The following is a 57,671-nucleotide window of genomic DNA, read 5'->3' on the forward strand; positions in this document are numbered from 1 at the left end:
CGTTGCGGCCCAGGAACTCAAGATTGCCGTCCGGCAGATAACGTGCAAGGTCGCCGGTCCGGTACAGCCGATCGCCCTCGACAAAGGGACTGGCGATGAACCGCTCCGCGGTCAGCTCAGGGCGGTTGAGGTAGCCCCGTGCCACCCCCGCCCCGCCAATGTAAAGCTCGCCCACCGCGCCGAACGGCACAGGCGCGCCATAGCCATCCAGCAAGTACACCCGCGTGTTGGCGATTGGACGCCCGACGTGAGGCATCTGGGGCCAACATGACGGATCAGCTGCAAGGTGGTGCTCGGAAATGACGCTGATTTCCGTGGACCCATATTGATTGATCAATCTCGCGTTCGGATGTGCTTCGAAGAACGCCCTAAGCAGTGGAGTGGCCTGTAATCGCTCGCCGGCTGTATAAAGCTCTCTTAAAGCGCGCAGCTGCACCCGCTGCGTGCTCCAGACTTCCGCAAAATGATTCAATGCCACGAACGGGAGGAAAAGCCGCTCGATGGCCTCCCGCTCTACAAATTCCAGCAGGTCGGAGAAGCGCCTCCGGGTCTGTTCCCGCACGAGCACAAGCACTCCGCCGTCCTTCCAACAGATGAACAATTCCTGACAGGACACATCGAAGTTCAGGGTCGCGAATTGAAGTGTGCGCTGTTTTGACGTGCCAATGCCCGCAAGCGAATTCACAAGCGCGCCATGGGACATTTCAACGCCCTTGGGGATTCCGGTTGAGCCGGAGGTATAGATGACGTAGGCGAGATGGCGCGATGTGAGGCCAAGCGTGCCCGGGTCCGGGTTCGAAGGCGGCCGCTCGCCCCAAGCCGGGGTCGTCGTCTCCAGATCGACCACCGTCACATCGGCCACGGCATCGGCGCCCAATGCGGTTCGACCGGCGACATCGCAAAGCAGCAGTTTCGGTTTTGCATCGTCGACAATCTGCCGCAGCCGCGCTGACGGATAAGTCGGATCTAGCGGCAGATAGGCACCGCCAGCCTTCATGATCGCCAACACACCGACCACCATCGCTAGGCTGCGTTCCAGGCAGATCGCCACCGGCTGGTCCGGCTTGACCCCGAGCTCGATCAGATAATGCGCCAGGCGGTTGGCCCGCGCATTGAGTTCGCCATAGCTCAGTCTCTCCCTCTCATGGACCACTGCAACCGCTTCCGGCGCCCTTTGCACCTGCGCCTCGAACAACTCATGGATACATCGCTCAAACGAAAAAGGCGCCGCCGTCCGATTCAAATCCTCAAGCAGATACGCGCGTTCGTCGGTTGGCAGAATGCCGATTCGGCCGACAGACTGCCCCGCATCGTCCATCACGCCGCGTAACAAAACTTGCAAATGCTGCGTCATGCCGTCGATCTGCTTGGGCGCCAATCGAGCGGCATCAAAATGCCAGCGGAAGCTCCCATCCAGAGCGCGAACCTCAAAGGTCAGCAAATCGCCGCATAAGGCTTGGCCAGTCTTGTGGCTCGCCGACAGATCGTCGGCGACGGAACAGCTTTCTGTCGCGATTGCAATACCAATCGGCCAAGGGTGGCGCGCCCGTAGCGCCTCCACTCCTCGCAGGGTCGGGCAGCGCGCGATAAGATCTCGGGCAAAGCTGGCGTGTGCCCTCAGCTGAGCGACTTCGGCCGCTACGGTTTTGCGCACTTCTTCAAAATCATAAGCAAGCTCAATGCAAACCTCCATCGGCACGACGGAGGCGATTACGAGTTTGGAGCCAGTTTGCAATCCGTCCCATGCAGGCTTCCATCCCAGTTGAAACTCTTTTTGCCCGGTGACTCGAGCGAGATAGATCAGCCAAGCGGTCACCAAATATTCCGAGCGATCTTGTGGGGAAAGTTTAGCCAAACCGCTTGGGCTAAACCACGAACTCGACTGCCATCGGGAAGGCGCCGCAGCCACGGACGATGACAGAAAAGGAAGATGCAATCTGCTAAACTGCTCGAGCCGCCGTCGCCAAAACTCCTCCCCACGCGCTAGCAGTTCATGCGCGGCAGATATGCTCTGCACCTGTTCATCGCTCAAGCTCGGAAGGCGACTTTCTTGATTCACGCAAATCGCTCACATCGGTTCGTATCTGTTGTCGGGCTTAGGCTGGTCTGCATTGATGTGACGAAACCCTTCGCCGAAGCAGATCACTCAATCTTCGTGCCAACCTTGCGCATCACCAAATATGGTGCCGGCAGCATCGCAGCTGCCACTCAACCGCGTCAGAGTTTCTGGTAAGCGTCCTCATCGAACGACTTCTCCTCTATGGCGCCCTTTAGACGATTACGCATCTATCGTGCCAACGGTGAAATCGAATTCAATCAATGCGAAAGCCACAGCAGCGCTATGTCAGCTGTCCAACAGCGTCGCCAGACATCGTACAATTGAGCGCGCTATCAATCGGCACAAACCTCCGCCCGCCTGGTCTTTCCGGACAAGGGAAAATGGACCTGGAATGCCAAAGTATTTTGTCAGCTCCGCCGAAGCGCATCGCGTGCGCCTTTCGTAAAACCGGAACAAAGACTTTTTCTGAGGTCCGCGTGCGATACGAGGCAGCGCTGGATTGCTCGAGTAAATGTATCTCGCAATTAGCGGCAGTTCATGTTGTATTGGCGTTTCTTCGCATCACTCAATATGTGGAGCCCGCCGGGTCGTCGAGCTTGTGGCGCTCGGTTCCGGTAAGGGGCGGGTTGAAGATGCTTACGAGGATCATGTCGTTGTTCCGTCCCCCGCGCAGGAAATGCTTGTCATGCTTGTCAAGCACATACATGTCACCCCTGCGAATGGGAAAGACATTGCCGTCCATGTCCTCGACCTCGCCCTCTCCGCCGATGCAGTAGCAGGCTTCGAGATGATTCCGGTATTGCAGAAGCGAAACGGTGTTAGCGCGCACCACGGTGTGGCAGATGCTAAAACCCATGCCGTCCTTATCGGTCAGAAGGCGGTGGCTAGTACCATTGCCCCAATCGACGAAGTGATCGGTTGCTTCGACGTCGCGCAGGCTACGCACAATCATAGTGTTCGATCGCCCGGTGCAGGTTGAAGTGATTGATCCAAAAGCTGGAGGCCGTTGTTCTGCCCCGGAACTGCGACTTCCCTGTCGCGCTGCCGACTGCGGTCCGTCGAAACAACCAACCGTCGGTCGCGAAGAGCCCGTGCAGCAGTCCTATGGGATCGGCTACACGCAAAAGGCCTGCCATTTGCCCGACGGCGACTAGGGAAAATATCGGCGCGAGGGTATTTCGCAGCCGAGCCCGATCGACGCGTACCAATTTGATGTTCCACCTTTGGCGTGGTGCCGCCGCTTACCTTTGGATTCCCCAGAATGCTGCTGGAGATATTGCCGGCGACATAAACTGTCTCCAATCGCAGATTTGGCAAGTCGTTTCCCTCCTTGCTGTGCCTCTCGCCGCCAGTAGAGCAAATCTCATGCCGTGGTGGCAGGCCGATGAAAGATGAAGTTGTGGCTGTCTCAGCTGGCAAGCGAGTGAGAACGATTTGGCTGGGCGTGTAGCCAATCTAACAAATTGTCGAGATATGGCCGAATACAAACGGGTCCGGAGCGAGAACCGGTCGAATAGTTCGGCTTTCTAAGGCAAAAGCCGATATAGATTGAGCAGCTGATACCCGAGCCGAATGAACTCATGTGCAGGTCAGCAGATTAGGTCTTGGGGCTGGGCCGACAGCGGGCGGATATCATCGATTATTTGCCGGGTCGCGAGCCCATGATGATGCCGTCGGCGAGAAATCGCGTGGTCCCGAATGCGAGCGTCGTTCGCGGCTCCGCGCCTATCTTGCCGACATGTCCGTCCGCTTCGGAAGGCTGAACGCGAGCGGGAAGGTCTCGGCCGAAAGAGACTCGAGGGCCGCCTGCTCCTCGGTGAGGCGTCCTTCAATGAACTGACGTTCGACATCCGACAGGTTCGACTTCAGCAGGCGAGAATAGCGGTGGATGGTGTTACGGTGAGCACGAATGCGGGCCAAATATTCATCGAGCATCCTGGACGCTCCTGAGGTCGTCGCAATCTCTACGAAGAGATATTCAGGCGAGCATGTCGTCGATCAACGCGCCGCCTGCCATCGCATCTCGGAAGCCGTTCGGCAGGCGGATAAGACTATGCTAGTTCGTGATATCATTCCCTCCCCTAGCCTAGCAACCCTCGCGACGATCCGCAGCGTTTTTGGCTCGCCATAGCCGTCCTTCTGCTCGGCTAGTCGCTCAAACAGAGCTGGATGCTTGTAAGGCGCAAGGAATAGTCGGTCACGCCCCCGGCGCCGGACGCTTGTCGCTAACAAGCTCGCCCGTCAGTATTCTCTCCCGACGAGCTGAACATCGTTTGTCGATGTGCTATACGCATCTACGTTGAGAACAGCTTTGGTTGAGAGTTTCGATGTCTCTTTCGATTGGATTGATCGTCGACGGCTATGTGAAACTAAGCAACCGCAGCGCGCTGGAGACCCTTCTGGCGCATCGGCGGGAGCTACTGCAGCAGTTGAAGTGCGTTACCGGAGTTGATCCGAAGCCAGCGATCGCTCAGGTCAGTCAAGACATCACAGTGATTGAAAGGGCACTTGCGGGGCTCGCACAGGAGTAGACAGCAATGGCGCACCCGCTCGCTTGAGTGATGGCGCTCCGGCGCCGAACACTGAGTTCGCCCTCGTTTCCGGACGAAGGTTATTAGCGTGACGCCTCACCGGCATCGTGGCGCGCAAGGGTGCGTGCGCCAAGGCTTGGATGCGCTGCCTGTTGTGCGAGCAGCTCGTTTCAACGATCGGCCTCGCAGCGAGCAACGCGCCAACCGATTCACATCGGATAACGCCGCGTCTTGGGTGACGTTAGGCCGCCATCGATTTGCGACCACGATACACCTCTGCGAGCTGGCCGGATCGCTATGCCGCAGGCGACGCGACGGCGCGCGCGAATCTGGATAGCAGGCCAGGACCTTCAGCACTGTGACTTGGAAATTCGCCTCAATGACAAGCCATGTCCTAGATCTAATCGCCACATCGTTGGTGCTCTGGAAGAGCTTCCTGACCGATCTGTTTAAGCAGATTGGGGCACGTCTCATCTCTGATGGCGGCCTTCAGGATTTTGGAGGCAACGTAGGCGCGGACGCCGGCGTCATACGGTGAGGCGCTTTCGCAGACCTCCCTATCGGCTCCAAACCCGACCGCTTGGCATCCTGCACTGTAGAGGGACTTCAATTCATGCGTTGAAGCATATCTTTGCGTCAAAAACCAGCGCCCGCCCCGCGTCTGGCGACGAAATCGGGCCAGGATCCGGCGCCCGCGCTAAGTGCCCCCTTGACTCGCCCTCCTGGCCGCTCTTGAGGGAACTTCGGCTTTATGCAGCTTAGGAGGTCGTCTGCGCGATCGTGAAGTAGTTTCATGGTCATGGGCGTGTGGTTAGTGATCCATAATTGCAGGTATTGGCAGCACACGATTTTGAGCAAACCTCCTTTGGCATGCCCGCTTGCAGGCGGATGATTTCGGTAGCGACTTGCGTTTTGGACATATAAGCCTGCTGAAGGACCCCAGCACGGAGACGCGAACGTCGCGTGAAAATTCATCGGAGGCGCTGCCGCAATGCAGGATTTGAGCGCGAGAGCGCGGCTCGTTGCATTAATCGATATTGCCATTTTGTTACCAGTCTGCGCCCAGAGCAATCACATGCAGCCGGAGGGCGGCATATTCCGCGGCCACATTGTTGGGGGTCATTACTGCAACTGAGCTTGAGCGACGAGCGAGATGGCGTCGCCGAAAGTGCCGTCGAATCTACGACCTGGGCGAAGGCCCTTTGCAGGGAGTGAGCTAGCAACCAGCCCACCGCGGGCTGCGTGTGAAACGCTCTGATCTGACGCCGAGGCGCCTCGTTCAGGGAAGAGAAGCAACTGGGCTGTTCAGATTATCTGCTGTGTTTGTCGAATCGGAAAGGGAGCTACATGAATCATCTCGGCAGCAGCTATCGTCGCACACCATCTGTGATGACAGACGAACAGCACGAGCTGAAGCGGTGCAAGCAGGAGATTGCGCGCCTCAAACAGCTGGTTGTACGACTTTCTGAAATTGTTTTGCGCGACGTCGTAAAAAGCGCGCAAAGCGGTCGGAACGCCCCGGAGTGTCCAAGCGAGCCGCCGAAATCATAAAACGGAAAGCGAACTCGCACTTGGCTGCTCTCGGCAGCGCGGCAGCGGCCCCGCCTCGCTCCACCCCGTCAGCCGGCAGAGCCGATCTCAGCCGACATCATGAGGTTGAGCGGGGGGGCAGTTGTTCAGCACGCAAAGGGCAGTTCCGGGTCGCCTTCGAGAGATGTTGAGGATTTCAGGGCCAACCCATCCGGTTCGACTGTTTGTGAGCGCAATCACTTGCGGATCTAGCTACGATGGCGACCGGGATAGGACTACATTGTCGATCAACCGAGTGGAGCCGACGTACGCTGCGACACAGAGTGCCGCCGGGTAGCGCAGAGGGCTCTCGGCAATCCTTAGGGTCCCAGTGTCGACAAGCTCAAGGTACTGCAGTCGATCGACCATTTCCAAATGCTTTCTTGCAAGCGCAATCAGCGTTGCCGCATCGCGCTCCCCTGAGGCAAACTCATGCGCTGCGGCGAACAAGCCACGGCTGATCGCAAGGCTCCGACCACGTTCTTCCGAGCTGAGATAACGGTTGCGACTGCTCATTGCCAGCCCATCTGGCTCCCGCACGGTTGGCACAGTGACAATCTCGATCGGAAGATTCAGATCAACCGTCACGCGGCGTATCACAGCGCATTGCTGAAAATCCTTCTGTCCAAAGTACGCGACGTTCGGCTGCACCATGTTGAATAGCTTGCAGACGACAGTCGCTACACCACGAAAATGTCCAGGCCTGAAAGCACCGCAGAGCGGTTTTGCGAGTTCGCCCGGCTCGACAAAGCTCTCAAATTGAGCCGGATAGATCTCCTCTGCACTTGGCGCGAAGATGATGGTGACCCCGGCACTGCGGCACCACGCTTCATCGCGCGCGAAGTCGCGAGGGTACCTGCTGAGATCCTCATTTGGGCCGAACTGAGTGGGGTTGACGAAGATGCTGACGACAGTGACGTCGCAGTGTCCCCGGCTTGCCGAGATCAGGGCCAGGTGGCCGTCGTGCAAGTATCCCATCGCCGGAACGAATCCGATGCGCTTATCGGCATTGCGAACGTCTGCAAGGGCGCGACGCAGCTCAGCGACCTTCGTAATGACTTGCATTTCTTACCTTGAGGTTGAATTGGAGGGCACCCAGTTGGCGACGGCATGCCGAAGCTGATCAGGAAGCCGATAGCACTCCTCCGAGCCCGGGAATGCACCTTTGCGGATATCGGCAGCCCAGCGCGACAGCGCCTCCTGGAACAGCTGGAATCCATTTGTATAGGCACGAACGAATTTGGGGCGATGACCTTCGGTTAGCCCCAAGACATCATGAAACACGAGCACTTGGCCCGAGCAATCAGGTCCTGCTCCGATCCCGATGGTGGGTATCGTGAGACATTCGGTCGCTCGCGACGCGAGCTCGGCAGGAATGCCCTCCAGGACCAGCGCGAAGCAGCCGGCTTCCTGCAGACGGTGGGCGTCATCGAGCAGCCGCAAGGCGGTATCCGTTGTCCGTCCCTGCACCTTGAATCCACCCATGACGTTGACGCTCTGCGGGGTCAGACCGAGATGTCCCATCACAGGAATTTCGCAATCGACCAAGGCGCGTACCATATCGATGCGTTTGGCACCACCCTCGAGTTTCACAGCATCGGCGCCACGCTGCAGAAAACCTCCTGCGTTGCGAATCGTATCCTCAGAACCGACATGAAAGCTCAGAAAGGGCATGTCGGCCACAAGCAGGGCATGAGGCTTCGTGCGCGCAACAGCCTCCAGGTGATGATTCATCATGGCCACGCTGACGGGCAGCGTGTTGTCGAATCCCAGGCAGACGTTTCCAACGCTATCGCCGACCAGGATGATATCGACAATGGGATCCGCGATGCGCGTCGCAACCGCATCGTAGGCGGTGGTCATCACGACACGCCGTCCTTTATCCTTCCACTGCTGCAGTGCCGGAATCGTGACACGCTCTAGAGGCTGCTCTGAACTGTGGCTCATATTGAATCCGCTCCCCACACACCGTCGGCGCTTCCTAGAGAAGGCAGGAGAAACCTGTCAATGGTATGGAGGATGGAGATCCCAGTTTCTCTAGAACTGGAGAACAGAGCAAAAACAGCCCAATGGTCGCGCAACCATGAGACAAGACCTTCCTCATCGCGATTTCACCTCCCGATGGCTCGTCTTCCCGTGCAGTTTCAGCGGCTATGCCAGCCGCGGCCTCAATCGAGGAGCGGCGCTCGCGACGAGCCACCATCTGCACGCGTTTCTGGGCTAGTTGCAGTCTCTCCAAACGGTGACGGCTCGACCGGACCGAGCTGCAGATGCACGCGTGGGGACTTCGTCTTTAGGCACATCTGCGTGTCTGCCCCCTAGGGGTACTCGTTAGCCTCCCGCTTTCGCGCTGGCGCACCGAGCAAAGCAAACGGATGGCAGGCCAGGAACGTCCAAAAGTCACAGGCCGCCGTAAGCGCAGCGAGAGTCGCGGTCGAGTAGATGTCGTCGCGAAGGCGCTCAGACCGAGCCAGCCTGCTGGCCCTGTAGGCTCTGAAGTCGATTATTTTTGCCGATGTTTCTGTCACTTGATTTCCACGCGCTCTAGAGGGCCACTTGAATTCTCTGACCAGGGTCGTACCGGCACAACTCAGTCCATTCCTAAGCGGCTCGCCCCCGTCGCAACCAATTCTGATCGGCCTCCCGCCGCGCCTTAAAGCGGTTGACGCATTTCTTGGAGCAAAGGGCCGTTCGCCAGCAGTAATGGCGGATCAGCCCAAACTTTCCGCCGCATATCGCGCAGCATGTGGCTGAATGGTCGGGGGAATTACGGAATCCAATGTGCATTCTCGCCTCCTGTCAGACGTTTACTTGGGGAAGCCCCGCTGCCCTCTGACCACAGCACCACGCGCGCACCAAAGGTGCGGTCGCCCGGCGGTCCATTTCCCTGGTTCTTGCAGCCATCAAGAGTCTTGACTCTGATGTGCGGCTGCCTCGCGAAGCAGTACTTTCCGCAGAAAGCCTCGCCGAGAATTTGCTCAAGATAATGGATTTCTCTATCGTGGTTAACGCAATTCGCCCGACATTTCGGCCAAATGCTGCGCCTTTCATGGCTAGCCCGCAGGATTGCTGCGGCAGCGGGGTCGGGAGCGCTTAAGTGCTTAAAGCACGATCAGCCTGCGAGCCTTGGGTGCTGCATTCTCGTTGCACTATCAAGCGGCAGCAATACGGACACTTTCGCCTTCCAAGATGCTGTCGCTGCAGATGATTGCACAGCCTCGTGCATCTCACATCAGCAAGTCAGCAGCGTCGCGGATGGCAGTATAGATTTCATCAAGGTCGGCCGCCGTAACGCAGTAAGGCGGCATCACGTAGATCGTGTTACCGAGTGGGCGTAGCAGCAGATTCCGCGCTTGGAAGAAAGCCAAAAGCCTCGGACCGATGTCCGCCAGATAGCCGGCATCGCTCGTGTTGAGTTCAAGCGCTGTGACTGTTCCCGTGCGTCGGACGTTTGCGAACCGTGAATCGGCGCGGAATGGCACGAGTGCCTGCTCTTGCATCCTGGCCAAGGATGCCAGCCGCCAGCGATATTCCTGATCCTGCCATAGGTCCAGATTAGCCTTGGCCGCGGCACAGGCCACTGGATTGGCCGTATATGAGCTCGAATGAAAAAACGTACGTGTGCGATCTTCAGAATAATGCGCATCGAAAATATCGGCACGACAGAGTGTGACGGCGAGCGGCAGCGCCCCACCCGTGAGGCCTTTCGAATAGCAGGCAATATCGGGCATGACATCGGCCTGCTCACACGCAAACAAGGTACCCGTCCGGCCCCAGCCGGTCATGACCTCGTCCGCAATGAACAAGACGTCGAAGGCTTCGCAGATCCGCTTCATCTCTCTTAGGGTCGAGGGAGAATACATCAGCATTCCACCGGCACCCAATATCAGGGGTTCCACGATAAAGGCTGCGGGATGTTCGTTTCTACACGCGTTTTCAAGCGCATCGAGCGCTCTTTGCTCACGATCTCTTGCCGGGAACGGAATCGAGGTCACCTCGAACATCAGCGCCCCGTAGGCCGCATTGAAGACGCCTCGGCTACCTACCGACATCGCCCCGATCGTGTCGCCATGGTACGAGTGCTGCATCACCACAATTTGGGTTCGCTGTCTTCCGGTATTGCGCCAGTAGCCGAGCGCCATTTTCAGCGCGACTTCGACGCTGGTTGACCCGCTATCGGAGAAGAACACATGTTCGAGCGCCGGGGAGGTGACCTTCAATAGTTCCGTCGCAACTTGCTCAGCCGGGTCGTGAGTGTATCCGGCGAAGATGACCTGGTTGAGCTTGCCTGCCTGCTCTCGGATCGCGTTCACGATGCATGGATGGCAATGGCCGTGGGTCACGACCCACCAGGAGGAGATTGCATCGATAAGGCGTCGGCCATCTTCGGTGTAGAGATAAGCCCCCTCTCCCCGCAGCACCTTCGTCATGTCCCGCTGTAGAGCATGCTGCGTGAACGGGTGCCAGATCGGCGACCTCCTGGCTATCTTCATAGGTTCAGGAAATCGCTGCTAACAAAGGAGTCTTTGAAAGCCGCCTGCAGCCTATCGTCCGTGAGGGGAACAACCCACGGGAGCCGTCCCAACCAACGCACTCTCCCGATCTCGCAAATCGCGCTTTCAGTTTCGGCGTTTCTTTCGCCAATGAACGCAATTCCAAGGATTCGAATCTGACGCTTCCGCAGAGCCTCTATGGAGAGCAGGGAGTGATTGATTGTGCCCAGTCCCGTCCTTGCGCAAAGCACGACGGGGAGCTGCCAGCGCTCGAAGATGTCGATGTAAAGAGTGCGCGCTGTCAGCGGCACCATGAGTCCGCCGGCGCCCTCGATCACGAGTTGCCGCTCGCCGCTGTCCGGCAGTCGAAGCGTCTCTGTATCTATGCGAACACCGTCGATCTCCGCGGAGTAATGGGGCGACGCAGGCGTCCGAAGTCGGTAGAGCTCCGGGACAATCCGATCGGACGAGAGGCCACCGAGGCGGCGGATGCACTCGGAATCGGTCTCTTGTTCGAGTCCAGCCTGGACCGGCTTCCAGTAATTCGCGCCGAGAAGGCCGGCGAGCCCTGCGGAAAATACCGTTTTGCCGACCCCGGTGTCCGTACCAGCCACGACGATCCGCTTATTCATCAAAACGAGCCCTCGTCACCTCAACCAGCGCATCGAGCATTGCGCGCACGTCCTCTTCCCCAACATTGAGTGTCAACGAAATTCGCAACCGGGCGGTGCCTGCAGGGACGGTTGGCGGCCGAATTCCGCGGATGTCGAAGCCGCGCGCCTGCAGAGCAGAGGCAAGTCGCATTGCATGAGCATTATCACCTACGATGTACGGCACGATCTGAGAGGTCGATGGTGTGCGCAAACCAAGCAAGGTGATCTGCCGATGGGCGAACGCAACGAGATTGGCCAGCCGCTGCTGCCGCTCCGGCTCTTTCTGCAGGGTGAGAAGTGCCTCTCGAACGGCAACGGCCATCAATGGTGATGGGGCGGTGGCAAAAATAAACGGACGGCAGCGGTTGACCATGAAATCGCGCAAGATGCCGGAGGCCGTAACCAGTGCACCCGCCGCACCGAGCGCTTTGCCGCAGGTATGAACGACGATGAGATTTTCGCGCCTGTCATAAGGGGCCGTGAGCCCTCGTCCCTGATGCCCGTAAGCGCCTGTGGCATGAGCCTCATCCACGATCAGAAACGCGTCGTGGCGATCGGCGATTGCCACCAGCTCTTCGAGTGGAGCGAAATCGCCGTCCATACTGTAGAGACTTTCGGCCACAATCCAGACGCGGCCCGCCCCACCTTTGTTTCGCCAGTCGCGAATTTCGTCTTCGAGTGACTGGGGATCATTGTGCGCGTGAATTCGACACTCTGCGCGGCCGGCCCGTGCCCCCTCGTGAATACTGGCGTGCACGAGCGAATCGAGAACGAGCAGATCGCCGTGCTGCGGCAGCGTTGTCAGGAGGGCAAAATTTGCGATGTAGCCGCCTCCAAAGAAAAGCGCTGCCTCCGCGCCAAAGAACTGAGCCGCTTCCGTCTCGAGCCGTTCATGCTCCTCGCAATTGCCGCGCAGAAGCCGCGACCCGCCGGCTCCAATCGGAGTGCCCGCATCGAGCGCGGCGACCATCGCCTTTTTGATGTGCGAGTCGTTGCCGAGCGCCAGATAGTCGTTCGATGCGAAATCGATCCCCACGCGGGGCTTGAGGCAGCGCAGCCGTTTATCTTCGTTCAACGCATTCAACGCTGCGACGTAGGGACCAAGTCTAGCTGTTTGGATTGACCGCATTCATCACTCCGAGGCTCGCATCAAATCACGCAAAAAATGCGTTGGCCGTTTAAGAAGGAAGGATGGCCGGAGGTTCAACTTGCCAGGATGCGATTGTCTCTGTCCACACGCACAATGCGTGGCTTGAATATCTTTGCTTCGGCCTCGTCGAATGAGGCATATGCAACGATAATGATCTTGTCTCCGGGCATCGCCAGTCGGGCGGCCGCACCGTTCAGGCTTATCGTGCCAGACATCGGCGGCGCCTCGATCACGTAGGTGGCAAAGCGCATCCCTGTTTCGACATTGTAGATTTCGACGCGCTCGTTGATCACCATTCCTGCCGCGTCCAGGAGCGTACGATCTATCGAGATCGAGCCTTCATAGTGAAGATCAGCTTCGGTCACTGAGGCGCGATGGATTTTGCCCTTCATCAAAGTTATCTGCATTTCTCACCTAGGCTGGATGTAGGGGGCAACATATTGCGCGCACTGCTTCCGTCAGGAGAGCCCGGACGTGATGCCGAGCCGGGCCAGCAGATCCGCGTCGCGATCAACTTTCGGGTTTTTGGTGGTCAAGAGCACGTCGCCGACGAAGATTGAATTTGCGCCGGCCAAGAAGCAAAGCGCCTGCAATTCATCGGTCATGTATTGCCGCCCGGCGGACAAGCGAACCACACTCCTCGGCATCATGATCCGCGCGGTCGCCAGCAGCCGGACCAGCGCGATCGGATCGGGAGGCCCCGCGGTGTCTTCCACCGGCACGCCCTCGATCTTGTTCCACAGGTTGATCGGCACGCTTTCGGGATGGTTGGGAAGATTGGCGAGCAGCACGAGCATACCCAGGCGGTCCTCGACGCGCTCGCCCATGCCGATAATCCCGCCGCAGCAGATCTTGATGCCGGCATCGCGCACATGCGCCAGCGTATCGATGCGGTCCTGCAGGCTGCGGGTGGTGATGATCTTGCTGTAAAACTCGGGCGATGTGTCGACGTTGTGATTGTAGAAGTCAAGGCCGGCCTCGGCGAGGCGCGCGGCCTGCTTCGTTGTCAGCATGCCGAGCGTGACGCACGTTTCCATGCCGAATCCCTTGACCGCCTTGACCATGTCGCAGACGGAATCAAGATCGCGATCTTTTGGCGTGCGCCAGGCCGCGGCCATGCAGAAGCGCGTGGCGCCGGCACCCTTCGCGCGCTGCGCGGTCGCAACCACATCGGCGCAACGCATCAGACGAGTGGCTTTCAGGCCGGTCTCGTAATGCGCGCTTTGCGAGCAGTAGCCGCAGTCTTCCGGACAGCCGCCGGTCTTGATGCTGAGCAGGCTCGCAGTTTCGACGTGGTTTGGATCGAAGTTCTTGCGATGAGCGTGCTGCGCCTGAAGCATCAGGTCGGCAAAAGGACGGTCGTAGAGCGCCTTAGCCTCTTCGACATTCCAATGATAACGAACCTGCGTCCCGTTGCCTGCTTCCTTCCGCTGGACTTGCGCAGCAGCATCCATAAGCCAATCCCGCTCAATTGTAGATAATCGCGTCAATTATCTATAGTCATTGCCCTCGAAGAGATGCTAATCGAGCTGTCTCGCAAATGCACCGGTTATTGCGGTAGATAATCTATGATCACTAGTGACAACATGACGACGGTCGCGCGCATCGCGGACTCAATTGCTGAGCGCATTATCAGCGGCGCCTTAGAGCCAGGCGCGCCACTCCGTCAGGATCACGTGGCACGAGAATTCAATTCCAGCCACGTCCCCGTGCGCGAGGCCTTTCGGCAGTTGCAGGCACAACATCTTGTTGTCGCGGTGCCGCGTCGCGGTGTTCGGGTTTCCCCGCTCGATACCCGTTCAGTGAAGGAGATCGCCGAAATGCGCGCCGCGCTCGAAGTGGTGGCATTGCGCCATTCGGGGCCAAGGCTCACAACAGCTCATTTGGCTCAGATCGAGCTCGCCCTGATCGAAGGAGACAATGCAAAGACGATCGAGGAGTTTGAGACAGCCAACCGCGCCTTTCACCAAGCCTTGGTCGCGCCGTGCGGAATGCCGCGTCTGCTCGCGAGCCTCGATGGACTGCAGCTTGCCAATTCTCGATTGGTGTTCGCGATGGCGCGATCGGTGGGCTGGCGACCGCGCTCCAATCAAGATCACCGCCTGATTCTGCAAGCCTTGCGAACGCGCAACGTCGATCAAGCCTGTAATCTGCTCACGCGGCACATTCAAACCATTGAGCGCCTTGCCCTTCCGGCGCCCTGAGCAAATCTGGCAAGCTTCATTGCGGATCGCCGACGATCGCAAGCGACGATCATGCGGCAAGCGACTAGCCTCATTGCAACGGGCTCTATTCCCAGATAGTTATGCCACCCACTAGCGACATCTCCACGGACGGCCATGATTCGTCACATCGTCTTCTTCAGCGCCAAGGACGAGGCGCATATCGACCATATCATCGAAGGTCTTTCGCTTCTCACCACGATACCACATGCGCGCCGGCTTGAGGTTGCCCGCAACCGCAAGACCGATCAGCTCGGCAACGATATCGATGTCGTGGTCTATGGTGAGTTCGACAGCGAGGCGGAGCTCGCAGCGTACAAGGCGCACGATCTCTACCGGGAGTCGATTAAGCGGGTCCGACCGCTCCGCGAGCTGCGGTTCGCGGCCGACTACGATGCATAGATACCCCTTGCGCCTCCACGGCAGGATGATCCAGGTGCTGTCGCAGCAAAAAGTCCACCGCCTGGTTAACTTGGCAATGGGCCTCAAGTTTCGGCCCATCGCAGGCAAGCGTCGTTCTCATCGGGGGGGCCAACAGATGGAACGGCACTTTCACGACGTCAGCCGCCGGTGACCGATAACCACGATGTACGTTCGCGAGTTGCAGTGGGTTGACCCTGTCATAGCGATGCGACGTCTCGGGCATCGATCGCATCTCACGTTTCTCGATAGCGTAGCAAGGCACGAGCTGCTTGGGCGCTACTCATATCTAACGTGCGACCCGTTCAGCACCTATAGGGTCGCGAACGGCCAAGTCAGTTGGAACGGACTGACTCTCGAGGCCGATCCATGGAAGGTCCTTCGCACGCTACTCGCGAAGTACCCGCAAGAGCATCGTCCCGATCTCCCGCCGTTCCAGGGAGGAGCGGCGGGCTACCTTGCCTACGACATGAACAGGACATTGGAGCGATTGTCTGCGCCGGCAATTGCCGGTCTGGGTTTGCCCCAATCCATCCTGCATTTCTATGATGTGGTCATCAGCTTCGACCACCGGGATAACAAATGCTGGATCGTCTCGACCGGATGGCCGGAGCAGGATCGGGTGCGACGGAGCGAACGAGCGCGTCGTCGAGCCGACCAGTTTGCAGCATTGCTTGCCGGTCCAAAGGCGCCACAGAAGGGTTGTCCCAGCAAAGCGGGCGCATGGCGCTCGAACTTCAGCCGCGAGGGCTACGTTGCGGCGGTACAACGCGTGATCGACTTGATCCTGGCGGGTGACGTGTTCCAGGCGAATATTGCGCAGCGTTTCAGCGCCCGCCTGTCGACCTCGTTTGATCCACTCGCCTTCTATTGCCAGCTACGATCATTGAATCCAGCGCCTTTTGCGGCCCTGCTGCGATGGGGAAAGCTGACCATCGCATCAAGTTCGCCGGAACGATTCCTGAAGCTTGAGGGACGACAAGTCGAGACACGACCTATCAAGGGCACGATCGCGCGTTCTCCTGATTTCAAGGAAGACCAGCGCCGTGCGGCTGTTCTCCTCGCTTCCGAAAAGGATCATGCCGAGAACACGATGATTGTTGACCTTTTGCGCAACGATCTGTCACGCGTTTGCACCGCGCATTCGGTCGAGGTTCCGGCCCTGTGCAATCTCGAGTCCTATGCCTCAGTGCACCATCTCGTGTCGATCGTTACGGGGAAACTTGCCGGAGGCGAAGACGCCGTTAGCCTGCTCCGTGCTTGCTTCCCCGGCGGCTCCATTACGGGAGCGCCAAAGCTGCGGTCGATGGAAATTATTACAGAAATCGAGCGCATAGCGCGAGAGGTCTATTGTGGGGCGATCGGCTTCATCGGCTTCAACGGGCACATGGACACAAGTATTGCGATCCGCACGGTCACGATCGACGGCGACCTGGCTGTGTTTCATGCGGGCAGCGGTATAACGGCCCTGTCGGAGCCCGAGGCCGAATACGAGGAAACGCTCGCCAAGGCAGAGCGAATCTTTGATGCATTTGGTTCTGAACCAGCTGGTGCATTTTGATTGTCATCATCGATAATTACGATTCCTTCGTGTTCAACATTGCCCGCTATTTCCACAAGCTCAGTGAAGCAACGGAAGTGATCCGAAACGATGCTATCAGCATCAGCGAGCTCGTTGGTCTCAACCCGCGCGCGGTGGTCATATCGCCCGGCCCCTGCACCCCAAATGAGGCAGGAATATCGACAGCAGTGGTTCGCGAACTTTCAGGACGCGTACCAATTCTCGGCATCTGCCTTGGACATCAATGTATTGGAAGCGTTTTCGGAGGACGGGTGGCGCGTGCGCATCGGCCCATGCACGGTCGGCGCTCGTACATTGCGCATGACGGCCGAGGGTTATTCAAGGGGCTGCCAACCCCGCTTGACGTCGGACGCTACCATTCTCTTATCGTCGAGCTTGATCAGTCATGTGCGCAGAATCTCATAGTGACAGCGCGTTCGGAGGAAGGCGAGATCATGGCCTTCACGCACGGCTATTATCCCACTTATGGGGTCCAGTTCCATCCCGAGTCGATACTTACGTCACAGGGGCACGTCCTGCTTATGAACTTCTTGCGACTCACAGAGGATTTTCGAAACCACGCGGAGCAATGAGAGGCGGCTCGCCTGCCGATCAAGATGGTGGACTGTTGGTTTCCGACGTGGTTGGAAGGCGCAGCGCCATATGGCAGGCATTTTGTGGTAATCAGCGCTGTTCCGTGCTCGGCTCCGCAGTCAGCGGCGCGCCTCCGACAGAAACCGGACCTTGCGGTTTCGTGAGCGTCATCGAGGCACCACGCGCTGAGGGCTGATCTAGTCGGTTAGAAAGATCTCGTGGAATGGTTCGTCACGAGATCACCATGTCAAAGGATAGTCGTAAGGATGGCGATAAGGATAGGCATACGTCTATCCTCAAGGACGGCTCGGACACGCTGCAGCGTGTCGAGATCATTACCGGGACGGGCCGGCGACGGCGCTGGTCGACCGATGCGAAGGCGGCGATTGTCGCGGAGAGTTTTGCGCCGGGTGCAAGCGTGTCCGCGATGGCGCGACAACACGACATCAGCCCAAGCCTGTTGTTTCTGTGGCGTCGTCGGACAATGCGGGCGAAGGTGGTGGAGCGCGGGTACGGAGACGTGCCAGCTGGCTTTTGCCGGTCGCGATCACCGGCTGCGGGGGCAAATTGCCCTCGTGCGAAGAGCAGGCGGCAATCGAGATCGAGGTCGGCGCGGTTTGTATCCGTGTCAGGGGGACGGTCGACCGCCGGGCGCGGTGCGAGGTGCTGGCCGCAGTAGGGACGGTTGGCCGATGATCGGGCTCCGACCAGGGTTGTCGATCTGGATCGCGACGCAGCCGATCGATTTCCGTCACGGCATGGACTAGCTAGCGATGCTGGTGAGCGAGGCGTTTGGGGCCGATCCGTACGACGGCGGACTTTGTGTCTTCCGCTCCAAGCGCCGAGATCGCGTGAAGAAGTCCGGTCTTGGCAAGGCCATCAGCTACACTCTCAACCATTGGGAAGGTCTGACGCGCTTCATCGATGACGGGCGCATCGAGATCGACAGCAATACGGTCGAACGCAGCATCAAGCCGATAGGCCTGGGAAAGAAGAACTACTTGTTCGCCGGCAGTGAAGGCGGGGCCGAGACATGGGCCATTCTCGCGTCGCTCATCAACACGGCGAAGCTGAACGACATCGATCCGCGGCACTATCTGACCAATGTTCTCGAGCGCATCGTCTCCGGACGTACAAAGATCAATCGGCTGCACATGCTGTTGCCGTGGAATTGGAAAGCCGAGCGCGATGGTTCTGAGGCAAAGCTCGCCGCCTGATCAGTTCGACGGCAGGGCATCTGTAACTTCCTGCGCATCGCGGGTGTCGTCCGTCATAGACTCGTCGCGGATCACGCGCGGCGTCACCTCGTGCAGATAGACTTGCAGCGACCTCGCCAGCTCGGTGAACTCCGGCAGCAGCACCTTGTCGACGAAGCCCAGTGACGCACGGATCATCACCGTGTTGCGTCGCTGGCGGTGATAACGAAATGGCCGGAGCCCGTATCGACGGCAAAGCGCTAAAACAAGCGTAAGCGCGTAGGTCACCCCATGTAGCGGATGATGTTCGATTGTCAGAGAATCTCCTGGCGATTTGTCCCAGGAGTTCATGTGAGGGAACATATGTCTGATACCAAGAATTTCGAAGTTATCACGGCTGCAGCCGAGCGGCTTAAATAGAACTGCTGTGTCTATCATTTTGCGGACAATAGCGCGCTCTTGGATCGAGAGACGGCTCGGCAATATGGTCATGTTCACGAGGAATGTCTAGCCAGCTAGACCGCTACTGTGTAAGCGGTGCGACGTATTTGGTCCGGACGCGCCTGATGCGTGATCCAAATGGTAAACTCTCCTCCTCGAAGACCCGCCCGAAGCCGGATGTCGTAACCGGCGATCAGTCATAAAGCTTGCAGTGGACTAGGCTGACCGCCCCTCCGGTCCGTCGCGCCGCTGTAGCGGCCGCTGATCGTAAGCGCGCCGAACGGCCTTTTGTCTGGACCTGAACGTCCTGACGTCTAGTGGCAAGCTGCCCTGGGGCCCCTTCCATTTGTGATTTGTCGCGCAGGTCTGTCAGCTTTCAGTAAGCTCCCCCGGATACAGAGCCGTTGAGGTTGGCGGGATGTGGCAGGGACAGTGCTAGCGTACCAGAACGGTCGGCGCCGAGTCATGTTTCTCGTCAGCCTCATCAGCAGTGCGGATGCGGCAGGAACCTTTCGTCAACTCAGCCCCCCGCCGGTAGGATCCGGACCGCGCCCGCACTGCTTCATTGGGCGGCTCGGCGTACAAATCAAGCACATCCTCGATGCGCCGGAGGCAGACAGGCGGTGCGCAAGCTAAAGGCGCAGATGCCGCCGATGCCGGGATGAGTGGTGACGATATCGCCAGCAGCGTGGACGTCGGCCACTCGATGGTCTATCGAACCCGTCGGCGTTTTGTCGCAAGGCAACCCGGTGGCCGCCCAGAGCGGAGAGCCCGTGCAGGGGCAGAGCGCGAGCTCAACGACAAAGAAGAGGTCCTTCTGGTGGCCACCTCCTGCTTCAGCCCTCCGACCGCGCGCGCTGGACACTGGAGCTGCTGGCCGACGAGACGGTCAGACTGACGTCGCAGGAGAGCCTGTCGCGCGAGACGGCGCCTGGCCGAGAACGATCTCAAGCCATGGCGCAGAAGCATGTGGTGCACTCCAAAGGTACAAATGGGGTATGTGGCCAGTGAAGGCCATCTAGCACCGGCCGCCGTCGACTTTGCCGAGCGCATGCGCGAATTTCATTGCCCCCGAAGCATGCCAATTGGCTCAACATCATCGAGATCGAGATTAGCGCGCTCGCCCGTCAGTGTCTCGACCGGCGCATCGACAGTTATGCCCATCTCGTCAGAGAGACCGCTGCATGGGAGAACGCCGCAACGCCGAGCGCGCACCCATCAATTGGATGTTCGCGATCGAGAAGGCGCGCACCAAATTAGGCCGCTCTCTATTCTAAAATATCTACCAGAGTGCCGAAAGCAAAAAGACTCAAAATCTCTGTGCCGAAACACTAGGTGCCCACGAGCCCCGTTCAGCCAAGTTGCGGCCGATGGAAGAGAAGAACGCGGCCTCCCGGTAGGCTCTCGGCCGTGTAGGGCTGACCGTGGACTAAGAAACGGGTCATTGGGACATCCCGGCTCGGCAGAAGACCTAGGCTCTGCAATATGTCGATCACGACAGGCGAAGCCTCTTGGGGGCCGTGCGTCCAGTGATCGCCGAACAACTCTCTCAGTTCAGGCACTTGCGGGAGTGGCTGATGGCCTGATGCCGGTGCGGCAGACGGCAGGGAAAGGTTTGGCGCCAGCGCCGAAGGAGCGTCCTCACGCCATTCGAAAAGTGCCGGCGAATCAAACCCTGGCGCAAGACCGCCATAGATATCTGAGGAAGTCCTTGGTGCCGCAGCTTCACTCGGCAAAGTTGGCCGAGGGTGATGAATGAGTTGAACGTCGTTGGGGCCTTTCGGTCCCAAGATGGCCGTGTAGCGTTCGCCGCCATCGCTCTCTCATGAACTTAATGGACCCAAGGTGACTGGGACCTCTTCCCTGATGGGATTTCAGAGCGCCGCGCCAAGAGTATAAGTCAGCACCGATCAACGCCAGCCTCGTTGTGGCCGGCGGCGGCTAAGCCATCGTCTGGTCGCGCTGCCCCCATTAATGGTGAGCCTCGCGTCCTGCGTGGCTCTGCGGCTCGGCTACAGCGTCGCGCATCACGGGCCTCTTCGGCTCGTGCTCTGAGCATAATCGACCATGCCTTCCCGCTTGAAGAAGTCGAGAACGTCTTCATTGATGCGAATGGAAATGGTGTTGTTCGTTGCTAGAACGGAGCAATCGCGGTTGCTGCCATAGAGCAGATAATAGCAGACCTCCTCACCGTTCCCAAGGTCCTCACTTAACGAGTAACGCACACTTGCTCTGTATGAAGCTCAACATCAGCGGCACAGACAGCCGCGATGGTCGCGCCGGCACCGGCCAACGGAAGGAGGTTCAGAACTAGCGAAGAGCTCAAGCTAAATGATCTCGAAGTATCTCCGACGTTCAAAGTCGGTGACCCGATGTTGAACGGATTCCCACTCCCAACGGCGCGAGCAAGCGAACGCTTCAACAAACCTTTCTCCGAAGACATCACTGGCCGCTGCAGACTCTGCAAACCGAGATGTTGCCTCTGATAGGCTTTGAGGCAGCCTCGCGGACGGACGACACATTTCCAGGCTTGCATCACCGACGATCGAAGCCGGTAGTTCCGGACCTGTCTCGACGCCCAATATTCCTGAACCAATCGCACATGCGAGCGCGAGATACGGGTTCACGTCTGCGCCAGGCAGCCTATATTCCAGGCGATGCGCAGATGGCTCTCCCGGAATGGCGCGAACCGCGCAGGAGCGGTTGTCAAGGCCCCAGCTTGGACAGATTGGTGCCCAGCAGCCAGGTACCAATCTCTTGTAGCTGTTGACGTTCGGCGCAGCGAGCACACAGAACTCATTCATGTATTCTAGTTGTCCGGCGATGAATTGCCTCATAAGATCGGAGACGTTGCCTAACGCATCACCGTCGTAGAATACATTTTTACTATCCGAGGACATCGAGATGTGAATATGGCCGGACTGGCCGGGCCATTTCTCGGAAACCTTGGCCATGAATGTAGCCATCATGCCTCGCGTTTGCGCCCAGGCTTTTATCATCGACTTGAATATGATTGCTCGATCGGCGGCTTCCAGCGCATCACAATGACGAAGTGACGCTTCGACAACGGCAGGTCCCGTTTCAAAGTGTAGTCCGCTGAGAGGTATTCTAGCCTTCTCACAAATCGCCAAGATCTCATCGAACAGCTCATGTTGTGCGACAGAGCGCGCAATCGAGTAGCCGAACGGGCCGCGCGTTAAAGGAGCCCATTCGCCGAACGGCTTGTCTTCAATCGTGTCTGCGTTCTCCTTAAACAGCATAAATTCAAACTCGAACCCGGCAGTGCAGTCGTATCCGTGGTCAGCAGTCCTTCGCAGGACCTTACGCAGAACACCGCGCGGACAGATGTTCTCATGTGCGCCCGCGAACTCCGCGAGATAGAGATATTGATCGCCGAGATGAGACACCGAACGGCCGGTGCCTGACAAAATCCGCAGGTCAGCATCTCCGAACGCCGATAGCGGCTTTTGCGTGAAACTGGCCGGAATGACCCGGTCCGTACAATCCCACGCCAGCACCGCTTCAGAGAACTTGATAACTTTATCTTCACCCGCGAGATCTTCACCTAAGACGTGTTTGCCTCGCAGAACGCCATCGAAGTCGCTTAAGCCGACCATCGCCGCGCGGGCTGGATTCGCTCCGGTCAACCTGGGATCAGTTGGCATCAGTCGCGATCCTGCATCACCAAATCGAACACCTGGTCCATCCGCATTGCTCGCAACTTGCGATAGTCATTCTCAAGCTGAGTCAAGTCGCTATTCACGAGATAAACGATGCCTGGTGTCGACACTAAGTCGATCGTGGGAACTAGCTCTTGACCAATCGGGACGAATGCAATGGCATCCGCGAAGCTCGGGAGCTTGCGGATTGCTTCGAGTCCCGGGTAACCGGCAACGACACCGCTCATATCTGAGATCAGCGAGACGCAAAGTGCGTGAGCCTGCCGCTTGTAGGGCCCGCGCAGCCTCATATATTCACCAAAGCCCTTGGGATCTGCGTAACGCCAGGCCGTCAAGGTCATATGGTTGTGCCCCAACGCCATCGTTCGTGCTTTTGCCGACATGGTCCCTTGAAGCCTCGCTCCGAAGTCCACCAGAACCGGTCCCCGATGATCGACGATGATCTCAGCATGAGCCGGTCCGTCGACGATCTGTAGTGCCTGCAACGCACGCACCAAGTAGTCGGACAGTTCCTGAACGATTGGTTCGTTGCCCCCCAACAATCTCTCAAGTGAGCAGACCGATGATGCCCTCTCAATCGGAACCGTGTCATAGGTCCACGCCTCCGTAACGAAGGCTTCCCCTTCGATCGAGACGGCATTTACGGTATATTGCTGGCCGTTTATTTTTTCTTGCCCAAGGGCAAAACGATTCAACGCTCCGACACGGTTCGTCTTCCCGACAATTGCGCTCACAGCCCGCTGAATATCAGCGTCTGTCGAGCAAAAGAATACATCCTCGGTACCCGTACTGTTCAGCGGCTTGATCACGATCTGATCGAACTTCGCTTCACGCTTCCAGCTCGCGATCTCTACAGGACTGTCGGACACGACTTGTCTGATCGATCGCACGCCTGCAAAGGTCAGCGCGCAAGACAATCGCGCTTTGTCACGCCGAGCAGCGGATAGCGCAGTCCCATTTGATGGTAAGCCAAGCCGCTCCGACAGAGAATCGGCGAGTTCAACTCCGGTCTCGCAGCCCGCGACAACGAACTCCAATTCCCGGCCATGGAGAGCCTGAAGATGATAATCAACGATGTCGTCATATCCCATGCGCTCGGTGGGGCGAATGACTTCATCATAAAGATCCGCATTGAAATGCGATTGGAATATGGACGGAATCTGTGCAGCCGACATCACATGCACCGTTCCAATTCCATAGCGCTTGAATTCTTCCGGTAGGTATCGGCCGGTAGAATATGCGTCTACGATTACACAACTCCGTTCTTTCATGCGGATCTCCGATACTGCAAGTAGATGTTTCCGACAGCGACAGCCGTAATGAGAGCATTTCCTATGAACGTATGTAACGAAGGCACGATGCGAGAATCGAAGTACTGGAACAGGAAGGTGATGATAGGGGCGGTGGACAGGACCATGTTGACGGTGAAGGGCTCTACCCGGCGAATGCCCTGCTGGATCAAGAGCAAAGGAACAATGATCGTCGACAGCCCAATTGCCGCGATCGCAAACCAATGCTGCGAGATCTCAGGCACGATAGATGAATGGTCGACCAGTCCCAGCAGCAAGAGAATCGTTCCATAAAAGCGATGCGCCAGGACTTGTCGGCCAGAAAACCCACGATCGAACAGCAGTTTGACAAGTATATTTGTAAGGGCCAGCGATAGGCCGGCCACGATCGCCAAGACGATGCCGAAGGACGATCGAGCCCCCCACTCCACGCCTGCGTTGCCGCTGGCCGAGATCCAAATCATGTAACTCCCGATCGTTGCGATCGTAACGCTCACGACAATATCGGATGCTGGAGGGGCACCCTGGCGCCTGATCAGTGCGTTTAACCACACTGTTGCGGTGGGCCCCAGCGCCACCATGAAGGCGATGACGATCGCAGGTTCAGCGTATTTCAGTCCGATAAATAGGCCGATCCAGCTGATTGCTGTCACGACATTGAGCGCGACGAAGACGAGGAGCGACCATTTCGCCACCGTTGCCTCGCGTCCTTCCTGGCGAGCCAGGAGATTGAACATCAGACAAACCACAGCGAAGGTCAGCAGGAGCGCGACGAACACATCCGCTTGCTGAAAATACGACGCCGCATAAACCTCGCCTGCCGCGCTCACGACGACATAAAGCGCCACAAATAGGACTCCCAGAACGAAGCGATTCGCCAATCCTCCAGTCTTCCTGTGCCCGCGAGGCGGCGCACGGCCCTCGCAGGACCGGACGCGTGCTTCGGCTCCGAGGGAGTGTCCTTTCGACGTGCACGGACCACGTTTGGTTTGAAATGTCACAACCTGCCTCTAGTTCTTCTTAGTTCGGTAGTACCCAACACACGCCTCTCCAAATGCCTTGAACAGTTGCTTGCTGAGGAGATCGGTTGAGACGTGCCATTCGGGGTGCCATTGCACACCGATTTGGAGCGTCGGGGCGCCAATGACCGAAGCCGCCTCGACCAAACCGTCAGGCGCCCACGCCTCGCGCCTCAGCGCCGGGGCAAGCGCCTCGATGCCTTGATTGTGCAGCGAGTTGACTTGCGCTTCGATCGTCCGCGCGATTGGAAAGAGCGCGCCATCGGAGCATATCCTGACGGTGTGCGCGGCGTCGTACTGACGGTCTCTTGGACGATCTGGCTTCTCGGCATGCATCGCGCCACTTTCCGGCTTCCACTCCGCAAGCGATGAGCGGAGCGTGCCGCCGAAATAGACGTTGAGTTCCTGAAGCCCACGGCAGATGCCCAGAATAGGCATTCCGAGCGCGATGGCGCTCTCTATAGTTACGGCAGAGAGCCTGTCCCGCGGACGGTCAAGGATCCCAAGCTCAACGTCCTGCCGATCAGCCTGCGTCAAGGACGCAGGCGCTCTCAGGACGGCGGGGTCGATGTTCGATTCATCACCTGTCAACACTAAGCCGTCGAGCCGGCGCATGATCGCCGGGGCGATCTCCTCCCTCGCATCTTCGGCGTCGATCGTCGGCAATATGACGCAAGCCACTCCCGCATGACGATGGAGTGCCTGCAAGTACTTGCGCCGCAACCAGTCGCGATGCACACCATCGACCAGAAGACGGTTCGAAGTGACGCCGACCACGGCTCGGGTGCTCTCTGGCCGTAGAAACGTCACGCGAGCTGCCCTCGCGCGCGAACCTCGGCAACGGCCTGCTCATACAAGCGTCGATTTCGCTCTTTTAACTGACCTATGACGCTAGGTTGACCTTGAGGTCCCTTGACAAAGAGACCACCCCAGGTCGCGGCAACCTTCGCATAGTTCGGATCCTGCATTCGGATTTTCTGAGCTTTGCGCAACAGCCAAAACGGGATGCCCGGCGAAAGATGATGCTCAAGGTGGTACTCATCCAGATTCTGTCCGAGGATGGCTCGTTCGAGGAAGTTTCCTTTCCGATTCCTGGTGAGATAGACGTTCTGCGTCTCGGTTTCGCACATAGGTGAGTGCTCGGCTAGCTCGATAAACCATCCGAGGACCTGAAACGTGGTGAGATAGGGCACGATCCAAAACAGGACGACGATATGGAGCAGCCCAACAGCATATGACCCGGCCAGGATGCTGATCCAGAAGAGATAGAAGCCATACTTGTCGATAAGTATGCCTGAGCGGCTCTGCTCCTCGACATCTGTGATCGAAAATCGATTGGCCCAAAGATACTTCAGATACGCTACTGTCGCGCCGCCGAAGATCGGCTTCCAGATCATGTTGAAAGCGTACCGCTCCGGAGGCTGCACGTTGTAAACGCCGCTGGCCAGAAAGAACTTCAGGTCGGGATCCTTGTCCGGATCTCCGAGATAGGGATGATGCAAATAGACGTGCGAGATCCGGTAGGCCCAGTGGCGCTGGAACAAGGGATAGGAAGCGAACAGAATGCCCAGGACGTAGTTCCAGGTCGTGTTCTTCGCGAGCGTGCGGTGAGCCGCATCATGAGCAATGGTTGTCAATCCGCGCTGATAGGCGCCAATCAGAAGGACGGCCAGCGGGTAGAGCCACCATGAGACCGACACAGTCGCGAGCGTACACGCTGTGATGACAGCGTAATCTTTGGCAATATAAGCCGCTCCCGTTATGTTGTCGGGCCTGAGCTCGGAGAGCTGCTTATTGATTTCTCGGCTGAATTGAACGGCCTCATAGCGTGATGACCTCAATTTCCAAGCGTCTGCCTGATTCATGAGAACCTCCTCCTGATCGCCTTGCAGGTTGTCAGATTGCGGAAAGCGCCTTGTCCAGATCGCGCAGGATGTCGTTGACATCTTCGATGCCGACGCAAAGCCGGATCGAGCCGCCAAATATGCCGGCGGCTTCGCGCTTTTCCCGCGGGACGGTGGTGTGGGTCGTCGAGACAGGATGGGTCACGAGCGTGCGGGCATCGCCTACATTCGAAACGTGATACATCAAGTCGACGTTCTGGATGAACTTGCGCCCGGCTTGTTCGTCCTCCACCTCGAACATGACCATCGCCCCGTGTCCGTATGCAGCATTGAGTGTCTGTTCAACGGTTTCCCGATCGGCGCCTTCGAAGAGCCCGGGGTAGAAGACACGGCGCACTTTTGGATGCTCCTTGAGAACGTCGGCCACGATCCTGGCATTCGCGCAGTGCTGCTTCATGCGAAGTGGCAGCGTTTCAAGCCCTTGGATCAGTTGAAAGCTCGCAAACGGGGCGATGGCTGCGCCGGTATCGCGCAACCAGGTCATGCGAGCCTTGAGAAGAAACTCGCTCCTTCCAAGATCGTCGACATCGCGCACCGCATTATGCCAAACAACTCCGCCATGCGCATCGTCGGGACGGTTGAACAAGGGAAAGCGAGAGGCTCCCCGGTAGCTAAACTCGCCGTTGTCAACGATCAGTCCACCGAGCGTCGTACCGTGGCCGCATATATATTTCGTTGCGGAGTACGTCGTAATAGCAGCGCCGAGATCTGACGGCCGGCATACCAGTGGCGTCGTCGTATTGTCCACGACCAAAGGCACGCCGTACTTTCGGCCGATCTCGGCCAGCTGTTTGACGGGGAGCGGAATCAGACAAGGATTCGAAATCACCTCTCCGAACAGGCATATCGTGCGATCATCAATGGCACGTTCAAATGTCTCGGGCTTTCGAGGATCGGCCGTCCTCACGCTGATCCCAAGACGCTTTAATGTGTTGTGGAGCAGGTTCCAGGTATTGCCATATAGATACGGAGAGGCGACGACATTGTCCCCCACTTCGCCACTTGACAGGTTGACGATCGCAAGGAACGTCGCTGCTTGACCTGACGCAACGGCGAGCGAGTCGCTCCCCATATCGACGGCGGCGTAGCGCCTTTCCAGCGCGCGGGTCGTTGGATTGATGATCCTTGTGTAGGTGAACCCATCGGCCTTGACGTTGTAGACGTCAGCGATGTGGTTGAGATCGCCATCGAGTTCATAAGCCGTATTCTGGTAAATCGGCACTGCGACGGCTTTCGTCGCCGGGTCTCGCCGATAGCCCGCATGCAGAACAGCAGTCTCGGCCGAAAACGGCAGCCGCGGGTCCCCAGCCACTCGAGCCGGCATCTTTATGCGAGCCCCGCATGCCTCTTGGCCCGACATCGGCTTTGCTAACCGAGCCTGACCGGACCGGAAATATGTACGAAAAGCGCACCCCAACTGCTCGATCCAGCTGGATTGGATTTCCCCAATGCAACCGACGCGAAAACTCCGCGTGGCAAGATGCAGCTTTGAGTAGATGTAAAGGTTGTGGGCCGCCAAGTGGCGATAAAGCCCATCGAATCCTGCCTGGTCCACGATTCCCGACGGCGCACTGAACGCGACGCAGACCGGCGACTGCAAGTCCGCGGACAGCAGCGGAGACACCAGTCCTTCGAGTTCCTTGACGAGATCGTCCCTGACCTTTTCGTACCTGCAGCGTCTGGCATCGATGCCCTCCTCGTGCAGAATCTTCAGGGCCTTTGTCGTTGCCTGAACGATGTGGGTGGGAGGGGTCGACCGCCACTCACCGGTGCGCTCGAGCGAGAGCCATTGATCTCTCACGTCGAGGACAAACGACCTCGGTTCTTGAACCGCATTCTCCAGCAGCTCGCGGGACGCGATGACAAACGCCACTCCCGGCGGCCCTTCTATGCACTTGTTGCTCGACGTGACCAGGACGTCAGGTCCACGCTGGCTCAGGTCGATATTAAGGCCGCCGAAGGAACTCATCCCATCGACGATGGTCTTTACGCCACGTCTTCTCGCCTCCTCCACGATCGCGTCCAGCGGATTGACGATTCCGGTTGTCGTCTCACAATGCACGAAGCACAGGTGCGTAACGCCAGGATTTCGGCTCAGATGCTCGCCAATTTCTTGAGGATCCAAAGGATCGGTCGCTCGCTTCACAAGCTTCAGTGCTTCGACGCCCCACAGCCGCAAGATTTGCAAAATACGCTCGCCATAGATGCCGTTTATGCAAACGAGCGGCCTGTGGGCTCGGGACACAAATGAAGAGAGAGCGGCCTCCATCGCAAAGGAGCCCCCTCCCTGAATAGGCACGACCGAATAGTCGTCAGCATTTCCCAGCAAGTTGAGCATCAGCCGCCTCATGCAGGCGGTCACTTCCTTGAACTCGCAATCGCGCGATGCGAGATCAAGCTGCATCTGGCTCCTGACCGCCAGCGATAACGACAATGGACCAGGCGTCAGCAAAGAGCGCTGTCTTATCAAACCATTCCTCCTCAAGTTGTATTCTTCAATAGACCTGGAGTACGCCCACCCCACCAGGGAGCCCCTGTGGCGAGTGTCGACTTCCTCCGTTCAACAGCTTCGGGTCAGATGCCCATAGATTGCGGGCGCGCTTCGCGTCTGTGTCCGAAACCCTGCCGGATGACAACCTCCACATCTCATCGCAGATGCAGAGCGATCTTTCACAAAGCTGCTCACCGATACCATTCATCACCTCCAAGATATTGGCCTTGCGACCGCGCCCTCGAACGCAACCGGCGGCGACGCGCGCTGTCATCTAGCCATCACGCATGCGCAGGCGTGAGCGCGGTCGCCTTCTTGCGTCGCGAAGCGGCAGGTCGACCGACCGACTTACGTGCGAACCTGCGTCATTCAGGCAAACCTGACATTAGGAAAGCGATGCAGCCGGATCATCGCGCCGGGATGCAGATTAAGGCATGGCACACTTGATGACGTCGCAGGCAGCGGGAGTCTGATGCATGGGCTTGAGACTTGATGCATTCGCACTTCGTAGCTCGTTGGAGGTTTGGGACGCTGATGACTGTCGCTGTCCATTTCGAGATCGTACAACTTGACGTTAGGGGCGTTTCAACCCTCTCCGGGGATTTTCTCGTGAGATTTTTTTCCTGACGTACTCCCATCTGGCGGCGACAAGCCGACGTAGGCAGCGGAGTGCGGAGGTTCACAGCGAGCTGAAGTATTTTGAGAGTTCGACATCAGGACATTCGGCATTCCGCCTGCGGCCGCATACCAGCAGGTAAGGATGGCCAGCCTTTCCGTTCACGTATTCCTCGCCATACCGCAGATGGAGGTACCGAGCTTCTCCGCCATGCCGCCGAGATCCTCCTGGATAGCTGGCACCTGGAAAGTGTACGCCTCGTCGCACATGACCGCCGCTGTCAGGTGTCGTTGCGCTGAATGAAGCGCCCTTGGCAGGCTGTGGTCGAATCCGGCTTGAAGGTAATCTGAGCGACCTTGCGATTGCTGTCGCTTTAGCAACGAACAGTTCGACCTTTCGGCGAGGCGCCGTGACGCAGAACCTGTCGTCCTGCTTTGCTAGGACCAGGTCGACTCGACTCCAGATGAGTGGCACGTGTCCCTCTGTGAGCGCGATCGTTAGGCTGGCAGCATCTCTCGGGCCTGCACTCCGCTTCGTGGCGAGAAAGTCTCACGAACGATCATCGTCGTGGCGAGCGTGCCGCGGTTGACGGGCTGGTCCAAATCGTAAGGCCCAAAGTGAAAGGAGTTCCATCGCGTCCAACACTCAATGGAGCGCAAGTACCTCGGCGGTAAGGCGCTCTGATTCGACGGATCGCATCTCGCAGCCGTTCTGCTCGCGTTGGCCCCTCTGCAGCGCCTGCTCGTTGATGGCGAGCTCGCGTTCGACGCGGTCTACCGCGCGGTCGAACAGGTTGACGGTTGACCAGAGCAGATCATCAAGAGATCGTCCTTGTCGCTTGCCATGGATGAGCTCCCTTGCCTTTTCGGCCGCGCCATGGCCGCCTTCATGACGATCAACGACGGCAGGCGGTACGGAGCAGAACCCGAAGCGCGGAAGTCCGTAGCGCAGCACGGGATGGCTAAGGTTCGCGGCTGCTTTGTCTCGCAATGCCAAGGCGCGGGTGTAGGCAGGCGTTGTCCGCCGTCGAGCGGCGGGCCACCGAAGCAAGCTTGCCGAAAGCCGGCATGGCCGCGACAGGAGGGAGTCGTGGTCGACTGCCAAATTCGGGTCCTGAAAACAAGTGCCCGCTCGCCGGATGCGGCCAAGCCCGGAAACCGAGGCCCCTCATACTGCGCGAGAGATCGAAGCCGGCCGAGACGCTGTCCGGCTCGGCTTTAACGGGAGCTCGGCGTGTCGCTGGCCGTACGCGCAGCAAGAAGCGCCAAGCGAAAAGTCAACTTACTGGAAGTCGGACTTCCTCTCTGGACTTTGTTGTCACATCGTAGATTCTGATCTGGAGCATGGGACGGCGTTTCTTGAGCTCCTCCGCTCCCGCCCATGCTCCATCTCTGCTCGCGTACTCGGTTTTGAGTTGGCCATCCACTTCGAGCACATAACCGGAAGCGGGCAATCGACGAGTGGGTGCGACCATTTTGTTCCTTTAGAGCCAAAAGTCCGATCGCAGGCTCGCCAGAGCTGGATCGCCTTGGCCGGCTTGCGGGATATCGTGCGAATCGATGGTGCGACGCGAGGGACCTCTAACCATCAAGAATTGACCGCGCCATCAAGACATCCACTACCGCTTCCGCTGAATGCTCTAGGGTCTGCTCCATGGTCCTGAGATGAACCTCCGGTGTCGTTGGTGCTTCGTAGCACGAATCGATCCCGGTGAAGTTCTTGATCTTGCCGGATCTCACCTTTGAATACAGGCCTTTTGGGTCTCGCCGCGCGCATTCCTCGAGCGGCGTATCGACAAAGACTTCTATGAACTCATCCTTGCCAACCAGGCTGCGCACCCTGTCCCGTTCGGCCCTAGTGGGCGAGATGAACGAGCAGATCACGATCAAGCCGCTGTCCGCCATCAACTTGGCAACTTCGCCGACACGCCGGATGTTCGCCACGCGATCCGTCTCCGAGAAACCGAGGTCCGCGTTCAATCCGTGCCGGAGGTTGTCGCCATCCAGCAGCATGGTATGCCGCGACATCGCAAACAGCTTTTGATCAACAAGGTTGGCAATCGTCGACTTTCCCGCGCCAGACAAGCCAGTGAACCAGATGACGCAAGGCTTCTGATTCTTGAGCGCGGCGCGCTCCCTCCTGTCCACGGATAGCGCTTGCCTAGCAATATTGGTGGCCCGCCGTAGCGGAAAGGCAATCATGCCGGCCCCGACCGTACGATTCGTGTAACGATCGATGACGATAAATGATCCGGTCTTTCGATTGAGGTCGTAAGGATCGAATACGGCGGGCGTTGCGGTCACAACATCGCAGAAGGCGATCTCGTTGAGGGAAAGCGTCCCGGCGGCCAGATGCTCACAAGTGTTGACGTCGATTCGATGCCTAATTGTGGTAATGCTGCCAGAAATCGTCTGCGATCCAATCCGCAGGACGTAATTGCGTCCGGGAGCGAGCGGCTCCTTGTCCATCCAGATCACATAAGCAGCAAGCTGGTCGGCCACCTTCGGTCGGTCGTCCGGTCGCGACAGAATGTCGCCACGACTGATATCGATTTCGTCTTCCAGTGTAATGGTAACCGCATCCCCGGCTTCGGCGGCGACGAGGTCACCATCGTGGGTCACGATCCGCTTGACGCGCGTGGTCCGCCCCGACGCAGCGACAACGATCTCGTCTCCTGTCGAGATCCTCCCGGAAGCCACCGACCCGGCATAGCCCCGAAAATCCGGGTTTGGCCGGTTTACCCATTGGACCGGAAAGCGGAAAGCCTGGCTTGCGGTGCCGGACTGGATGTCAATGCTCTCCAAATGCTCGAGCAGGCAGGGACCATGATACCAGTTGGCATGAGCGGAGCGGTCCACGACGTTGTCGCCGTAGCGGGCCGAGATCGGGATCGGAACAATCGAGGTGAAGCTGAGACCGGCGGCAAAGGCCAGATAGTCACGGGCGATCCGATCGAAGCACTCCTTGTTATATGCCACAAGATCGATCTTGTTCACTGCCAGCACGACATGGCGAATACCGAGCAGCGAGCAGATAAAGGAGTGGCGGCGGGTCTGAACCATCACGCCTTTGCGGGCATCGATCAGGATGATGGCGAGCTGGGCATGCGAGGCGCCGGTAGCCATATTGCGGGTATACTGCTCGTGGCCGGGAGTGTCGGCCACCATGAAGGAGCGCCGCGGCGTCGTGAAGAAGCGGTAGGCGACATCGATTGTGATGCCCTGCTCCCGTTCGGCCTCCAGCCCGTCCACGAGCAGCGCGAAGTCGATGTCATTGCCGGTGCTACCATGCTTGATGCTGTCGCGTTCCAGCGCCGTGAGCTGATCGTGGTAGATCATCTTGCTGTCGTGCAGCAATCGGCCGATCAGCGTCGATTTGCCGTCGTCCACCGAGCCACATGTGATGAATCGCAGCTGATCCTTCGTCCTGGCCGGGACCAGTTCTGTTGCCGGATTCGTAAACATCAAAAGTAGCCTTCCCGCTTCTTCTTCTCCATTGAAGCGGCTTCGTCGGCATCAATTAGGCGTCCCTGGCGCTCCGACACAGTCGTAGTCTGCATTTCCGCGACGATATCTTCGATCGTCGTCGCATCGGATTCAATAGCTCCGCTCAAAGGATAACATCCAAGCGTGCGAAAGCGGATCATGCGCATTTCCGGCGTCTCGTCGCCGTTAAGCGGCAATCGCTGGTCATCGACCATGATCATCGCACCATTTCGACGCACTATCGGTCTTTGGTTCGCGAAGTAGAGCGGAACCACCGGAATCTTCTCGAGCATGATGTATTCCCACACCTCGAGCTCGGTCCAGTTTGACATCGCAAACACGCGCATGGTTTCGCCCTGGCGGATCCGTGTGTTGAACAGGTTCCAGAGCTCCGGCCGCTGATTACGGGGGTCCCATACGTGTCCGGCCGAACGGAAGGAGAGTATCCGTTCTTTTGCGCGACTCTTTTCCTCATCGCGCCGCGCTCCGCCAAAGGCAGCATCAAATCCGTGGAGGTCGAGCGCCTGCTTCAGCGCGTCGGTCTTCATCACCTGGGTATGGAGCGCGGAGCCGGAATCGATCGGATTGATCCCGCGCGCGAGGCCCTCCTTGTTGACATGGACGATCAGGTCGAGGCCGAGCCGCCTGGCTGTCGCGTCCCGGAAGCTGATCATCTCGCGGAACTTCCAGGTCGTGTCAACGTGAAGCAGGGGAAACGGCAATTTTGCCGGATAGAACGCCTTGATTGCAATGTGCAGCATTACGCTTGAGTCTTTTCCGATCGAGTAAAGCATGACCGGCCTTTTGAACTCGGCGACCACATCACGCATGATTTCAATCGATTCAGCTTCGAGGCGGCGCAGATGTTTCGGTAGCATGTGCCTTCTTTTCGATGCAGGATCTCTGTTCTTCGCCGTTCTATGGCTCCAGCCTAGAGTGGGAATATCCGCGGCGGAAACGGCTGGCCAAGACGCATGGCTCGTCGATGAGCTCAAGCCCCACTGGAGAGGAGACTTGCAGACGCGGGAGCATATCGCATTCCGCCGCTGGTGCGGTCGGCGCCTGGGTCACACCTGATCGGGAGATCAGCTCGTGCGGGTTAAGGATAATGGCTAAATCAGCCAGCGTGTTTTATTCGCAAGCATTCAGATCCGTTAGCGGATATTGAGGATCCGCTCAAGCCGCGCGACTTCGCCTCGCAGCATCTCGATAGCCGCTTCGCTGTTGCGAATGCCATCCAGCCCCGCAGCTCGATCAGCTTCTGACGCCAACAGCGTCTGTTGCAACTGGGCAGCCATCGTGTGGACCGGCTCTCCAGCGTGAGGTGGGCCGGATAATGCTCCCGCCTTGGAGCTTCGCAAATCCCACCAGGTTCGGAATACCTGACGATAAGGTTCAGTTACCTCCCCTCCCCTATCCAGGACTCCGGCTTGCTGTGCATGTACCAGTTCCTGCTCATATCCGAGTTCTAGCAGAAGCTCGGCGCCGACCAGATCGGTCACGGTTTGCATCTCTTCGACGCTCAATTGAGATTGCCATGCCTTGACAGAGCTTTGGTCGACGGCGTTTCGTTCCAAGATTTTTCGGTCTCCGAAGCTACTCGATCGAAGATAATCTGCTTGTCTCATCCCCGCCGATGCGACGGCCGCTGGATCACAGCCGAGGCCCCTCAACAGACGCCGGATTTCCTCGTCCGGATGCGCCACGAACAGTTCGTATTGCACGAACTGTGTGCGCGGGCGAGTGCGGTGGGCGGCGAGCTTGGGAAGGCCCAGAACCAAATCGGCGAGTGACGTTATGATGCCGTCGGGCAGACGGAGCATGAGATCGACGAGACTGGAGACGCTGACCGGATGCGAGCTTTCTGCCCGCAGTGGGACCCCCCACGTCGATTTCAGTGAAGCCGCGATGGCATAGGGATTGCGCATCAGAAGGATGTGTGGCGCCTCTGGATAGACAGATTCAAGAAACTCAAGCGCCGTCCAATAGCGTGGTGTCTTGTCTAGGATGATGCGCTTGCCCGCTTGTGCCAGATACTGATCATAGGCTGCATCGGCAAAAGCGCGGCTAGGGATCGTGCTATCTATCCGACCCAAGAATTCAGAGGTCGCGGCCTCAATCAGCGAGCCACCCGCCGGATGGCGCTGATCCACCCTGCCAAATGCTTCAACCGCCAGCATCAACCAGGGTTCAGGCGGAGCCACAATGTCTGGATGGTGCTGCAGCAAATGCGCCAGGAGTGTCGTCCCGGATCGTGGAAGACCGAGGAGAAAGCACACCGCAGGCGAACGGCCAAAACATCCGCTCATCGTTCAGACGCCTCGTCCTTGAAAAGCGAACCCTGTCGGCGCTCGCTCGATTGATCGACAGAAAGCCAGCCGCAAAGCGCTAAAACGACCAGAATTTTGTCTGCCACTCATGACTTGAGAACCGTTCAGTTCGATCGATCGGCTGGATACAGAAAGACACCGCAATCGCGTCCTCGATTACTCGACAGTTGAAACGAAGTCACGAGCCAGCTCAACTACACGAAGATTGATTGCGGATATGGGAAGGTTGGAACGAACTATACAGACGTTTGCCGAAGACCGCCAAGGCACATGGGAAGGTTATTACGTATAATCACAGCTCCCTGTTGCTGAGGTATTGAAGACGTAAATGCGACATGCAACCTCGCTGATGCTCGGCATACACCAAAGAAGTTCGGCAAAAGAGCGGACGGCTCGGCGAGCTCGGCAAAGAAGCAGACCATGTCGCGGACATCTCACGTGGCAAGGTGCAGCAATCTTGTCAGCGCGCATCGCTGCCGACGCAAGCGTGAATGCTGCCCTTGGTCCGCCAAGACACTCCATAGTCCGGCCAGCCTGTTGTTCGCCAGCCTATCCTTCCGAGTTATACCAAGTAATTGATTTTCCTGCTCTTGGAGAGTTGCCCCTCCCTTAATCGGCGCAAGGAGACTTGTAAACGATGGAACCTGACTTAAGATGCCTCCGGATCTACCTGATCCAGCAAGCGCGCTTGGCCGCATCTCTACTGACGGAGACGAGCTTGTCCGGTCATTTATGTGGGAGATCAGATCGATTCGTGCGTCGAAGAACTTGCCAAATTAAATGTGCTGGGCATCACTCGGCCACGGTGGACGATCCTGATGGCTGTGAACTATTTGGGCAAAGAAATGCGTGTACCGGTCAACCTGGTGTCACGATTGATGCTCGTCGACCCCTCCTTCGTGACAACCCACTCAAAGCTGCTAGAGAAAAACGGTTTGCTGCGGCATAAGTCCTCCGCAGACGATGCCCGGATCGGGCAGATGTCGCTGACGGCCAAAACGCGCAAGCATCTCCGACTTTGGAGCCACGACAGGCAGCCCTGGTTGAGCTCGCTTTTGATGAAAGCGGCGTTGACCGATCAAGCGAGTTCATTGCCAAGGCTGCTACAGTGAGGCTTCGCCTGGAAAGGGCCCGCTCTGGCGTTCAGAAGATCAAACGCACGACTGTCAGAAATGGAGCTCGCTAACATGAGTCTCCCATCCTTCGAATATGTTTTGAAGCAGCGCGGTCGAAGGTGGTTGGGTCGTGTCCCCAGTGATGGTGTAGCTCGGTAGAGCAAAGCCGTCCGCACGCGCGCCCTCCCATAGCGCCGTAGCGGGCGGGCGGCTTTGCGGTGGTCACCGGCAGTTCGCCGGTAGGGTCGGGTTGCTGACACCAACCTGATTCGAGGAACCACCGATGACCGATGAGATGATGAACCTCCGCACGCTCGTGGAGAAGACCCCTGATGCGGATCTGCTGCGCGAGATGATCGGCTTTGCTGCCCAGCGCCTGATGGAGCTGGAAGTGGAAGGCCAGACCGGGGCCGCCTACGGCGAGAAGAGCCCCGAGCGTCTGGCGCAGCGCAACGGCTACCGCGACCGGACCTGGGAGACCCGCGCCGGCACGGTCGAGCTGCGCATTCCCAAGCTGCGCAAGGGCTCCTACTTCCCCGGCTTTCTGGAGCCGCGCCGGATGGCCGAGAAGGCGCTCACCGCCGTGGTGCAGGAAGCTTATGTGCAGGGCGTCTCGACCCGCTCGGTCGACGATCTGGTGCAGGCGATGGGCATGAGCGGCATCTCCAAGAGCCAGGTCTCGCGGCTGTGCGCGGAGATCGATGACAAGGTGAAGGCGTTCCTCGCTCGCCCGATCGAGGGCGATTGGCCGTATCTGTGGATCGACGCCACCTACGTGAAGGTGCGCCAGCAGGGGCGCATCGTGTCGGTCGCGGTGATCGTCGCGGTCGGCGTCAACAGCGACGGCCGGCGCGAAGTTCTCGGCATGGACATTGGTCCCTCGGAGGCCGAGACATTCTGGACGGCGTTCCTGCGCAAGCTCGCCCGCCGCGGCCTGCGCGGCGTCAAGCTGGTCGTCTCCGACGCCCACGAGGGCATCAAGGCGACTGTCGCCAAGGTGCTCAACGCCACCTGGCAGCGCTGCCGCGTGCACTTCATGCGCAACGCGCTGGCCCATGCCGGCAAAAGCGGACGGCGTGTCGTCTCCGCCTTCATCGCCACTGCGTTTGCCCAGGATGATGCCGAGGCCGCACGAGCGCAATGGCGGAAGGTCGCCGATCAGCTCCGCCCCAAGCTACCCAAGCTCGCCGGCTTCCTCGACGAGGCCGAGACCGATGTGCTGGCCTACATGACGTTCCCGCCGCAGCACCGCACCAAGCTGCACTCGACCAACCCGATCGAGCGCCTCAACGGCGAGATCAAGCGCCGGACCGAGGTCGTCGGCATCTTCCCCAATGAGGAGGCCATCGTCCGCCTCATCGGCGCGATCCTGCTCGAACAGAACGATGAATGGGCCGTCCAGCGCGCCCGTTACATGACGCTGGAAACCATCGCGCCGTTGAGTAATGATCCAACCGTCAGCCTCCCGGCCATCGCCAGCTGACCAGTCCGGCTCTTGCCGGCGAACGCGGTGTCCCACCGCCAGTTACACCACGCTCAGGGACACGATCAGGTGGTTGTGGTCCGTTCACAACGCCGAGGGCGCTCAGGTGATGACGGGTTCAGGATGTAACCGCCGCGCCGCCACCTATCAAGCTAACAGAGCGCTTTTTCAATTGCTGTTGAGCGCGCCATATTGCCTCGGAGCTCGAGCTAGCCAACAGGCTCGGCGAGGTTCGCTTACGCCCAAACTTTAGTCTGGCACGAGCTTCGAGGATGCCCCATTCGCGAGTTGTTTCCATTTCGCTAAAGCGATCAGCCGATGTGTTCGGCCCAGCGCGGCCAAGACTGCCTCGCCGAAGCTGAAGAAGCTGCTGGCCGAACGGATGCTAGATTCGGCCCCTACAGGAGTTCCTCTGAGACTGGTCAGCTTCTCGAACTAACGCGCCAAGGACTGGGCGTAGTGGCACCATCGCATGCGTTCCGGGGCCGAGTGTCTTGGGGTTTTATCTTCGAGACAGGGCTATGGCTAAGACTATCTCTTCACTCGCGATCATACATCGCAAGCGGCTGTCGAAACCGCCTTCCAAGAAACTTGATCAAAGCGCTGGAGCACGTTCCGCGACATTGAAGGCATCCAGTACGTGCCTGAAAACTTCTCTCAGCGCGGGTCGGCCACGCTAATGTGCGACAAAGTCTGTATGGCCAAAGAGGGCGGCCCGCGAGCCGCCCTACCGGCCACTAGCCAGCGTTGCTCACAATTACCGCTGATGTCCGAGTCCGATTCCGAGATTTAAGGCCTTCTGGCGTAGCGCACCTTCGCTGCGTTTGGTCATTTTTGCTATTTTTATGACCGGGGTCCGAGCCTTCGAATGGACTTTGAGCTCTTTGATATCTGCCTTCGTCCACTCGCGCCGCTTAACGCGTTTCTTGGTTGCTTTTTTCACGATGAATGCTCCTTCTGAGAGGAGCGCCTGTAACACATTTTTTTCGGAGCGACGACCGTAAAAAAGAGGCACTCATCGGAACTCGCGCCAGCGTATAAGTTCGGTCATGCTTTCTGCCCATAGTGTTTCGAAGAAAGGGTCAGCGGAGATAGCCGCCTTGGCTACGTTTGTGACGAGGTCTCAACTGCCGTCTCCGACCGATTTGAGGTCAAACTACGTCGGTGGTAACCGCGCCGTTGGACATCTTGGCGAATGGCATCGCTCACTAAACGCACCGCCCGCTTCTTTCGCTTCCAATTGCCGTCCAACCCCGCGGGGATCGCAATGCCTCGCGGAACGACCAAAAGATCGCGCCTTCCGTTCAAATAAACATCAAACATGTCGTCCCTCGTCAGGCACGAGCGTAGATCGCGGGTTCATACATTTGGTGACATCGAAGCAACAGTCGCGATTAAGAACTCTACGCGAGTTTTCTCCGGATGTTGCCGCACTTGAGGGTGCATGGCGCAATCCCGCTTCTCCTTCAGGTGCTCCGCATCGCCGAGAACACAGGAGGCTTCTCACGCCTTATTGTCGCTAACGTATCCACTTATCGGGGCTTCGTCAGATCGACACGATAATGACCATCCGCGTTTTTAAGAATATTGCCGCCCTTGTCACGAATATACGCCCGAGCAGGTGGAGCGCACTCTTTTGTGTTGAGCGTCTGGATGCAACACGCCTTGCCCTTTGAGACTGATTTCCCTTATCCAGCGGCCACCTCGCCGTCGCTGAGGCGAATCTGATCGGACCGAGTTGTAGTTCGGCCGAACTTTGATCTCCGCCGGGGGTAGTCGCGCCGGCGGTTCATAGCGGCGATTGAGGACGACGACGGCGGCGGCGGCCAGGCTGGCGACGAAAGCCAGCAATACGCAGAACGTAAACGCCGGATCGTGTCCCATCGCTGCGGCAAAGAAGAAGACGTAGGCAGAAACAGCGAATATAGACATAAGGGCTGCTTCACTATGTCGTGGACTTCGAGGCGGCGATGGGCTTGTCCTGTATCGGCCTTCTTTGAATGCGGGCATGCTCAGGAGTCAAGATCTTCGGTGAGGAACTGATTGAGCGAGATGATCGCGAAAGAGCAGCCGGAGGATATCTCACGACCGATCGCGCCGGGTCTGTTCGTTCGGGCAGTCTTTGAGCGGACTTGCATGGTGTTGGCTCTCGAGGTCGGCGGCGCAGCGGACTTTGGTCTGACACAGGCCACACACGCGTTGCAGATCGCAGTCTCGATTGCGGCAGCAAGCGCATTCTCGGAAACACCGCCAAGTGCGAGGCGCTTGCTCAAGAGTTCAGGAGAGCCCGGTCTTTGCGCCATGGTTCGAAAGGCGGATACGGACAGACTAAGGTCACGTGCGATCGCATCGATGTCCTGCGAGCTCAACTAAGCCGGTTCGGATGTCTGGGACAGGCCCGCGCGTAACCGGCTGAGGAGATGTCTAAACCGTCAAGGATATGTGTGCAGATTGGACAACCAAGCCTAACCCTTCGAAACAGCCATAGCTGCCGGAGGCAGACTTGTTTTTGACATTGGATCAAACAAGACCGACTTGTGGGAGCAGGTCCTTCGATCCGGATGGCCCTGCCGGTACGATGCTTGGCGGAGCGCTGCAGACCCCATTGAACGGCAGGCGGCAAACCGTCCAGCGAGGTCCGCTTAGGTGTGGTGAGACAACAGGGTGCCCGCCGAATTGACGAAAGCATCACCAGTTGTTCTCTCGAATCGACGGTCGACACGACCCTGTCCGGGATCACGCTTAGATTACAGATTGACCCCACAACTCAATTCGCAGACTTCTCGCCAAACTCAAGCTAACCAGCCTATGCCGGCGGCAATGCAGGCGGGGTTCGAAGCTCGATCACATCGGCGAAGACTGTCCAATCGCGGACACTCTTTTGCTTGCAGAAATCGGTCTCCGCCTGCTGTGCAGCAGCACTTAGCGAGGCGGCATCGATCTTAAACGCTGCCTGACAGGCACGATGTTCGTGACCGGTATCGTCACAAACGGTCTTAATGAACCGAACGTTAAATGAAGGCATGGCCCCCTCTTCTTGTGGGTTTGCTTATCCACCATCCTGCCATTGGCGCCTCAAGAGTATTTGATCTGCCTCAAGCAGCACCCCCAAGAGGTTTGGTTGTCCGCTGCTCCGTCGAGATAAAGTCGAGACTTTGGCAGCGCGGCCCGCGCGCTCCTGTTGTCCCGCAAGCCGCGCTATCTCTATCTGTCTAGCTTTGCAGATCGCACTCTGTTTGAGCCGAGGGACAGCGTCTTCTGGTCTGCTCAAGCCCTCGACCAACAAATTGGGGTGACGATGAATTGGGGAATGTCTCGAAGAGAGGATCGAGAGCAGCATGCGCCGTCACGCCCGAGATGCCGGCTATTGATCTCTATCGATCGCGATCTCGGGGGAGCGTTACAATTTTGCACCTTGAACTCCCATACTCAACCGCTGGCAATATGGAGGCTCGAGACGCCGCGAACCTTACACGCGATATTTGGTGGTCTCACGAGGCATTGCCGCAAACACCAGGTCATTGCGCCAATGACCGGGCAGAGGCATTTCTGAGGCGTGCCGGCGGCCAGGACTATCGACGGCGAGACTACGCGCACGTGATCGCGGGCCAATGAGGCGAACCGCCCCGACCTTCTGACGGTCCGCCCTGCCGCCCCGACAGCAAAGCCGATGATCAGGCTTGTCGCAGCCAACGTTTGATAAGGCCAAGATTCCGGACTTCAGCGCCAAAGATTATCTGGGATCAGCGCCGGCAAGGCTGCCGACAATGCGAAGCGAGCGATCAATTGACTATCTGCTTGCTGGCTATCGCAGCATTGAGGACAGATGCTGTCGTGGCCCATCGCGAGGGATGCGCCTCAAATCAACTCGGCTACACGCTGGCGTGTTGCAGACCAACGCGGGACCCTGGCGGATCGCCCGAGTTGAGACATGTCGCCTGCCAACGCGGGCCTGTCGGGCTCGCAGCAGCCGCTCGAGCTTGGCCGTTTTGGACGCGCATCAGCTCTTTTTGACCTGTATCAATTCTGCGGCGACTGCCTACTGATAGAAGTGAGCTTCCAGTCCAAGGTCACACACATGGCAGACAGAAAGACTTGGCGCCCCATCATCTTTTCATGTCCAGATACCGGCGACCGAGTTCAAGGACTGCTGCCGGACGCACCCGAACCGCGTGCCGATGACCTGCACAGAATAACCTGCGCTGCGTGCGATGGCGTCCACTTCATCGACCTGCGGACGGGCGCGATGATCAGCGCCGAGCGCAACTAGGCCCATCCGAATGGTGTCAAGAAAATTCCCGCGCCTTCCCGTTCTCGATTGGGGATGCCGCTCCGCTCGTAAGGGCGCGGCTGACGTCATCACAACCCAACGCCCCGCGCTGACGTCGTGGGACAAGGAGATTTTCACCAACGGAGGATGTTTCGGCATGACAGACTACGGCGACATTTGTCGCGGCGCCGGCCAGATCGTCGCAGCGCAGTCCAGTTTAACTTCTGCAGAACAGCGATGAATACCAACCGCCGCGGGCTTGAGCTGATTCAGATCGATTCGACCGAAGCCCGGGAGTTGTTTCGCAGCGCCAATCCTAATATTTCGGTTAGCGAGCGGATCATGTCCCGGCACGATAGGTTCAACGGCGCCACGGCCGATAAAATCCCGGCCGCGGCCGACCCCATCGAGAGCACGCGCCGCCTAGGTTATACCGAGTTGAGCCTGTTCGCGCGGCACACCAAGCGATCTCGTCCGTAGTGTTCAGAAGGTTGCCTGAATTTGTCAGCCCGCAGCGATGAACTCCGTCCAGGATCTAGTGGCGACCTGACCTGGGAGCGGCTCGAAACTGCGCCGCCCTTTGATCGGGATCTGGAGATTGCCGTGATCGAGGGTAACACCATTCACCGGGTGGTCTTTCCTTGCCGCCGGATCTTCGACGGCTGGATTAAGGCAAAGACCGGAGAACGCGTCGCCGTGCAGCCGACGCACTGGCGCATCTGGCCCGGATAGCGGCGACCATCCTGCGCAATAGATTGGCGTGAGTTGAGGCCGGGACTGCCTCGGGGTGGCCTCTCGTGGTAAACAATTTAGAGTTGATCAATGAGAGGGCCTGCCAGAAACATGTCGGACCACATCAGGTACGGCTATGGGCCTGGCGCGGCAGACGCCGCGTTGGCTCTCGTGCTGCGACGGGCGTTAGTCCGCATCTTCAGGACCGCACGGGCACGATCATCTACCTTCCGGTCGTTTTTCCCGCTTTCGCCGCGGCCGCGGACTGGGGGAGCTTCGCTACCCTGCTCTGCATCAGCGACGGCCGGTTCCAGCCCATTGTCACGTCTAACACGCATGGCATGGGTGTGGGGCTATCGATCTGCTGGACGATCATCGAGCCACGAGGAATCCGGGCGGCGACAGGATCTTTCAGTTCACCGCGCGATTGCGGAGCTTAGTGAAGACACATGACTGGGCGGCGCATTCTCGTGATCGACGATGACGCCGCTATGCGGGACTCGCTCGCGTTTCTGCTTGATGTTAATGGTTTCTACGTAGCAACCTATGAGACGGCGACCGCGTTTCTCAATGACGTCGCAAGCGGTCCGGTTGACTGCATTGTGTCAGACATCTGTCTGCCGGCTATGAGCGGTCTCGAACTCGTCAGAAAAGTGAAAGCCGATCGCGCCGACTGCCCCGTCCTCTTAATAACTGGTCATGGCGACGTATCGCTCGCAGTGGAAGCGATGAAAGCGGGTGCGGTCGACTTCATCGAGAAGCCGTTCGAGGAGGAGGTGCTATTGCGTGCGATCAATAGTGCTTTGGAAGCGCGGCCAACAAAGCCAGCCGACGCAGCGAAACTGCAGGCGGAAGCCCGCCTCGCGGATCTCTCGTCCCGCGAACGCGACGTCCTGCAGGGACTATTAGCCGGCAAGATTAACAAAGTGATAGCCCATGATCTCGGCATCAGTCCGCGGACAGTCGAGGTTTACCGTGCGAACCTGATGGCCAAGACTAATGTCCGCAGCATGTCCGAGTTGATGCGGATCGCCATTACCGCGGGACTCTAGCAGCAGCGCAAAATAGCGTGAATGGCTTATTCATGCATCAAGCTGACGAACGGCAGGTTTCGCGCGCACCGAGCCGATCATGTTTTCGGTGACGCCTGCCGATGCAACACACCCAGGCCGGCCGTTGCGCCAGGTCAATATGTCACGCGAGCCGAGACCTATGATCCGGGCTAGACCCCAACTCGGTCCACATGCGTACTTATCGCATGATCATCAAGCACGTCACCACGCCAGCGTACATCGATCAGGATGCCGTCAACATCGGCCCCGTCACCTCCGCGGCCGACCGATGCTGACGAGGATCAAAGTCAAGGCGCCGAACAAGACTTCCTGCGGCGAGCCGAAAGTGGCGATGGACGACAACGTTTCGGCTGGCTGGAGCTCTTCAGGGGTACGGCAGTGCGCGGCCGACGAAGCCAGCATGCAGCTTCGTAATCCGATTTGAGCATGTTTGAGCAACCAAGTGACCGCGTCGCCCCATACACGCCCCGCTCATGGACTTACGTGTAAATACTTAGGGGCTTCTACCTAGGGAAAACATCCAAATTTCCAATTCGTCAGGAGCAGCCAATCTGCGTCGAATCGACGTTGGTAAGATAGGGTCCGCCATGCACGCCCAGGCCGCCAGTTCTAGCGAGACGAGACGCCATCCGACCAGCGTCTTGCGTGGGCGACCTCATCGTCGTGAACCATTTGGCATAATTCCGAGACCGAAGCGTCTCACTCCCAATAGCGAGATCTACCGCGAAGACCAGGCAGCCCAATACCTCTATCAGGTGGTTTCGTGCGCTGTGCGGTCGTGCTGCGTAACGACGGACTGCCCAGGAGCTTTGTGCAACACTTCAGCTAAGTTGATTTACGCCAGCTCAAATTGAAGCGCGCTACTTTTTGCGTCGAATGGCGCGGACAAATCGCAGCCCCGCGAAGGACACCGAATTCGGCTTGGGCAGTCTTGCAAATGGCAGAAATCGCTTCCAGCCTAGATTGTGCCTCCAGGAACACCGCAATGATCATCGATCTTCTGCTTCGAGAGCATCGCAACATTGATCTTCTTCTGGTCGCTCTTCAACGCGAATTGGAGATTTTTGAGAAGGGGATCCGGCCCGATTATGAGGTCATTCGCGCGATTATCAGCTATTTCGAGGTTTACCCCGAGGTGTACCATCATCCACAGGAAGACTTGATTTTTTTCAAGCTCAAGTCTCGCGATCCGGAGGCAGCTGCAATCGTCGGCGATCTCGCGCTTGAACACCAGGAAGTCGTCGACCGTTTGCACCACTTCGCGCGAGCTATTGACGCTATCCTCGCGGATCGTGACCTCTTTCGGCAAGACGTCGGCAATATCATACGCGACTTTATAGTACGCGAGCGGCACCACATGATGTGGGAAGAACGAGATTTCTTTCCCGCCGCTCTGAAGGCTCTCTCGGCTAAGGATTGGACCGAAATCGCTTCCGCCCTCACCAATGATGGAGATCCGCTGTTCAGCGAGACAGCGGCAGCGACTTCCGATGCGCTAAGAGCGCATATTCTGCAATTGGAGCAAGAAGCTGAGGCCGAACGGAGCTCGGTCGCGTTGTCGTCCGCCAAGGCCGGCAATCCGTGACACAGCGCCGAGACGGACGGGCCGTATTGACGCGGCCGTTTGACAGCAGGAAGTGGACCTCATGCTCATTCTGTCGAAAGAAAATGGGGGTGCTCGCGGGCACGTAGGCTGCCGCCCCCCCCCCAAAATGGCTTCTGCGCAACGTGATCGCTTCCTCGACCACCGGCGCAAACAGCATGGCGGAGCCTAGCTGAGCTCTGGTTCCGGCACCACAATGTAAACCTCGCAGGTCTGTCAGTTGCGCAGTGATATCGCGCGAAACGGACGCCTCTCGTGTCCGCCGACCGATGAGGACGGACGATTGCCGCCGCGCGGGTGCGGCGAAGCACCCACTCCTTGAGCCCCGCCCCATACGCTCTGAGACATCCGGCCGCAGCCGGTCCTACTCACTGCACGCGAATGCGAGGCACTGCCAGTCCCGGGTACGTTCAGCACCAACAGCAAGGCGCTGGACGTGGATCGCCACGACCAGTTCTGGCGCAATTGGATTTCAACAACCTATGGGGATCCGCATCGTAAATGATGCTCGTTCCTGACGCGTGACCGCTTCACGCGATCCTACATACGTGTATGCGGCGTGCAGCATGCCCTCCCATTGGCCTTGGAGCGGCCATAGGCATCGGCGACACTCCGTAATCAGGTCCAGAAACCTCTGTTTGAGATCTATGAGCGGACCATGCGGAGGGTGTCACGAGCTTGATGATGCCGCGGTGCCGATAGGGTGCTCCTCAGCGCCCAAGCCGAAACCCGACTATCGGGTGGAACCGGTCGACCAAGGACTGCCTTAAGCAAGGTTCAAATTTAGCAACCGCTTATGCATTGGATAAGCTTGCGAGATCCATGGAGCCGGGCTTACGTCGCCCTGATCGAACATAAGGCTCCAGGCAGGAAAGCGCACCGAGTTTGCTGTCCTGCGGCGACCGCCCGGCATGCCCCCTCGCTGCTGTCGTAATCGTGCCGACGTGCTCATGAGCGACAAACCTTGGTGTAGATTCTAACTCTCAGGCTATACGGTCGCATACCACGGCATAATTGAGCTACGCTGATCTTGTGCTTCAACTCGGCTCAGATTTTCGGCGAATGTCCTCGCCGTGATCGAACTGGCGGCTTCGCCGATGGAAGTCCGCGCGAATGCGTCAGCTTCGCTCCTCCCAGACTTTCGCCCGGCCCGCTAAGCGGGGCGGGGCATTTTTTATGTTCCTAAGGCTCCCGCGCAAATGACCACAAGCGGATCAGCTTTGTCGAAAAGAGACCGAAGCCCGGATCAACGGCCTCGCGGATCGAATGCAGCGCGCAGTTCGCGGGCGGCAGTGACCATGTTCGCTAGCGCTGGCCGAACCTCCTCCCATTTGCGCGTCTTCAGGCCGCAGTCTGGATTGATCCAGAGCTGCGAATCCTGCAGCCGCGTCCGAGCCAACACCATCAGCTCCTTCATTTCGCTCGTCTCGGGAACGCGTGGAGAGTGGATGTCGTACACGCCCGGCCCGATCTGATTTGGATATTCGTAGTTCCTGAACGCGTCGAGTAGTTCCATTTTCGAGCGCGATGTCTCGATCGAGATGACATCCGCGTCCATTGCAGCGATCGCACCAATGATGTCGTTGAACTCCGAGTAGCACATATGCGTATGAATTTGCGTTTGATCGGCGACGCCCGATGAACAGATGCGGAAGCAATCGACGGCCCAGTCGAGATAAGCCGCCCACTCCGATCGACGCAACGGCAATCCTTCGCGGACTGCAGCTTCGTCGATCTGGATCATGGTCGCACCAGCATTCTCGAGATCGCGGACTTCGTCTCGGATCGCGAGCGCAATCTGGCGGCAGACCTCGCTTCTGGGAATATCATCCCGAACAAAGGACCAGTTCAAGATCGTCACCGGTCCGGTCAACATCGCTTTCATCGGCTTCCTTGTTAGTGATTGCGCGTAGCGCCACCAGTCCACGGTGATAGGCTTCGGCCGTGCTACATCGCCAAACAGGATCGGTGGCCTGACGCAGCGCGAGCCGTAGGACTGCACCCATCCGCTCTTGGTAAATACGAAGCCGGCGAGTTGCTCGCCGAAGTACTGCACCATGTCATTGCGCTCAAACTCGCCGTGCACGAGGACGTCAAGACCGATGTCCTCCTGCCAACGTACGGCGCGCGCAGTCTCCTCCTTGAGGAACTTGTCGTATTGCTCGTCGCTTATCGCACCTCGCGCATGCGCCGCACGGGCATTCCGGATCTCTGTGGTCTGCGGAAATGATCCGATCGTCGTGGTAGGAAAAGCCGGTAGTCCGAATCGATTGCTTTGGATCTCGGCCCGACGGGCAAATGGGCTCGCGCGCCGACACATGGTCTGGTCGATCGCTCTCATCCGGACAGCGACATTGGCATCACGGATTTTCGGCGAAGTCCGGCGGACAGTCGCGGCACCTTCCGACTCGGCAAGAGCTAACGCAACATTCTGGTCGCCTGCGAGTGCACGCGCTAGGATCGCAAGCTCCCGCATCTTCTGGACCGAGAAAGCAAGCCAGCTCTTGACGTCGGAAGCGAGGCCGGTCTCGAGTTCAACATCGACCGGCACATGAAGCAGCGAGCAGGATGGGGCGATCTGTACACGATCCTTGCCGAGCTTCGCAATCGCGGGTTCGAGCCGCTGGCGCAGCGACGACAAATTCGACCGCCATACATTCCGACCGTCGACGACACCGAGCGACATGACGAGATCACTTCGGCCGCCAGCGATGATCTGGTGCAACAACTGTGGCGCTCGAACCAGATCGAGGTGCAGCCCGGCAACTGGCAGGCTCAAGGCGGTGTCCAGATTGTCGCCGAGGTCGCCGAAATAGCTGGCAACCATGAGCTTGATCGCCGGCCCCTCCTTGGCGAGCCGGTCATAGGCATGTCGCAAAGATTTTCGCGTCCCCTCATCCAGATCAAGAACTAGGCTGGGCTCGTCGAACTGAACCCAATTTGCCCCACGTTTGGCCAATTCCTGCATAACCTCGATATAGGGCGGTATCAGTTCATCCAGCAGTGAGAGTGGCTGGAACGTGGGATCGGGACTCTTGCCGAGCTTTAGGAATGTGACCGGCCCGATCAGGACGGGGCGGGTCTGAAAGCCAAGGGCCTTGGCTTCCTCATACTCCTCGATCGGCTTGCGAGAGCATAGCCTGAAAGTCTGTCCCCTGTGAAACTCGGGGACCATATAGTGATAGTTGGTGTCGAACCACTTGGTCATCTCCTGCGCGGGTGCGCCAAATCCGCGCGGTCCGTGACCGCAACTCGCTTCCTGGTCGTCGCATTGTGAACCGCGGGCCATGGCGAAGTATGTCTTGAGCGAAACGGATTCGGCTTTCGAGGCGTAGATCTCCGGGATGGCGCCAACCATGACACTTGTGTCGAGCACCTGGTCATACAGCGAGAAATCGTTCGATGGAATGACCGTGACGCCGATAGATTTCTGACGGGCCCAATTCGCGGCACGCAGGCCAGCTGCGTCCTCGAGCAGCTGCTGTTCGCTGCTTTTTCCGGCCCAGTAGCTTTCTAGAGCGACTTTGAGCTCGCGCCTTGGACCGATGCGTGGCGTTCCGAGCGTGGCAACAGGGAGGGAGAGAAGAGACATAGCGTTAACCCATGTTGGGGGCAAAGGCCATGGCGGACGCAGGCAGGGGAAGTCGCGGTGCGACGGCTGCTTGGCGCACCACCGGGACACCCCGCCCGTGGACGAATATAGTGTCGGGGCAGGTCTCCTGGCTCGCAGGTCATCGCTGCTGTCCGGCCTTCCCGAAGCCGCGCAGGCTTCAGTGACGTCGTTGGACAGCGGCTCGCCGCTCACAGTTGCGGGGGCAGCGCCGGCATTTTCACCGGCTTCCCTCTTAGCTCCGGATCAAATGGAAACCGGAGAACCTCGACGACTTGGATTATCGGCAAGAGCAGTCTTCCGTCAACCTCTCAGATCATGTCTCAAGCTGATGCTGCGACATCTGCTACGCGAATGACCGTGCATCTCTAGCATTGAGATGATGTAGCAGTGCTCTCCAATCAGCGATACCGCAATGAGCATCGCAGTTGCCCGCGGGTTGCACGCCAGATCGGTGGAAAGGACAAATGCGGCTTGCGCGGTCGGGGCCGCTGCCTCGAGCAGAACGCATTTGTCGCCAGTCCCAGCTTCCCAGCGGTTTTTCGAGCACGCGCGCCATCCAGCCACCTTCTCGACCAACAGGATCAGTGTTGAATAGGCCAAGACACCTGGCTAAGCCAGCAACTTACAACTTACCCGGGCAGCACGTTTGATTTGCGGTGCCAGCCACACCCCAAATGCTCGGCGAAGATCGGCTTGCCGTCGTTCGCCATCGAGTACAAAGCGCGCCTGACTGAGGCTGTTCTCGACTTCCGGAGCGCCGGACGTCGCGAAAGGAGCGCCAAACGCGCCATGGCCCCTTGGCCGAAAGTGCCCGAAGGCATGGCAGCGATCAAAAGCCCACATTCCGGCAACGATAACCGAACCACACGGTTCAATGACGGCAAACGTGCTGCCACTTCTCATCAGGAACTTGGCACCGAGGCGTTCCGCTGTGCCGTCGAACATCCGGTGCGTGACGGGGATGCATAAGCCGTGCTGGAGAGGTTGAACGGAAACATCGAGACATGCGCCAGTCGGAAAGTCGACAAAGAGGACACAAAACCGGTGCGAATTGCCGTCTATTATCTGGCACGAAGAATGCACGTCCTCTGCCTGCCCAGTCCTCCTGCTGGGCATGTCCAGCACAGCAAATTGAGGCTGTCGGTGGCAGTGAAGTTAGCGGCGCGTGACATAGAGGGGAGCGCCTGCTCGCACGGGAAAACCAGTGGTCGCCCCGTCGCGTCGCCGCTAACTTCTTGCGCTCGCGCATAACAGGTTGAAGGTTGCCTGCTCTGGAATGACGTGTGGATGAGACCGGATAGGCCGACGGTTATGAAGAAAACGTCAGGAAGACGCGCGCTATGGCTTTGGCTCGGTCGATCCCTGATCTGCCTGGCCGGGCTGGCTGCGACGAGCAACACTGTTCGCGCTAACGACAGCCCCCTTGTCGAAAGAGTCAAGTCAACGTGGCGAGCGCAAGACGGTGAGACAATAGAACAAGTTATCTCCAACGTCTCGAAGGTGGCACAGTTCGTCCCTCGGATGTGGGGCGTCGCTGAACTTGACCAAAATGAATATGTTTTTGTTTCTTGGACCAGGCACCGGGATGATAAATCAGACGAAGAGTACGTTATCACCTGGAAGGTCGCGCTCGACGGGACGATTGAACTTGCGTCGACCTATGCGAAGCCAATGGAATTGGGCTGGCGCGCCTTCGCGCTCTCGTTGATCGCCAGTGAAGTCAAGGATGGCGAAAGGGACGCAAATCTTGGCTTTCTGCATGACCCGGCCAACTTCAACTTTGTGACGACCATGCAAGGTCGGCTCGGTGATCTTCTGCGGCAGGGCAGCTGCACTATCGTTGATCCTGTTGGAGTGGACTACTTGCCGAAGCAGAATGACAAGCCGACCGAGAAAGGTGATCTGTGGCGCGTTTTGCTTGTGGTGAACTGTAATATCCCAGGGCCCCGCTATTTTACATACAACGGGGTCATCACTTTCGAGAAGAGCGAAGGACAAGATTGGGAGCCGCAATCCTCCTTTGCCAAGCGTATCGCGGCTTTTCCTCCTGGCTCCTGGTTCGCTCGCATGGAGCCAAAGGAACGGGAGGATTAGAAGGGAGCTAAAGGCCTCGGTAAATGATCGCGCAGAGCAAGATCGCGCCGTAGCTCCTGCAGGGCCGAACGCCTCAGAGCAACGGCAAGACTATCAGCTCTAAACTCTCCGGTGTTTACACCTTGAACAGTCGCGAGCTTTCCCGCGGCCTTCAGCCGGCCATCGAGAAAATGGGGCAGCACGATTACCTCCGATTCTTTCTGCGAGGAGTCGAGCTCAGCGGCGCGTGCCGCCTTGCGAGAGGCGGCTTGACCTCGGCGCACCCCACGCAGTGGAAGGACACCATTTGCGAGAGAACCAGCTCTCCATGCCATTCTTCACGGGACTGGGCCTGCAGATGCCTCGGGCCCAAGCCCGATCCGGCGTGCGAACCGCGCATCGCGCGACTGACTGGCACCCGCAAGAGCGTGACCATTCCGAGGCCGAGGTGGCACGCGGGATCGACTGCTGCGACGAAACCGGTTAATAGGGTAATGGGGCAGTGTTAGCGGCCCCGGCTTGACCACCGGTCCTTCGAGTGCCCCCAACGAGGAGCCGGAGCCGTGCGCGAGGCATCGAAGACCGGACTGAGTCGCCCGCTAGATTTCCTCGCACGCATTCGTCTGCGCATCGTAGATCCGGATTTGAAGCATGGGAAAGCGCTTCTTTAGTTCTGCTCCACCTGCCCTGGCGCCGTCTTTGGTTGCGAATTCAGCTCTGAGTCGGCCATCCACTTCAAGCGCGTAAGAAGAGACGGGCAATTCCCGGGGGGCTGAAACCATTTCATTTCCATTGGGTAGTGAGGTGGCTCAGAATGATGTGTAGCTTGAGTCGGCCATACCACACCAGAGCTACCTGCTCGGATGCCGCGATGGGCCTTGTGGATTGACGCCTCGCACCGAATGGCATCAGGACGGCACTCGCGATCGTCCGAACACGCGGGCGGCTTACCCCTCGCCGGTGCGTATACGAAGTAGCCACGGCTCCACATGGTTGTCCTTAAATTTTCCCGGCGCAAACGCATGCCCTCATGCCGTGCTGGGTAACTCTCAACACGTGAGTACGGGGAAGCGCACAACGAAAGAGCGGCCGCCAGTCGCGCCGACCGGGTCATGAAAAATCCTGGCCTTCTCCGAACGGGGCCGCGGCACCACCCGACCATCCCGGCTGGCTCTCAAGAGAGCTCCTGGTTTTCCGCGGTTTGCGCAAACGATACCGATTCACTTGCGCTGCGAGCGTTGAGCTGGACTCCGTGGCGCCTTTCGTCCAAATCTCTGATAGGACGCGAGACCAGATTTCTTTCGAACGTCGGTCTTTCCGTGGCAAGAACTTAAAATGTCATCGCTCTCGCCGAAACCGTCGGCAGCCTTCTGTGTGCCGATGGGGGTTGGCACAAAGCATAGCCAGGTTGCTGTCCTCCACGCCTGACTTCCACTCGACTGTCACAATTCACAGGCGCTTTTCTTCTTCAATCGCGTGAGAAACAGCGTTCCGAGGCTCGGCTTTCTCCCGCATGCCGAGTTGGCGGCTGAGCGATGGGGATCTCCTCCTCAGGCCGAGAGAGGGTGCTGTGCGCGCCCACTGAGTGAGACCGGTGAGGCTCGAAGGATACCGCGATACGCACACCGGAAGAAATCGCTTGAACCTCACGCAGCGTCAGGTCGTAGCTTGGAAATGAGGGCCAAGCTTTCATAAAGCAAACGTCGAAAGATGCGGCCCGATAACGGACATAGTGCGTTTAAGCGTCGAACGCGGCGCCGGATCGCACGTGAACATGAATCAAGACGAAAGGCTATTGTCGGAATGAAACACCGCGTAATGATGGTCGCATTGTTGGCTGTCATCACATCTCCGGTCTGCGCGGCGAAGCTCAGCGGCCCTCCGCGCATCCTCGACGGCAATACGATCGAGCTCGAGAAAACCACGCTTCGGCTCTCAGGCATCGACGCTCCTGAGACTGACCAGATTTGCCTCGACGCCCACGGCCGGAAATGGGCTTGCGGCGTGGCTGCTCGCGACGAGCTTATCAAGCATTCGAACGGACGAACGTGGGATTGTCATACCACAGGAGTTGATGAATACGGCAGGTCGCGTGGCCGTTGCTTCATCGAAGGCGAGGACGTGAACGCCTGGATGGTACGCTCCGGCTGGGCACTATCGTCGCCTTCTGCCAATACGTACGTTATCTATGAGGTTGTGGCGAGCAAAGCCTATGCGGGGCTGTGGTCGGGGGCGTTCATCGCGCCCTGGGACTGGCGTCGCCGCAACAAGGGGACGATCATCATCGGCGCGAGCTCGGTTCCGATCGACGCTCAGGAGCTCCTGCTCGGATCCGCTTTGCTATCGGACCCGCCCTCGTCAGAGTGTCTGATAAAAGGCACCGTGGGCCACAACGGCGAGCGACTTTATCACTTGCCCGGGCAATTCGGTTACGAACAAATCGACATGACGAAGAAGCCCGGTGAACGCTGGCTCTGCAGCGAATCGGAAGCCGAAGCGACCGGGTGGCGCAAAGCCGCGCGATGAGGTGAGATGCATGCATGCAGGCCATTATCCGAATATGTCCTATCTGACCAAGATCGCGCCTTCGCGCCGCTCGCTGTTGCTGTTCGCTGTTTCGGCGGCTTGCCTGCGGCTTGACAACAACATTGTCGATGCGAAGGAAGCAAAAACGCCGCCCAAGCCGAATAACCTGCTCTCGCCGGATGCTGCCCTGAAGCGGCTGATGGAAGGTAACGATCGTTATGTCCATGGCGTATCACGAGGCGACGATTTCAAGCGCGAGCGCTCTGTTTTGGTGGATGGGCAAAATCCATATGCCGCGGTTCTGAGCTGCGCCGATTCTCGCGTGGCGCCTGAACTTGTCTTCGGCAGCGGACTCGGTGATCTGTTTGTCTGCCGCCTCGCCGGCAACTTCGCCAACGATGACACGGTCGCCAGTATGGAATATGCGGTCGCCGTGCTGAATACGCCGCTGATCCTGGTACTTGGCCACGATCATTGCGGTGCGATAGACGCCACGATCAAGTCGCTCCACGACGATAAGCCGCCGCCGGGGCACATTTCATCCCTCATCGCTGCGCTTGCGCCTGCAGTAACAGCATCTCGCCAGCAAACAGGTGACACGTTCGCAGAAGCAACCCGACGAAATGTAGTCGATAATGTCAACAAACTTAAATCGACGGGGCCGATTCTCAACGCGGCAGTTGAGCAGAACAGACTGAAGGTCGTCGGGGGGCTATATCGGCTCGACACCGGCAGGGTCGAATTGCTGAGCTGACGCTGGCACCTTCGCGCGGCCAGCTGGTCGTTTGCCGCCTGATACAGGGCTTCATCGAGTTCCGCGCAATTCGCTCGTGCATCGGCTGCATCAACTGCACCGAGTACAATCAGCTCCACAATTGTTATAGCTTCGGGAAGCTTTATGTTATGCGCGGCCTCTTAATCCTCCTTGTGTTCTACGCGCTCATGTTGGCAACGCGAGGCCAGCACCAAGAAACACTCATATCGCGGCCAACAGTATTCAAGCCTGCACCTTAATGCGCGAGGCGGGCCGAGGGGGGTCAAGCGGCAGATCGCGGTGCGAGGCATGCAGGGTCTGAGCTCTCGGCCCCCGGAACAAGCGACAATTCCGGCAGACTCTCACTCCCGATCCGGCAAGCCATCTATGGTCCTGCTTATGATCACCAGGCTCAGCCAGGGCCGAAGATCAAATAGAGCAGGATTACGACCGACATGACTAACCAGCCGACCGACGTAAAGAAAATAGCTACTCGCGTAGGCATCGGACGTCTCTCTGCATCAGCCATTTGGGAGACCACAAGTGTCGGAAAGCAGCCTTGTTGCATCTGTCTTGGGCCTAGCTTGGATCAGCATAAACAGAAACTTGTCGCGCGCACGACGATGGCGACCATCGGCTCGAGCGGAGAACAATCTTTTATGCCCGCGCCGGAGTTCGTGAAGCCTGACGGTCAACTATCGACAGACGCGTTGACGTGCCATCTAAAAGGCACTCGTGGCTCTGCGCAGGCGGGTCTTGTCATTGGAAGTTCCGAAGTGGCGCATCGGAAAGGAGCATCTTCGCGGCCGGCGTGCACCTTTGAAGTGCGTTTTTCCAATGCGGACATCAGCTTGATGATCGCGACTCGCGCGGTCATCGCACGTCGTCCATAGTCTCTTCAACCAACGCATCGTCGACCAGACTGATCAGGCGTTGCTGCCGCTCAGGCTCCGCGACCACGGTAAATTGCGCTGTTGGTAGTCTCAGGAGATCGCAGCGGGGCTGAAACTCCAGCAGGCAAGCCGAGCCCGACTGGTCCGCGGCCGAGGTCCACTTCAGTCGTTCTCCTCCCGCCTTGTTCGGTTGATGACTTCTTGTGCCTGGTATCAGACACGGGAGGCGCGAGCATCCTCCTGGCGCGGCACGGGTCACGTGATCTCGCTCGATTCAGCCACGACCGGCAGACATGATTGGTGGCACGTCGATTGCTGGGGATATGGAAACGAGCCGCAGGCTTGGGGTACCGGTCGCCAAGTCAGGTATTCACAACGTGGTTCGCGCCGGCCGAGCCCCAATTGTGACAACCTGTCCGTTGGATAAGACATGACAAAACGAGCGCTGCCATCAGCCGTCCGAAACATAGTGCAGCAGAGGCGGATCGATCTCGCCGCCTCATATCGGTTGCCTTGCCAGTTCAGCCTCAATGGCAACATCGAGGCCACATCTCGATCAGCCTTCCTGGCCCTCAACACCTTTTCTTTGAGCCAATCCGCTCGGGGTGCGGTTTGGACTGGCAACCGCCTGCAATCGCATCACAGCCGATTATCAACTGCGACAGTTTCGACGATCCCTCCGGCTGGGTATCAATCCGGCCGGCTTCGCCATGCGCGGGCAGTCCATATCAATGACACGCGCCGTCGACCGGCTCAACACCCGAGGAAAGTTTATGAACGCTCCACCAGAGAAGATCACTGCAGAAGCCGACGCTATGGCTGCGACCTGGGATAATCTGTCGCCGCTACTGGTCGATATCCGCGCGCGTCGAGACGAGTTCGCCCGAGCGCAGAAGATTCCCGACGAGATCATCGAGGGCTTCAAGCGCGTTGGCGTCTATCGGGCTATGGCGGCCAGGCGATTCGGCGGTGAGGAGCGAACGCCGGCCGATTTTTGTCGCCTGATCGAGCGCATTTCTGAAGCCGACGGCTCCGCCGGTTGGGTCGCCAGCTTCGGCGATGGGGCTCGCTACCTCGCTGCTCTTCCGGACGACACGCTTCGCAAGGTATACGCGAATGGACCTGATGTGGTGTTGGCAGGTGCGGTTTTCCCACTCCAGCCCGCCAGGCGAAGCACCGACGGATTTGTCGTGAACGGCGTATGGCCATTCGCCAGCGGCTCACCGGGCGCGGACCTGATAGGCGTTGGCATCACTGTGGAAGACGATTCGACCGGTGACCTTGTGCGCGTAGCCGTAATGCCGGCCGAGAAGGTGACAATCCGCCCCAATTGGGACGTCATCGGCCTGCAAGGCACCGGCAGCCACGACGTCGTTGTCAACGATGTCATTGTGCCGGAGGAATGGACCTTGATCCGCGGCGGTCCGCCGACACTCGACGGGCCGGTCTATCGTTATCCGTCCGTGGCTTTCGCTGCGCAGGTGCATGCAATTGTCGGCATCGGTATTGCGCGCTCGGCGCTAGACGAGGTGGTCGCCATGGCCGGAAGCCGCGCCTCGATCACTGGAGCGCCCGTGATGGCGGAGCGCGGCTATGTCCAACTGGAGATGGCCAGAGCCGAAGCCATGCTGCGTTCCGCCCGTTCCTTCTTCTATGAGGCCACCGAGGAGCTGTGGAAGGAAGCGCTCAAGGGTGCGGTAAACCGGAGCACGGCGACGCTGATGCGACTCGCCGCAACGAACGCCGCGCGGCAGAGCGCTGAGGTCTGTAGGATTGCGAGCGGTCTCGCTGGAAGTACGTCGCTCTATACCACCAGCAATCTGGCGCGCGCCA

44 protein-coding genes, 2 pseudogenes and 1 riboswitch (1 of these 47 running past the window's edge) are annotated in these 57,671 nt (G+C 58.4%); of the genes and pseudogenes, 21 read left to right on the plus strand and 25 right to left on the minus strand.

The genetic code is table 11. The features are described from left to right. From I6F24_RS28770 to I6F24_RS28780, 3 genes are all read right to left on the minus strand, one after another. Positions 1–1,816: amino acid adenylation domain-containing protein (locus tag I6F24_RS28770; RefSeq protein WP_225130828.1), on the minus strand; the 1,816-nt coding region annotated here is incomplete at its 3' end. An 808-nt stretch (positions 1,817–2,624) separates the two neighbouring features. Continuing rightward, entirely contained in the window at positions 2,625–3,011 is a 387-nt protein-coding gene (locus I6F24_RS28775) for an ectoine synthase (RefSeq protein ID WP_225130830.1), read from the minus strand. 773 nt (positions 3,012–3,784) lie between these two features. Next, the gene (locus I6F24_RS28780; RefSeq protein ID WP_225130838.1) at positions 3,785–3,994 is read right to left on the minus strand and encodes a hypothetical protein; all 210 of its coding nucleotides are present in this window, start codon (positions 3,992–3,994) and stop codon (positions 3,785–3,787) included. 392 nt (positions 3,995–4,386) lie between these two features. Between I6F24_RS28780 and I6F24_RS28785 the strand changes: the two genes are divergently transcribed. Beyond that, positions 4,387–4,590: a hypothetical protein gene (locus I6F24_RS28785; RefSeq protein WP_225130840.1), complete on the plus strand. Its 204-nt coding sequence runs from the start codon at positions 4,387–4,389 to the stop codon at positions 4,588–4,590. 1,347 nt (positions 4,591–5,937) lie between these two features. After that, on the plus strand, positions 5,938–6,141 hold the full coding sequence (locus I6F24_RS28790) for a hypothetical protein (protein WP_225130842.1): 204 nt from the start codon (positions 5,938–5,940) through the stop codon (positions 6,139–6,141). Between the two features lie 231 nt (positions 6,142–6,372). Here I6F24_RS28790 and panC read toward each other — a convergent pair whose 3' ends face one another. The 7 genes from panC to bioB form a co-directional block, all read right to left on the minus strand. Then, positions 6,373–7,224 carry a pantoate--beta-alanine ligase gene (gene panC, locus I6F24_RS28795; RefSeq protein ID WP_225130843.1) on the minus strand — a complete coding sequence of 284 codons (852 nt, stop codon included), beginning with the start codon at positions 7,222–7,224 and terminating at the stop codon, positions 6,373–6,375. A 3-nt stretch (positions 7,225–7,227) separates the two neighbouring features. Then, a complete protein-coding gene (gene panB / locus I6F24_RS28800) occupies positions 7,228–8,106 on the minus strand; it encodes a 3-methyl-2-oxobutanoate hydroxymethyltransferase (RefSeq protein WP_225130853.1) in 879 nt (292 codons plus the stop codon). A gap of 1,280 nt (positions 8,107–9,386) precedes the next feature. Continuing rightward, complete coding sequence (locus I6F24_RS28805) at positions 9,387–10,652, minus strand: adenosylmethionine--8-amino-7-oxononanoate transaminase (protein WP_225130855.1); 1,266 nt, start codon at positions 10,650–10,652, stop codon at positions 9,387–9,389. After that, positions 10,649–11,284, minus strand: a complete 636-nt coding sequence (gene bioD, locus I6F24_RS28810; protein ID WP_225130857.1) for a dethiobiotin synthase — start codon at positions 11,282–11,284, stop codon at positions 10,649–10,651. Before bioD ends, I6F24_RS28805 begins: the two co-directional genes overlap by 4 nt. Beyond that, on the minus strand, positions 11,277–12,434 hold the full coding sequence (locus tag I6F24_RS28815) for an 8-amino-7-oxononanoate synthase (protein ID WP_225130859.1): 1,158 nt from the start codon (positions 12,432–12,434) through the stop codon (positions 11,277–11,279). Before I6F24_RS28815 ends, bioD begins: the two co-directional genes overlap by 8 nt. Before the next feature lie 74 nt (positions 12,435–12,508). After that, a complete protein-coding gene (gene panD, locus I6F24_RS28820; RefSeq protein ID WP_225130861.1) occupies positions 12,509–12,862 on the minus strand; it encodes an aspartate 1-decarboxylase in 354 nt (117 codons plus the stop codon). Between the two features lie 51 nt (positions 12,863–12,913). Next, positions 12,914–13,909, minus strand: coding sequence for a biotin synthase BioB (gene bioB, locus I6F24_RS28825; RefSeq protein ID WP_225130863.1), 996 nt, complete (start codon positions 13,907–13,909; stop codon positions 12,914–12,916). Between the two features lie 114 nt (positions 13,910–14,023). Between bioB and I6F24_RS28830 the strand changes: the two genes are divergently transcribed. From I6F24_RS28830 to I6F24_RS28855, 6 genes and pseudogenes are all read left to right on the plus strand, one after another. After that, on the plus strand, positions 14,024–14,659 hold the full coding sequence (locus I6F24_RS28830; RefSeq protein ID WP_225130873.1) for a GntR family transcriptional regulator: 636 nt from the start codon (positions 14,024–14,026) through the stop codon (positions 14,657–14,659). A 135-nt stretch (positions 14,660–14,794) separates the two neighbouring features. Next, a complete protein-coding gene (locus I6F24_RS28835; protein ID WP_225130875.1) occupies positions 14,795–15,079 on the plus strand; it encodes a Dabb family protein in 285 nt (94 codons plus the stop codon). A gap of 184 nt (positions 15,080–15,263) precedes the next feature. Beyond that, positions 15,264–16,658 (plus strand): aminodeoxychorismate synthase component I, encoded by a 1,395-nt coding sequence (gene pabB / locus I6F24_RS28840; protein WP_225130877.1) that lies wholly within the window; start codon positions 15,264–15,266, stop codon positions 16,656–16,658. Then, on the plus strand, positions 16,655–17,251 hold the full coding sequence (locus tag I6F24_RS28845; protein ID WP_225130879.1) for an aminodeoxychorismate/anthranilate synthase component II: 597 nt from the start codon (positions 16,655–16,657) through the stop codon (positions 17,249–17,251). Before pabB ends, I6F24_RS28845 begins: the two co-directional genes overlap by 4 nt. Positions 17,252–17,544: 293 nt before the next feature. Then, positions 17,545–17,733, plus strand: a pseudogene (locus I6F24_RS28850) (transposase); the annotation flags it as partial. A gap of 364 nt (positions 17,734–18,097) precedes the next feature. Further along, positions 18,098–18,469: pseudogene (locus tag I6F24_RS28855) on the plus strand (transposase); the annotation flags it as partial. Here the strand turns inward: I6F24_RS28855 and I6F24_RS28860 are convergent. From I6F24_RS28860 to I6F24_RS28910, 11 genes are all read right to left on the minus strand, one after another. Further along, positions 18,470–18,940, minus strand: a complete 471-nt coding sequence (locus I6F24_RS28860; RefSeq protein WP_225131000.1) for a hypothetical protein — start codon at positions 18,938–18,940, stop codon at positions 18,470–18,472. A 2,276-nt stretch (positions 18,941–21,216) separates the two neighbouring features. After that, positions 21,217–22,554, minus strand: a complete 1,338-nt coding sequence (locus tag I6F24_RS28865; RefSeq protein ID WP_225130881.1) for a glutamine synthetase — start codon at positions 22,552–22,554, stop codon at positions 21,217–21,219. Further along, positions 22,554–23,840 carry an ATP-grasp domain-containing protein gene (locus I6F24_RS28870; RefSeq protein ID WP_225130883.1) on the minus strand — a complete coding sequence of 429 codons (1,287 nt, stop codon included), beginning with the start codon at positions 23,838–23,840 and terminating at the stop codon, positions 22,554–22,556. The genes I6F24_RS28865 and I6F24_RS28870 overlap by 1 nt, the downstream gene beginning before the upstream one ends. Then, positions 23,837–24,739: a DMT family transporter gene (locus tag I6F24_RS28875; protein ID WP_225130885.1), complete on the minus strand. Its 903-nt coding sequence runs from the start codon at positions 24,737–24,739 to the stop codon at positions 23,837–23,839. The genes I6F24_RS28870 and I6F24_RS28875 overlap by 4 nt, the downstream gene beginning before the upstream one ends. 129 nt (positions 24,740–24,868) lie before the next feature. Then, complete coding sequence (locus I6F24_RS28880; protein ID WP_225130887.1) at positions 24,869–25,654, minus strand: gamma-glutamyl-gamma-aminobutyrate hydrolase family protein; 786 nt, start codon at positions 25,652–25,654, stop codon at positions 24,869–24,871. 29 nt (positions 25,655–25,683) lie between these two features. Continuing rightward, positions 25,684–26,742: a dhydrorhizobitoxine desaturase gene (gene rtxC, locus I6F24_RS28885; protein ID WP_225130889.1), complete on the minus strand. Its 1,059-nt coding sequence runs from the start codon at positions 26,740–26,742 to the stop codon at positions 25,684–25,686. Positions 26,743–26,773: 31 nt separating this feature from the next. After that, the gene (locus I6F24_RS28890) at positions 26,774–29,305 is read right to left on the minus strand and encodes a 2-aminoethylphosphonate--pyruvate transaminase (protein ID WP_225130891.1); all 2,532 of its coding nucleotides are present in this window, start codon (positions 29,303–29,305) and stop codon (positions 26,774–26,776) included. Positions 29,306–30,533: 1,228 nt separating this feature from the next. Further along, the gene (locus I6F24_RS28895; protein ID WP_225130893.1) at positions 30,534–30,992 is read right to left on the minus strand and encodes a hypothetical protein; all 459 of its coding nucleotides are present in this window, start codon (positions 30,990–30,992) and stop codon (positions 30,534–30,536) included. 476 nt (positions 30,993–31,468) lie between these two features. Next, positions 31,469–33,352 carry a sulfate adenylyltransferase subunit CysN gene (gene cysN / locus I6F24_RS28900; protein WP_225130895.1) on the minus strand — a complete coding sequence of 628 codons (1,884 nt, stop codon included), beginning with the start codon at positions 33,350–33,352 and terminating at the stop codon, positions 31,469–31,471. Beyond that, positions 33,352–34,317, minus strand: a complete 966-nt coding sequence (gene cysD, locus I6F24_RS28905; RefSeq protein WP_225131002.1) for a sulfate adenylyltransferase subunit CysD — start codon at positions 34,315–34,317, stop codon at positions 33,352–33,354. The genes cysN and cysD overlap by 1 nt, the downstream gene beginning before the upstream one ends. Before the next feature lie 210 nt (positions 34,318–34,527). Beyond that, positions 34,528–35,682 carry a sulfotransferase gene (locus I6F24_RS28910; RefSeq protein WP_225130896.1) on the minus strand — a complete coding sequence of 385 codons (1,155 nt, stop codon included), beginning with the start codon at positions 35,680–35,682 and terminating at the stop codon, positions 34,528–34,530. 803 nt (positions 35,683–36,485) lie between these two features. Here I6F24_RS28910 and I6F24_RS28915 point away from each other — a divergent pair. Both I6F24_RS28915 and I6F24_RS28920 read left to right on the plus strand, forming a co-directional pair. Continuing rightward, positions 36,486–36,815: a MarR family transcriptional regulator gene (locus I6F24_RS28915; protein ID WP_345944124.1), complete on the plus strand. Its 330-nt coding sequence runs from the start codon at positions 36,486–36,488 to the stop codon at positions 36,813–36,815. A gap of 286 nt (positions 36,816–37,101) precedes the next feature. Further along, positions 37,102–38,301 carry an IS256 family transposase gene (locus I6F24_RS28920; RefSeq protein WP_225130900.1) on the plus strand — a complete coding sequence of 400 codons (1,200 nt, stop codon included), beginning with the start codon at positions 37,102–37,104 and terminating at the stop codon, positions 38,299–38,301. 757 nt (positions 38,302–39,058) lie between these two features. On the opposite strand, the gene I6F24_RS28925 is transcribed toward I6F24_RS28920, so the two are convergent. Together I6F24_RS28925 and I6F24_RS28930 are read right to left on the minus strand one after the other, a co-directional pair. Continuing rightward, a complete protein-coding gene (locus tag I6F24_RS28925; protein WP_225130902.1) occupies positions 39,059–39,244 on the minus strand; it encodes a hypothetical protein in 186 nt (61 codons plus the stop codon). A gap of 656 nt (positions 39,245–39,900) precedes the next feature. After that, positions 39,901–40,233 carry a hypothetical protein gene (locus tag I6F24_RS28930; RefSeq protein WP_225130904.1) on the minus strand — a complete coding sequence of 111 codons (333 nt, stop codon included), beginning with the start codon at positions 40,231–40,233 and terminating at the stop codon, positions 39,901–39,903. A gap of 111 nt (positions 40,234–40,344) precedes the next feature. Here I6F24_RS28930 and I6F24_RS28935 point away from each other — a divergent pair, with 111 nt between their 5' ends. Beyond that, positions 40,345–40,674: a hypothetical protein gene (locus tag I6F24_RS28935; protein WP_225130906.1), complete on the plus strand. Its 330-nt coding sequence runs from the start codon at positions 40,345–40,347 to the stop codon at positions 40,672–40,674. 433 nt (positions 40,675–41,107) lie between these two features. On the opposite strand, the gene I6F24_RS28940 is transcribed toward I6F24_RS28935, so the two are convergent. Continuing rightward, complete coding sequence (locus I6F24_RS28940; RefSeq protein WP_225130907.1) at positions 41,108–41,326, minus strand: hypothetical protein; 219 nt, start codon at positions 41,324–41,326, stop codon at positions 41,108–41,110. A gap of 906 nt (positions 41,327–42,232) precedes the next feature. Between I6F24_RS28940 and I6F24_RS28945 the strand changes: the two genes are divergently transcribed. From I6F24_RS28945 to I6F24_RS28960, 5 genes are all read left to right on the plus strand, one after another. Then, on the plus strand, positions 42,233–42,571 hold the full coding sequence (locus I6F24_RS28945; protein ID WP_225130909.1) for a hypothetical protein: 339 nt from the start codon (positions 42,233–42,235) through the stop codon (positions 42,569–42,571). Positions 42,572–42,808: 237 nt separating this feature from the next. After that, positions 42,809–43,051, plus strand: coding sequence for a hypothetical protein (locus I6F24_RS28950; protein ID WP_225130911.1), 243 nt, complete (start codon positions 42,809–42,811; stop codon positions 43,049–43,051). A gap of 123 nt (positions 43,052–43,174) precedes the next feature. Next, positions 43,175–43,303 carry a hypothetical protein gene (locus I6F24_RS37665; protein WP_275945328.1) on the plus strand — a complete coding sequence of 43 codons (129 nt, stop codon included), beginning with the start codon at positions 43,175–43,177 and terminating at the stop codon, positions 43,301–43,303. 449 nt (positions 43,304–43,752) lie between these two features. After that, the gene (gene fixJ, locus I6F24_RS28955; RefSeq protein WP_225130913.1) at positions 43,753–44,355 is read left to right on the plus strand and encodes a response regulator FixJ; all 603 of its coding nucleotides are present in this window, start codon (positions 43,753–43,755) and stop codon (positions 44,353–44,355) included. Between the two features lie 1,006 nt (positions 44,356–45,361). Next, positions 45,362–45,961 (plus strand): hemerythrin domain-containing protein, encoded by a 600-nt coding sequence (locus I6F24_RS28960; RefSeq protein ID WP_225130916.1) that lies wholly within the window; start codon positions 45,362–45,364, stop codon positions 45,959–45,961. 1,264 nt (positions 45,962–47,225) lie between these two features. Here I6F24_RS28960 and metE read toward each other — a convergent pair. Next, positions 47,226–49,571: a 5-methyltetrahydropteroyltriglutamate--homocysteine S-methyltransferase gene (gene metE / locus I6F24_RS28965; protein ID WP_225130918.1), complete on the minus strand. Its 2,346-nt coding sequence runs from the start codon at positions 49,569–49,571 to the stop codon at positions 47,226–47,228. 99 nt (positions 49,572–49,670) lie between these two features. Continuing rightward, positions 49,671–49,874, minus strand: a riboswitch (cobalamin riboswitch). Between the two features lie 411 nt (positions 49,875–50,285). Here metE and I6F24_RS28970 point away from each other — a divergent pair. From I6F24_RS28970 to I6F24_RS28990, 5 genes are all read left to right on the plus strand, one after another. After that, positions 50,286–50,561: a hypothetical protein gene (locus tag I6F24_RS28970; RefSeq protein WP_225130920.1), complete on the plus strand. Its 276-nt coding sequence runs from the start codon at positions 50,286–50,288 to the stop codon at positions 50,559–50,561. Between the two features lie 342 nt (positions 50,562–50,903). Continuing rightward, a complete protein-coding gene (locus I6F24_RS28975; RefSeq protein ID WP_225130922.1) occupies positions 50,904–51,686 on the plus strand; it encodes a nodulate formation efficiency C protein in 783 nt (260 codons plus the stop codon). 1,797 nt (positions 51,687–53,483) lie between these two features. Then, positions 53,484–54,191 carry a thermonuclease family protein gene (locus I6F24_RS28980; protein WP_225142062.1) on the plus strand — a complete coding sequence of 236 codons (708 nt, stop codon included), beginning with the start codon at positions 53,484–53,486 and terminating at the stop codon, positions 54,189–54,191. A 10-nt stretch (positions 54,192–54,201) separates the two neighbouring features. Then, positions 54,202–54,945 (plus strand): carbonic anhydrase, encoded by a 744-nt coding sequence (locus I6F24_RS28985; RefSeq protein WP_225130943.1) that lies wholly within the window; start codon positions 54,202–54,204, stop codon positions 54,943–54,945. Between the two features lie 1,624 nt (positions 54,946–56,569). Next, on the plus strand, positions 56,570–57,671 hold the 5' portion of the coding sequence (locus I6F24_RS28990) for an acyl-CoA dehydrogenase family protein (protein ID WP_225130945.1). 107 nt of this gene lie beyond the right edge of the window; the window shows 1,102 of its 1,209 coding nt (coding positions 1–1,102); it begins with the start codon at positions 56,570–56,572; the stop codon falls past the right edge of the window.

The organism is Bradyrhizobium sp. BRP23, assembly GCF_020194135.1.
Taxonomy (GTDB): Bacteria; Pseudomonadota; Alphaproteobacteria; order Rhizobiales; family Xanthobacteraceae; genus Bradyrhizobium; species Bradyrhizobium yuanmingense.

Excerpts from the sequence above, each read along its gene's own strand:
- I6F24_RS28775 (WP_225130830.1), bottom strand. The coding sequence starts at position 3,011 with ATGATTGTGCGTAGCCTGCGCGACGTCGAAGCAACCGATCACTTCGTC.
- I6F24_RS28780 (WP_225130838.1), bottom strand. The coding sequence starts at position 3,994 with ATGCTCGATGAATATTTGGCCCGCATTCGTGCTCACCGTAACACCATC.
- I6F24_RS28785 (WP_225130840.1), top strand. The coding sequence starts at position 4,387 with ATGTCTCTTTCGATTGGATTGATCGTCGACGGCTATGTGAAACTAAGC.
- I6F24_RS28790 (WP_225130842.1), top strand. The coding sequence starts at position 5,938 with ATGAATCATCTCGGCAGCAGCTATCGTCGCACACCATCTGTGATGACA.
- panC (WP_225130843.1), bottom strand. The coding sequence starts at position 7,224 with ATGCAAGTCATTACGAAGGTCGCTGAGCTGCGTCGCGCCCTTGCAGAC.
- panB (WP_225130853.1), bottom strand. The coding sequence starts at position 8,106 with ATGAGCCACAGTTCAGAGCAGCCTCTAGAGCGTGTCACGATTCCGGCA.
- I6F24_RS28805 (WP_225130855.1), bottom strand. The coding sequence starts at position 10,652 with ATGAAGATAGCCAGGAGGTCGCCGATCTGGCACCCGTTCACGCAGCAT.
- bioD (WP_225130857.1), bottom strand. The coding sequence starts at position 11,284 with ATGAATAAGCGGATCGTCGTGGCTGGTACGGACACCGGGGTCGGCAAA.
- I6F24_RS28815 (WP_225130859.1), bottom strand. The coding sequence starts at position 12,434 with ATGCGGTCAATCCAAACAGCTAGACTTGGTCCCTACGTCGCAGCGTTG.
- panD (WP_225130861.1), bottom strand. The coding sequence starts at position 12,862 with ATGCAGATAACTTTGATGAAGGGCAAAATCCATCGCGCCTCAGTGACC.
- bioB (WP_225130863.1), bottom strand. The coding sequence starts at position 13,909 with ATGGATGCTGCTGCGCAAGTCCAGCGGAAGGAAGCAGGCAACGGGACG.
- I6F24_RS28830 (WP_225130873.1), top strand. The coding sequence starts at position 14,024 with ATGATCACTAGTGACAACATGACGACGGTCGCGCGCATCGCGGACTCA.
- I6F24_RS28835 (WP_225130875.1), top strand. The coding sequence starts at position 14,795 with ATGATTCGTCACATCGTCTTCTTCAGCGCCAAGGACGAGGCGCATATC.
- pabB (WP_225130877.1), top strand. The coding sequence starts at position 15,264 with ATGTACGTTCGCGAGTTGCAGTGGGTTGACCCTGTCATAGCGATGCGA.
- I6F24_RS28860 (WP_225131000.1), bottom strand. The coding sequence starts at position 18,940 with ATGACCATATTGCCGAGCCGTCTCTCGATCCAAGAGCGCGCTATTGTC.
- I6F24_RS28865 (WP_225130881.1), bottom strand. The coding sequence starts at position 22,554 with ATGCCAACTGATCCCAGGTTGACCGGAGCGAATCCAGCCCGCGCGGCG.
- I6F24_RS28870 (WP_225130883.1), bottom strand. The coding sequence starts at position 23,840 with ATGAAAGAACGGAGTTGTGTAATCGTAGACGCATATTCTACCGGCCGA.
- rtxC (WP_225130889.1), bottom strand. The coding sequence starts at position 26,742 with ATGAATCAGGCAGACGCTTGGAAATTGAGGTCATCACGCTATGAGGCC.
- cysN (WP_225130895.1), bottom strand. The coding sequence starts at position 33,352 with ATGTTTACGAATCCGGCAACAGAACTGGTCCCGGCCAGGACGAAGGAT.
- I6F24_RS28910 (WP_225130896.1), bottom strand. The coding sequence starts at position 35,682 with ATGAGCGGATGTTTTGGCCGTTCGCCTGCGGTGTGCTTTCTCCTCGGT.
- I6F24_RS28920 (WP_225130900.1), top strand. The coding sequence starts at position 37,102 with ATGACCGATGAGATGATGAACCTCCGCACGCTCGTGGAGAAGACCCCT.
- I6F24_RS28930 (WP_225130904.1), bottom strand. The coding sequence starts at position 40,233 with ATGTCTATATTCGCTGTTTCTGCCTACGTCTTCTTCTTTGCCGCAGCG.
- I6F24_RS28940 (WP_225130907.1), bottom strand. The coding sequence starts at position 41,326 with ATGCCTTCATTTAACGTTCGGTTCATTAAGACCGTTTGTGACGATACC.
- I6F24_RS28945 (WP_225130909.1), top strand. The coding sequence starts at position 42,233 with ATGTCGCCTGCCAACGCGGGCCTGTCGGGCTCGCAGCAGCCGCTCGAG.
- I6F24_RS28950 (WP_225130911.1), top strand. The coding sequence starts at position 42,809 with ATGAATACCAACCGCCGCGGGCTTGAGCTGATTCAGATCGATTCGACC.
- fixJ (WP_225130913.1), top strand. The coding sequence starts at position 43,753 with ATGACTGGGCGGCGCATTCTCGTGATCGACGATGACGCCGCTATGCGG.
- I6F24_RS28960 (WP_225130916.1), top strand. The coding sequence starts at position 45,362 with ATGATCATCGATCTTCTGCTTCGAGAGCATCGCAACATTGATCTTCTT.
- metE (WP_225130918.1), bottom strand. The coding sequence starts at position 49,571 with ATGTCTCTTCTCTCCCTCCCTGTTGCCACGCTCGGAACGCCACGCATC.
- I6F24_RS28975 (WP_225130922.1), top strand. The coding sequence starts at position 50,904 with ATGAAGAAAACGTCAGGAAGACGCGCGCTATGGCTTTGGCTCGGTCGA.
- I6F24_RS28980 (WP_225142062.1), top strand. The coding sequence starts at position 53,484 with ATGATGGTCGCATTGTTGGCTGTCATCACATCTCCGGTCTGCGCGGCG.
- I6F24_RS28985 (WP_225130943.1), top strand. The coding sequence starts at position 54,202 with ATGCATGCAGGCCATTATCCGAATATGTCCTATCTGACCAAGATCGCG.